The following is a 57671-nucleotide window of genomic DNA, read 5'->3' on the forward strand; positions in this document are numbered from 1 at the left end:
CCCACTTCCGCCCTGTATGAACCGTTGTACAAGACCATCCCTTCAACGTATCCCTTTCTTTTAGCCGGCTTTCCAACCAACCCCTGTACGATGAAGGCTTCCACCATGGGGTTTTCAGCCACATTCCTTTACCCTCCCGGCCAGGATCAAAACCAGCCAGGCATTAATAATAAAGCCAATTACATCCCCAACATAATAAAATATAAATATCTCCGCGTTCCAGCAATCCACCCGAAAAGTGTTGCTCCGCAATGCAAAGTAAAGAATCAGTGGTTTCCAAAAGTCATAGCTCAAAGGAACCATGACACCGGGGACAACCTCTTTAAACTTGGTTATGCCGAAATGCACCTGACGCTTCTTCATCCAATCACATCCCGGATATATTTTCGCATGACCGAAATAGCTTAAAAAAATACTCCTTGGTTATTAGTGTCAGCAGTGGTTAAAATGTTACAATAGATTTTTCATTTAACGGGAACATAGGGCCCTGGCTGATCGGTGGAATCAAGCTGGCTTTCCTACCCATGCATATTTCAGTTCCCGCCGCGATAGGGCAGCTATTGGCGGGATCCGTTATCCTCTGCTTGATTGTTTGGGTGCTGGCCAGGCGAGGTATTTACCGGCGGGAATTCACTTAAGATAGTTTTTTGGGCAGGAGATCAATGTTGCCGTTTTTCGGTGAAAGATCTTTCCAATAAATAAATACTTGCCAATCCTCATGGTAATAATAATTCAACAGTAGATAAAGCGAATAAACTACTACCCGATTAATAACCATAGCAGATTTCTATGGTTACAAAAACAGCAAATCCGCAAGGCCTTAGCCCAAAAGAGTTTGCGGCCATCCCTACTACCCGCATTAAAACCAAATAAGGCATAAAAAAGGCGAGTTGTCAGACACTCTCGATCAACTTCCAAATTTTGGTGGAGGAGGGCCACATGTCCACGTATACACAGATATTAAAGATACCTTTTTTTGCCTATCTTACTCAGATCCGCGTAATGTTTGTACATAACCTACCCCCTCAGCTAAAGCTTACGTGGGTAATCCCATCCTTACATAATTGATAATACATTAACGCCAGCAGCTTGCGCAATATCAGAGTGGTCATCTCCCGCTGACGGGACGGGATAGCGTAGGTACCCTCCCGCTGCAGAAAAAAGAGGATATCGCTTCATATAATTCCTGTTCCCGGTCGGTGGGATGGAAAGGACGTGTAATAGCTCGTCTTTCGGTGTATTTTATGTATTCCAGCACTTGGCTGCGCAGGGTTCGCTGGCAGAATTTCTGTAAGCGGGCTTTTAATCCCTCCAAATTCGACAAAAACTAATTTGAAACCTGTCATCTAATTTTCATTGACCAAAACCTTGAGGTGTAATATAATTTCCATGTTCGATAAAATAATTTATGGCGTGGTGAATCGAATATGGACCCAAAACCAATCTTAAATCTTATCTCAAAACTCGTTCGGGCTTCATTAGAAAGAGACATGAGGACACTAGAGTCCTCATGCTTAACATTAATAAGGAAAATAAAAAAAGAATATCCTTCCATTGCAGATGAAATTGCTCAAGCATTATCCTATCATAACGTAGGTGGCTCCGTAACCAGATCTATAGGGATAGATCCCCCACCAACAGATAAAGATTCATATTTGTCGCTAGCAAGAGTTGAGGAGCCTGATGAAATTCCACCCAATATAATACTCACACCTGAAATACAGACTCTAGTTGAAAGATTTATAAGAGAAAGAAAATCAACAGATATACTTTTGTCCTCTGGCATTCAACCGCCTACAAATCTGCTTTTGTTCGGCCCACCTGGTGTGGGAAAAACATTATTGTCAAAATATCTTTCGTGCAGGTTATCTTTACCATTAGTTACTTTAGACCTAGCTTCTTCAATATCTAGTTACTTGGGTAGTACAGGTAAGAACTTAAAAAAAATTATGGATTACGCAAAATGTAAACCTTCAATTCTCTTTCTTGACGAGTTCGATGCTATTGCAAAAAAAAGAAACGATCCCACAGATTTAGGAGAGCTTAAACGTATAGTTAATGTTTTACTAAAAGAAATTGAAAATTGGCCAAGTCATTCAATATTAATAGCAGCTACAAATCATGCCGATCTACTTGATAAAGCCATATGGCGCAGATTTGACCACGTAATAGAAATAAAAATACCCAATGCCGAAGCAAGGGAAGAGCTATGGAAATCAAGTTTAAGCAATGAGCTTTTTGAACTTAAATTACCGATTTATAAAGTCTTAGCTGAAGTTACGGAAGGTTTAAGTGCTGCCGACATCTGCCAACTGTCAAAACATATTTTGCGACGAGTTGTACTTAACGAAGGAGAGCCAATAAAAATAATAATTAGCGAGTTAAAATTTATAAATAACCACGATAGCGGTAAATTTAATAAGCGTTTTGCGCAAGTTGCTAAACAGATTCTTGGTAAATCTGTTACTCAAAAACAAATTGCTGATTGGCTTAATATATCAACATCAACAGTTAATCATCACATTAAAAGTTTAAATTAAAGGGGGCGTAAAATTGGACCAAAAAACTAAGTTTCTACCTATTTTAGGTTATGGTGAAAGATTAATTCACCCAATTACAAGGTCATCAGGTGGTGAAGGTCCACAGTTTCCTAGAACTTATGAACAGGCTCGACAACTTGTAAAACAACAAATAAATGTTTTAAAAAGTAATATTCGCGATATTCCAGCCAAAAAACGAATGCGAGAAGTTGTTGCAACAGTTAGGTTAAACTCAAAATTTTTAGCTAAATCGTATATACCAAATTCTTTTTTTCGCGAATCAAACATGGAAAATATCGGATCAAGGAGATGGGTATACTTTACTAAAGACAGTGGTGAAATACAATACAGCAAGTTGCATTTTATTAAAGTTACAGATGAAAAACTTAATCATCTCAATACTTTATTAGACTTAAATGAGTCTAGTTTAACGCAATCTTTCAAAGAAGATATACAAAAAATAGAAAATTTGTCACTTCTGGCTCCAAATGAAGCAATACAAGGCTTTGATGATAATTGGAATTCCGGCAAAGTAGAAATAGTGCTTCATCCTTTTCATGATTCTATAGACGAAGTTATTTATAAGTTAAAACAAATTTTAGCTGAGAACGGAGTAATTACGGATTCTATTCGAGAAAAAAGCTACCCTGGTGGACCAACATTCATTAGTGCTAATATTAACCGCCAAGCTTTGCAATCAATCAGTGACTTTAATCCCTTAAGAACAGTTCACCCAATAAAAGTAAATATTTTCCCAGAAATGAGAGCTATTTCGTTAACCCCAAACGCACCAAATCCTCCGGTAGATGATGGCAGAAGGTCTCGGATTAAGGTGGGAATGTTTGACGGCGGAGTTGATGTAAATAATCCCTTTCTCAAGAACTTTGTTAATAAAAACAAAGTTATAAATACTCAACCTCTTCAGAGAGGCATTGAACATGGCAATGCAGTGGCTGGTGCAATCCTTTACGGCCCTCTTAACAATTATAATTCTGGGGATGTTTTACCTCAGCCATTAGTATCTGTGGAAAGCTTTCGAGTTTTACCGCTTAGTGACCCAAGCGACATTGAATTATATGAAGCCATCGACATTATTGAGAATGTAGTTCCTGCCAGAAATGATATAGATATTTATAACCTTTCTTTTGGTCCATGCGGTCCAATTCTTGATGACGATATTTCACGTTTTACTTATTCTCTTGACCGGTTAGCTTGGGACCATAAGAAACTATTTATAGTTGCAGTTGGCAACGACGGTGACTTACAAGAACCTTTAAACAGGATACAAGCACCTTCAGATATCGTTAATGGTCTTGGTGTTGGAGCATTTTCATATGATAACAATTCAAATGAAATTGTCCGGGCCTATTATAGTTGCATAGGTGATGGACGTGAAGGTTGTAAAGTAAAACCGGACATCTCAGCATTTGGTGGGGATTATAATAGACCAGTGCATTTAGTTTCTTCACATTATGGACAAAAAGTCCTTAGCTTGGGGACAAGTTATGCCGCTCCTATTGTATCAGGCAAAGCTGGTGAAATATTAGCGCGTTGCGACCGCTTTAATTCTTTGGTTGCACGAGCTTTATTAATACATTCTGCTAGACACCCGAGAGGAGTTGATAGGGAACTTGGTTATGGAATAATCGACCAGTCAGTGGAAGAAATGTTTAACTGCTGTACAGAAAAAGAAGTAACAGTAGTATACATAAATTCCATCCAACCAGCTAATTATGCAAAATTGCCAATACCATTTCCTTTAAATGCTAATTGCGAGGGAAATATAACTATAACATGGACAATTGCTGTTTTAACTAAAAATAACCCCCTTCACATAGAAGATTATACTGATTCAGCTCTAGAAGACACCTTTTATCCAAACGATCAAAAATTTAGTTTTAGCAAGAATGGCAGAAGAGTAACTAAACACCTCATAAATGATGCTGACGAAATCAATCAACTTCTTCAAGATGGCTGGACACAAAGTAGCGTTCCGGTATCGAAAAATGCTATAAGTTACCAAACCGAATTAGCACGTCGTCAGGAACTAAAATGGGACACTGTAGTTAAACGGTTTACAAGACTACGTTTCACTTCATTAAGAAATCCATTTTTGGTTCTCCATGGATTAAGCCGTAATGGAAGCACTGATAGAATGGATTATACAGCTATTGTAACTATATCTGCACCCGGTTACCAAGCTAATATGTATGAGGATGTTCTCGCTGAATATGGAGTATTAGAACCGGTAAGGTTACGAGCTATCAATGAAATCTTGGTGCAGACAGCATAAAGCCCAGTGTTTTAACTGGGCTTTTTTAATCCCACACCCTCTCCAACATCCACTCCTCCCCCTCGCGAATCAAATCACATACCATCCCCTACCGCGTCTCACACCGGTACAAGGGTAGACCGGCAGTATCCCACCACTGCAGCCGGCGCGGCAGGCCCTCTTTTACAGTACAGTTGGCCACCCCGCACCATCGCTCATGCTAGCGGAAAGCGACGGACAGGCTACCGCAGGATCTGAATTTCCACCGGTTGTATATAAAGTTCACACATATGCATCAAACGGAGACATTACACAAAACACATGCTTAAAAGAGACGGTGAAATTTGCAGTTAATTTTGTCGAAGCGTGTTGTTTTTCGTAATAACCAACTATATAATTAAATTGTAGTAAGCCATTATGCCAATTGCCCGCAAAATAATGTGGGCTATATTTTTATTTTTCCATCTCATCGTATCTCCTTCTCTCGCCCGGCCAAAACACCGGGCATTTTCTTTTTTGGAAAAATAAACCGGGTCTGTTTCCCGGTTTACTCACTTTTACAGTAGTATATATTTTTTAACTATACTTAAACCATTTTTATCAAGTAATTCAAGCATCCTCTGGGAGGGTCCTTGAGGAATATTTCTTCCTGATTCCCAAGCTTCCACTGTTTTTTTTGACACTCCAATTATATTTGCGAAAGCGGCTTGTGATAAACTTAAGTTCAAACGTATTCTTTTAATTTCATGAGCTTTGTACTTAGGTAGGGGCGCAATCTTGACAACATGTCTATTAACGCCTTTTAATTGTCCTCTTTCATAAGCTATGGCCTCATTTAGCCCCTTTACAATGCCATCATATAAACTCATTTAGAATCTTCCCCAATCTCCTTCAGCACCTTATGTTTATATAATGCCCTACTGAATAGGGTGTGTCAATTTTAAATCACTGTTTTTGTTGTCGCAAGTTTAGAATCATAATAACCCCTTTGTTTTCAGACTTACAAACTTGTTATCTCCGATAACCAGGTGATCCAAGACATTAATACCTATAACGTTTCCCACCTCAATCAGACGCTTTGTCACCTCTGTGTCTCCCCTGCTTGGCGTTGGATCCCCGCTGGGGTGATTGTGTACCAGGATAATCCCATCCGCGCTGCGTCTTATGGCAGCTTTAAACAGTTCCCGTGGATGGACAACTGAGAAATTCAGCGTACCAATGGATATTGTTTCCCGAGCTATCACTTGGTTTTTGGTATTGAGCAATATAGCGAAAAAGTGTTCCCGATCCAGATAACGCATTTCTTCCATTACTAAAGCAGCGGCGTTTTCCGGAGAGGTAATTTTCGGTTTATTCTCAGGCATAAGCCTCGCTAGTCGGCGGGCCAATTCAAAAGCGGCGGCAAGGCGTACAGCCTTTTCCTTACCGATGCCCTTAAATTTCATAAACTCTTCGGGTGTCATTTCCGCCAGTGTTCGCAGTCCTTGCTTCAACAAGAATTCAAGGGTTTCATCGGGCACTTCACCCAAAATGGAAACAAGCACGCCTGGTAATTCAACCGACTCAACTCCATATTGAATCGCTTCTTCCTTCGCTATTGAAACCAATGTTCTCTGTGCCGGAATGGTATATTGTTTTAAATATTCTTCATTCCATAGCATTATTACGGATACGGGCCGCAGCCCGTATCCAATCCCTCCTTTCGGATGATTGGTCTACGGGCGCACGGCCCGGTTCATTTATGACATGTTATTTTTTCTTGAAAAACTTTCAATATTATTCAGTTTCATGCCATTTTTTTTCATCAATCCCCGCCTGCCTTAATATTAGCTTCAACAGCTGAACGCTAATATCTTCGCCGTGAGGATTAGGAATACGCAATTTTAATTGCCCTCTCTTCATAAACTGGTGACGGCCGCCACTGTACGGTCCAGTAAAACCTAATAAGCATAGCCTACGGATTAATTCCTTTCTGCTAACGGGTTTCATGCCTCGGCCACCACTTTATTTAAGTCAATACCACCCAGTTGAGGAAGTGGGTCACGATCCCTCAATTTAAGCAACAGCCATTCTTCAAGTACTTCTTGCAATACCATCCGGCATTGTTCCAATGTTTTTTCATTGGCCCATACTCCAGGACATTTTTCAATTTCACCATAATAACTTCCATCTTCAAGTATTTTATAAGTAGCTTCACACATGGCATTTGTCACATAATTGGTAAGTACAGGCATTTCAATTCCTCCTGTATTTTTTCTTACCAAGATAATAGCACCTACTCTACTCTTGATCAAATTTTCTCTCATTAACCAGATACGGGCCGCAGCCCGTATCCAATCCCTCCTTTCGGATGATTGCCCTACGGGCCGGCTGGCCCAATTTACCTACGCTACTTTGCTTTTCTTCTGCGCATCTTCAACCCGGCTAATTAATTCTGCAGCTGCTTTTTGAATGTCGTTGCCGAGTTTTATTAATTTTTCATTGTCGCCTTTTGCCCAGGCGGAAACATACCCGAAACTGAAACATGACGTATCGAGATCGAAATATTTTGCCACAACGTACGTGGCTCCTTCGGCGATTATTTCTGCCCTCTCCCGGTCGGCCTCATCTTTCGGAGGTTCTTTTTCTACAATTGCATGAATTATCTCATGCAGAAGCGTTGATGTAAGATCATCGCCGGCTTGACCCGCGTCTAAAACTATTTCTCGTTTAACCGGGTGGTAATAGCCTTTAGCCGGGCCGGTTTGGCCAAACTTTATCGGCACCGGTGATGCCATTTTAAGGAGGCTGTAAAGCCTATCACCTTGAACCGTAGCACCTTCCAGATCCCTGGCCAGCTCCGGCAGCGGCTTACCTTCCGTTTGGGCTACGTCGAATACTGTAACTACTTTAAAGCCTTTAATTTTCCACTCTTCATCGCCGGTGTCATCATTAACCACTTTTACTGCCAGCGGGGCAAATATCCTGATCCCCTTTTCGCCTTTCTTTACTCTGCGGCCCATACTGTTCCAGGTTTTTATGCCAGCTACTCTGGTTGCGTCCGGTTTCTGCATAAAGATAAGCATGCTATTACTGAAACTGTATCGGTGGAACCGGGCCTGAAATTTTAAATACTCATGGAACTTGCCGCTGGTTATTAAATCATTAACGCCAGCCTTCAAGTTTTCATATAACTCTTTAACCGTCAAACGGCTTTTGTTTTTCCTCATATTTACGGCACACCGGCCCGGCGGGCCTGGTGCGCCAATCCCTCCTTTCAGATGGATCGGTTTACATCAGACCGCCTTTGCCGGGGCCTTTCAAATAATCAACTTATTAAATATAATTGTTATCTTTTACGCCTTGGATAACCTCACCGTTATAAATAACCGTCAGCCTTTGCGGCCCATTGAAAAAAGTGTGATATACGCCCCTTAGTTTTTGCCTTACATACTCAAGCAGGCATTCCCTTTTAGCATCTATTTTCTTCCATACACGCCCGTAATCCTCACAAAACTCCTGTTCCAACTCCTGCCTTTCCTGATCAGTCAGTTCGTCGAGGGCATATCCTTCCAGCTCCGATTTTACGTATTCATCCTTACTTACAAAAAACTCCTTGCCAAACTCATCCTGCAATCGACGTTCAACTTCCGCTTTTACAACATTGTCAGTTTCATCTTTATAAAGTTCCTCAAAATACCAATCAACATAATCACTCAGTAAACCGCCATAATTCCTCTTCCACTTGTGATGAGCTATCATCATAATCTCCCAGGCACACTTTTCCAACTCACTCTCCAATATAATTTTCATTTATAAAACCTCCCGATACTAAGCGGTTTGCTTTTTATGCATGGCCACAAGCACATCGTCGATGCCTTTGCCCGTTTTCCATCTCGCCCTTTTTACTTTCAGCCCATGCTTCAATAGTTCATGTTTCAAAGCTTTTTCCGCTTCTGCCACAAACTTATTTGTTTTCGCGTCCATGTCGTAAGCAATTACAACTTCTTTAGCACCCATTTCCAGTACGACCTCAAGTACCGGCTTCCAGGCGGTTACGCTGAGCGCACCTATCACCACAGCACCCAGGTATTTGGAGGCAATGTCGGCTTTTAGCGGTCCCTCAGTGATCCAGATACTACTATCTTTCATTCTTTCTGGCCTGGCTATATGAGCCGGTGTACCGCAGCTGCAGCCGCCACGGTGTTGATAGCCGCTGAATAACTTGTACTTGCCTCCCCTGTCCGGATCATCCATCCTTCTCTGCAGTGCCTGAATACGTCCGCTGCTGTCAAGTATCGGAATGAAATAGCCGGGCTGCCAATCAAAGGTCCAGTAGTTGCCGCCATGGCGGCCACGGGCTTTGTAAAACCCGGGGATACCGGCTAGGTCGTGACCTCTTTCAATTAACCTACGGCATATATTCCAGGGTTTATTGCTTTCCGGGACCGACTTGTAGCCTTTTTCTTTTATATCCTTTTCACTCAGTCCGCGCCTGATTAAATCATCCTTGTGTCGCGGGTAAAGTGATAAAAGCCTTAAAAATTCCCGGTACACCCGGTCCCGCACTTCCACCGGTGCGGTTTGCACAGCCGGTATTTTTTCATTTATGATTGCCGGCGCTTCAACCGTACCCGGTTTCAGCCAATGCAAATACGCTTCTTTTCCGTTACTCTGGATTTTTGTTTTAAACGAACCTTCTTTAACTCTCATACAGCTTGCTAAATAGCTGTTAAAACCACACCAGTCATCCTTGCCGCAAATGGGGCAGGGATGCGACGGTTTGGCTTTGATAAATTTTTCATAAGGGTACTTGTGCCTATTTTGCACTCCCGCCCCCTCCTTTAAAGTCGCTGATTTTAATGGCCAAAAAAACACAAAAGGAGAACGCCCGGGGTTATCAACCCCGAAATCGTTCTCCTTATAACTCCAAGCCAACAATTGGCTTTTATATACTTATACAAAGGACGGATTAATTAGATTTTCTAAATCCCGTCCTTAAAACTCACCGGCTTAAACCGCTTTTTACCTGGTCAACAAGCCATAAAATACTCCTGCAAAGGTTAATACCAAGCCGGATATAACGGCAAACTGCTGCACTCTTAAACTTCGCACATCGTTTCGCACATCAGAAATATCCTGCTTTAATTCACTGCGTAATCCAGTGATTTCCTGCTTAAACTCAGCCCGCAAGTTGTTCTCCATCCGGTCCATTCTTTCCACCAGGTAAAGAAACCAGTGCGGGGGTAATTCCGGTGGAACCTCGCCAGTTGCGGCAATTTCCCTCCTAACCTCTTCCACAGCCATCACCTGCCTTCACCCCCATTTTATAAAATGCCGAAGGCTCCGGCAAGCTTAAAAATAGTGATAGGTAAGGACGCTCCGACGGCATTACCCGTCCAGGCTCCTTTTCCCCCACTTCACACCGTGCGTGCGCCTTTCAACGCACACGGCGTTCCATCAAGCAACTTCTGGTTTCTAATTGAGCTTGTTCCTGAACTCGAGAATCTTATTATAGGTTTTCTTATTGACCAGACGTGAAACGTCCTTAGTGCTGTGAATTAAATCATGACACCATTTATGGGTAGATGCGAGGTTGGGTACTTTGTTAATTTGGTCTAGTGGTAAATTGGGGTTTATGTGGTGCGTTTCAAGTTCATGTCCTATTATTAAGTTGCTGCATATCTTGCATTTCCTTTTATCCCGATTGAACGCATAGGCTCTGTTCATTAAATATTCAAAGTTATATTTTGGTTCTTTTAGTCCTTTGGCTATTAGTTCGGATAGTGTTAGGCTCATTGTTATGTCGTCTCTGGGTAACGGTTGTTTCTTCGTTGTGCGTTCGTAATAGGCTTTCCTACCTTCCGGCGTGTATGGCGTTTCTATTGGATTTTTGAGGTATGCCTTTTCCCATTTGATGAATCCTAGACTGGTTATTCCGATTGTTAGTTCGTTATGCTTTATTGCTGGGATTTTTGTCGTGTATCCAGCATGTCTGTTGATTAAGTTATTTACTTCGTTGGCAGATGTCCAATGGACACCTTTGGGTTTTAGCGCTTTATATGCTGTGAATTTGAGAGAATTGGCATATTTGTTTAGTTCGATGTTTACCATGGTTGCCGGTTTGTAGTAGTTACCTATTCCGGTTATGGCGCTATTTATTACGTTGATTTGGTGTATTAGTTGTTCTTCATTGTATTTACGTAGCTGCTTGATACGTTTCTTTAGTTCGTTTACTTTTGCTTTCAGACGTTTATCATCTGGTCTGGTGCATGGTATCCATCCTGTTCTTGATTTGCCGGGTTTCAGTTTATAGCGGAAGCCAAGAAAATGGATAGGGCGTTTCTTAATGTTGGTTATTAGTGTTTTGTCTGGGCTTAGCTTTAATTTGAGCTTTGTGTCCAGGTATTTCTCAATGCGCCTTTTCCATTTTTCGGCGTTGGCTTTGGAATTTGTTGTCAATATCCAGTCATCGGCGTACCTTATCAGATAAGCAGGTTTGAGATTTGTCTTCCTAAGTCCAAAGAAACAACTACACAACGTGTAGCTGGATTAGATTCTCATTTATGAAAAATCCCACACTATACAACCGCCAAACCGGTGAAGGCAAACATGGCCTAAGAAAAGAGATACAAAACCCCCCTGGGGGGGGACCAAGTCCGGAGGTGTCAAGTCCGCCAATAATCCCGCCTTGAACAATTTCCTAAATAACAAGAAGAATCCTCCGGCAGGAAAAACCAAAGGCCAAAAGTGGTTGAATAAGTCGGGGGGGATTAAGGTGACAAAAAAACCCTTAAAGGCCACCTCCAATAACCAAGGAGAACCCGGTTTGGGAAAAAAAACCAGTGGTCCTTGAAAGGCCAAAGGGGCAACCCCCAAAAGCCCGAAACCCAAAGAAAGGCTAAAAAAATGCCCCTCCAAGAATGGGTCAAAAAAAAAAACCAAAAACTCCCGGAAAAATCCAACAAAGAACCCCAGGAAGCCCAACGGGCCCCTTTCCGCCTTTCCCGGGTTAAGGAACCAAAACCCTTTGAAGAAGGGGGGGATGGAAATAACCAACGCCATTCCGAACAATCGGAAGGACTCCGGAAAATGCTGGTGGAAGAAGACCGGCAAGAAAAACCCAGCCGGTCCCCCCGGCTTAACGCCCGGGGTGGAACTGAAGGTAGGAAAGGCAGGGAAGAATGGTAACTCCGAATTTGCCAAGTCAAAAAAGCCCTTAGAATTGGGGAAATTGCCCTCCTCAAATGACCGGCTGGGTGGTGCCGAAAAGGAAACCAAGAAGGAATGCAAAGCCTGATCAAAACCCAAGTTCCGGGAAAACGAATCGGGAACCAAAGGCAACCCCCCCTTCCGAAAAAGGCCAGGGGTAAACAAGGGAGCCAAAACGCCTCCCAAGCAAGCCCAAACAAAAAAACATTCGGTGCCTGAACAAGCCCCCTGGCCCCAACGTGAGTAAAACGTTCAATGCCAACAACGGCCGCCGCCCCCCGCAATCAACCGCCAATTCCCGACACGGTAAAACTCAATACTTCCAAAGAACCCAGCCTGCAAGGGTCCCGTGGAACCGGGTTCCCAACCCTAAAAAACAACTTAACCCCCCGCCTTAGACCCGAAAGAAAACCTTGCCCAACGGTGGGAGGACTAGGCACGCTTCCATTACGGAGAACGTCAGTCTCAGCAAATCCGAATACCTTGACCGTTTCCTCGCACTCTTTCGAGTGTGACAAAGTTCAGTTTCCTTACCCGAAAATTTCGAGCCGTACAAACGCAGGTTCCTATGGTGAGTCGGCATGGTCGCTTTATGGCGGCCCGACTACTTCCCTAACCGCTTCTCAGGTCCGGTTTTCGCCGTCTTCACCGAGCTTCATACCCTGAATCACTGTCACCATCGAATTATCAGGGCATGTCGGAGTATTAGCCTTTCTACGTGGCCAACCTTCCACGCATTCGGGAATTTCACCCGGCGATTCGGAAACACAGTTCATCAGGTTTGCACCTAATGCCTACTTTTGTTCAGGCATTACTGCCTACGTTGTGTAGGAACAACGCGCACCGGAATCTTTTCTTCATTAAAGGAAATTTCCGTGCCGAACTCGTCATCCGGCATCGGCGGTGGTTCCACCCCGCCCGGATGATTACTCTTTTTACCGTCCGGCAAAAAGATAACCCTTCGGGCAACAATCTCAGCCGCTTTTCTGCGAACCCCCTGCGAATCGTCATATGAGCGAATTTGCAACCTTCCGTCCACGCTGACCAGCCGCCCTTTGCCAAGGTATTTACAGCAATTCTCGGCCTGCTCGCGCCAAACAACAATATCTACAAAATCCGCTTCCCTTTCACCTTGCTTATTGGTAAAACTCCTATCCACCGCCAGGGTAAACCTGGCCACCGCATTGCCGGAATCCGTATGCTTCAGCTCCGGATCTCGCACCAAACGACCGATTAAAATAACCTTATTTAACATTCTCCACAACCTCCCTGATTTTTAAAAATAAAAAAGCCCGCACGAAACATTCGCCGGACATTTTTACTCACTTGCGATTTTTAACTCTCTCAGCCTGAGCAGAAACAAGCCTCCAAATAACTACGACCTCTACTGCAAAACCATTCACTTACTGCAGCATTTCTCATTTTATAGTGATAGGTAAGGATACTCCGACGGCATTACCCGTCCAGGCTCCTTTTCCCCCACCTCACACCGTGCGTGCGCCTTTCAACGCACACGGCGTTCCATCAAACAAATTCCGGTTTCTGATTGAGCTTGTTCCTAAATTTGATACTGCCTGCGTTGTGTAGGAACAACGCGCACCCATAGTAACTCTGTAAAGTTCCAGCAACGGCGCCACAGTATGCAGCAATTCTTTTTCAATAAAACACCTGTCGCCCTTCAACACAGCCTCCATAAGGTGGCCCATATGAGTGGCCGCAATGGCAGCCCATTCAATTTCCGGCCGTTCCCGGTCACCGTGCATCATCCGGTTAGTCCTGACCTGCAAGCCCACCTTATCAATAAAACTATCCATAACATCTTTTTGCACAACACTCATTTTCCATAACCTCCTGTTCTTAAAAAAAAGACAAGCGTACACAAACACTTGTCTTTAAACTCAATTATTTTAACGATAAACACGATTATCTTTAAAAATCCCCATACCACCTTCAAGTTCTTTATGCTATTAGCGGTATGCTTTACTCCGATGGATTACTTCCGCAATATGAACTTCTCGATTTTCAAACTGGTATCGAAAAGTCACACGCCAATTACCAACCCGAAGTCTAAAGCGGTTATCCATATCTTCCAGCTTACGAACATCACCCAAAGGTGGAAACACCCGAAGATTTCTTTCTATCGCTACTTTAATTCTTTTTTGTACCTGCTTTTCTAAAGACTTGAGCTGTCGAATGGCTCTGGGGGAAAAATTATCTCAAACACCAAGTTCCCTCCAGACATCTTCAGCTTTTACGCCTTTACCAGCATCAATCTCATTAAATGATTTTTCGATTTCGACTGCTTCTTCCGGTGAAATCTTTTCCGTTGGCCAGGCAATGGAATTTAATATTACCCACAATGCCTGTAACTGCTCTTGATTTAAACGGTCGATAAGCGCCTTAACATCTTCTTTTTGAACGGCCATGGCAACCACCTCAAGACTATTATATCTTAAGTGCGCCATTCAAATCACCTCTTTTTTTACAAAACTATCCACAACATTTTTTTGCATAGCACTCATTTTTCATAACCTCCCGTTCTTTTTTTAAAAACAAAAAAAGACAAGCGCACATAAACACTTGTCTTTAAACTCAATTATTTTTATCAAATTAAACACACACCTAATTAAAGGCTCATGCTTTTAACAGAACACACCACCGGCCCGCAAGCCAGGGTCATTCAAGCAACATATTTCAGCCCACAAGCTGAAATGGTAAATAAAGACATACTTCCGGCCCGCAAGCCGAAGTCAAAGCAAACAATTCTTAATGGTAAGATTATCATATTGTCTGAAACATTTCAATATAAAAATCATATCATCTCCCCGTTTGTTTAAAAATTATTTGGGAATCATCGCTTAAAAGCATAGTATCCGTAGTATACAATTTCCCTTCCGGAGTATACCGCCGCGCCTCGTCCAGCGTGGGAAACAGCAAAAGATCGGCCTTTTCGCCGGGTTTTTCTCCACGCCGCACCGGGTCCACCAGACGCGTGTTGTTAATTGTCATCCTCACCGCCTGCCGGGGCAACATCTCCCAGATCATCCCCGGCTGTTCGCGTCGTAGGCGCAAAAAAAGCAACCCCAGGGCCGCCAGCCGCGCCGCCTCCCCCGGGCCGGGCAAAGGCACGGTGGAGGCAAGCCAAACCCGCACATAGCGCCCCTCTTTCAAACAATCAAGCCGGTAAGCGAGGCCGGCCCGCTGCAAAGCATACATATTCCTTTGCAGCGCCGGCTTCTTACACCCCAGATACCGGGCCAACATCGTAGTAGTCAGCGCCGCCCCGGACGCGCGCAGCAATTCCAGCGCCGCCAGCGCCCGGGGGCTTAAATTTAATATTTGGCCCCGGGCCTCCTTTAAAGGTCCCGGGGCAACATCATCAAAATAAGCGAACGGACTGTCCCGCACTTCACCACCACCCTAAGCCAGCCGGTCCGTCAGTTTCAATCGCAGCAATCTTTTCTCCCGGTCAAACCTGGTTACAACGCCGCGCACCCGGTCCCCGGGGCTGATCCTGTCCAAAAGCGAAAAGTTGGCCAAGGCAACCACACCATCCTTAAACTCCACAAAAGCCTTGTCACCGTAAACCCTCACCACCGTACCGGATATCCTGTCCCGGCGCTTAAGATCAACACTATCCCAGGGATCCGGCAGCAGCTCCGTACGGGACACCACAATTTTATCCTGCTCCGGGTCAACTTCCATTACCTTAACCCGCAGCTGTTGCCCAAGACTAAAAACTTTACGCAGCGACTGGAGCTTTTGAGAAAACGTGGCCATCCGGCGGGGCATTTCACCTATCACGCCGCCGCCCACGTCCAGGTAAACGGTATTACGCCCCACTCCCCGCACAACAGCATCCACAACCTGTCCCGGCCCGAGCCTTTCCATAACCGACTTGCGCATCTCAGCCAGCGCATCTTTTCGTGATAATGCCACCACGCCCGACTCTTCGTCAATTCCCCTTACTTTGACAAAAATTTGCGTACCGGTGAACTGGTCCATCTGCCCGGGGTATTCCAGCCCCGACTCCGAAAAAGGAACCAGCCCTCTGACACCGTCCAGTTCCAGTACCCAGCAATCTTCACCGTTAGCTTTTGTAACTCTGTCCACTTTAGCTTCAATAAGCAGATTACGCTCCCAGGCTGTATACAAAACATCAAGCCCACTAGCTTCGGCAGTAGTTTTGAAACCTTCAGGCCGCGTAAAAGTTTTGGAAACCTGCATAATAAAACCTCCCATTATTCTAATTTAGAAAAACTGTCACTGAACATCATTTTTTCAAGAACCTTAAAAACGACCGTTTTTGTTCCACCACTTTGTCCGGCAGCACCTCCGAAAGCAGCTCTTGCAACGCCTCACCTGCTTCATCCGGTTTGAGCGGATCGGGGGTGTATGGTAAATAACCAGCCTTTAAGCCGATTTCACTTGCCAGTTTCTTAAAACTTTTCTCCGAGGGCGCGGCAAAGACCAAACCAACATTACCCTGCTCCCCGCACAGCGAAAGAACGGACAATAAATCATTCCACCGCCAGGGCGCAGCGGAGGCGACAACCACGGCCAGGCTTGACCTGGAGAAATCCGCTATTTTAGAATTGCTGAGCTCGCCGAGATCCACGACAATATACTTATACTTGCCGCGTATTTGCTGCAGTTTCTTGTAAAATGCCCGGTCTAATTCCGCATTGTCCACATCGGGGCCAATCGGAAAAATATGCAGGTTCCCCACCCTGTATGATCCTGGTATTTCCCCCTCACGCATATTTAAAGCCCTGACCAAATACACAAGACTTCTTCTACTGCTGAATTCCAGCAATGCCGCGGCATATTTACTCCTGGCTATGTGCGAGGCTATGGCCAGAGCCGTATGCGTGCAGCCAATCCCCGAAGCCGCGCCCGCGACGGATATGGTCACCGCGCCGATCGGATGGCGTTCGATGACCACCCGGTCACTCGTTCCGTTTTGTTCCCGGTCATGGGATACATGCCACCTGGCCGCCTGCGCAAAGGTAGCCGGCGGCGCCTGCAGGATCCGGCCGGTTAGTTGCGCCCAGTCCGAATCATCTTTGCCCGCCGCAATGTCATAGATACCCAGGCCGACTAGCTGAGCTACCGTATCGTCACCCGGTTCCCTGTCCGAAACAAGAAGCACGATCCGCACGCCGGGCCTGGCTATACGATACCCCTTTACAGCCCTAACCAGGTCATCACCCGGCCCGACATCCACGTCCAGCACCAAAGTATCAGCCGCAACCCGGGCCAGCGACTGAAACATGCTCTTAATACCGCCGCTGTCCATTTTTTCAGCCTGGCAAAACACCAAATCGCCCAGCTCCCGCACGACGGCCAGCACCTGCTCCGCCCGCTGTGGGGCAACAACTACGGCGTACATTATAATCACCAACCTTTGACATGTATTCAACCTGTTTTTAATCAAGCATCCGCAACGGAAAAAGCAAGCTCATCAATGGTAACATCTTCAGGCAAAGGTTTTATCTCCGTAAAGCGCACATACAGCGTCTCGTGCCCCCGTAATCCTTCGGGCAAAGGTCTGATGGCCAGCCGCCCGTAGCGATAATAATCAACCTCTGTCCAAGGACCTTTCGGTGAAGGCGATATCTGTGTCTTTATATAGCCGGTCAAATCGAAATCAACATGCGAGTAACTTTCAAAAGCCTCGTGGTAATTCAACCGGCTGCCCCGCACAGCCACTTCAATCCCGTCTATCGGCCTGCCCCGGTTTGATACCGCAAAAGTAATTCCCCCGGGTTTCAAATGGTAAATCTTTTCCTCTTCCGTGGACATGGTTCTCGAAAGTCCGTAATGTCCGGTCTTGATTACTTGAAAATCTTCCTCTTTGACAGGCGCACCGATATAAACGGTGCCCAGATCTCTGGTAGTTTTATCTTGTATGTCGCGTTTGATCTTTTCCATGACCTGCTCGTTCGGCCGAGAATTTAGAAAACGAAAAACATATACGCGCGTGGTGGTCTTCCAGTTAAAATAGTTATCGCTCAACTCCGGTTCTTGAACGTCGTTCAAGTCAACACCACTTTCAGTTGGTAAAATCCCGGGTTCCGGTTCCCGGAACCCTTTCCCCGCGAAAAAAGCCACAGCGGCAATTAAAATTGCCGCCGCGGTTAAAGCCAAAAATTTGCGACTCATTAATCAACACCCCCGTAATATTTAATGGGATTTCGCGGACGACCGGCCACACGGATTTCAAAGTGCAGGTGCGGGCCGGTGCTCTTGCCCGTGCTGCCGACATAACCGACAACATCGCCCGCGCTCACCCGCTGACCAGGAGTAACGGCAATACGGGACAGGTGGAAATACCTGGTTTCCGCAACTCCATGGCTTATAACCACCGCTTTGCCCGCATTGCCCATCCACCCGGTTGCCTTTACCACCCCTGTTCCGGCGGCCAGCACCGGTGTGCCGGTCGGGGCGGCCACATCAATCCCTTCGTGAAAACCATAGCCGCCATTTACAGGGTCGATCCTTTCGCCAAACTCCGAAGTAACGTTGAATACGCCCGGCACGGGCCACAGCCAGGGTCCGGACTCATCCGGCCTCCAACCGGGAGGCACGTCCGCGCCTGCGTTTATAATAAAGCTCAGGTCGGTAATTAAATATTTCCGGACCTCCTCCAGGTCCACATCCAAGTCATCACAAACTTCCGTCAAGGTTTTCAGCCTGAAAACCGGGTAAGTGGTTCAGGTTCTATTCTCCCCACTACCCACACAGTGGGTTCACGTGCCATCCTGCTCAATAAAGCTTTCAGCCAAAGATTCAGCCCTGCTTTTGGTAACTTTCTTAAAATTTTGCTTGAGACGCACAGCGTCTATGGCAATCATCTGCTGCCAGTCAATCAAGTCCACCCCGTCGTCGCAAGGCGATTTCGTGCTTGCCGTCACCTCTTTTGCCGCGTCAACATACAGCTTAACCCGTGCGGGCGGAGCTACGGGCACATGCTCATAAACCACAATCGGGCCGGCAAAAATCAGGGCAAGAAGCGTCAGGGGCAGCAGCATTGCCAGCAAGATAAATTTAACGACCTGTTCCGGCTCCGGCACAACTCCCGAAATAAAAGCCCTGGCCAGAGCCTTTGCAATATAACCTGCCGCCGGCGGGGCCATTATTCGCCACCACCCGTCAGCAGGGGCAGTTCATAGGGGGCGGCTTCAATTCTGGCCCGGATGCGCTGCGCGCCGGCAACCAAAAGCCCCTCGCCGCGCCTGGCGCTGAAGAGCAACTCTTGCTCCGCTTCGGACAAGTTCATCAACCGGGACAATACTTCAAGGTCCTTCTCACCCTGGGCAAGCAATAGCTTGTAGCAAGGGTTGTCCAAAAGCGCCTGCCCGTGCATGGCCACGGCCGGGTCCAAAAAATCCACGACATTCTGGCTGATTACAAACAGACCGCCCATGTACTTGCGGATGCGCTTTGAAGTATCTCTTAGAAAAGCAAGGGCCTGGGGCGTCTGGGGGTCCACCAGCAGCCACGCCTCGTCCACCACCAGGATTGTTTTTTCCTGCCGGTCCCGCTCTATCTGGTGCCAGGCGTAGGAAAGCACATTAAAATACTGCGCCCGCCGCACTGCTTCATCGGCGTTCTGCAACTCGTGCACATCCAGGACAATCAGATCCGAATCCGCTTTGGCCGTAGTGGGTCCGGCCCACAGGGAAGAGTCAGCGCCTTTTGCCGCCCGGCGCAACAACACGGCGAGCCGCTCCCAGTTGCCGGGACTGGTTTCGGCTTTGGCCGCGATATAATCATACAATTCCCTGGTCGTGGGCCACCTGTCTTCGGAAACGGAAGCCGGATCAGTATCCCAACTGATACCGGCCTCTTGGTAAATATCCACCAGGGCGTCTTCCAGCGACGCTTTTTCCACATCCGAAAGGTCCCGCAGGTATAGCGAAAAAAATGTGCGAAGCGTTTTCAAATGCAGCGCCAGAGGACCTTGCACAGCTTCCGATTTTTCAACCTCTTCTTCATCTTCTTCATCGCCCACCGGCACGGCCCGCACCTGCAGAGGGTTAATACGTCCCTGGCCGCCGGCGCAATTGATCCAGGCCCCGCCCAGCTGCTTACACATCTGTCTGTACTCTCGCTCGGGATCGATAATAATCACCCGCGCCCCCTGGGCCAGTTCCCTGAGCAGTATTATTTTTACCGCGAAGGTTTTCCCCGCCCCGGGCTTCGCCAATACCGTCCAGTTGGAATTAGTCCTATCGCCCACTCTTTTCCATATATCCACCAGGATCAGCCCGCCGTCCCGGTCCCGGCCAAGGACAGTGCCGCTGCCGTCATTAATGCCGCCGGCCGTAAAAGGAAACGAAGCCGCCACCGTCTCTGAAGGCATATTCCTCTTTCCGGCATCCGATATTTCAGTGGGCAACATAGCCCAAGGGCCAGCCGCTTTAAGACCGTCTTCCTGCCTGAAGACAGCCGCCCGGCCCCGCATGCCCGCCGCCGCCAGCGCCGCCTCCACAGCCCGCGATCTCCTGTCCAGCGTCTCCCGGTCGGGAGCCAGCACAAGCAAAACCGTGGTCAAATTAAATACCTGCTGCTGCTCCTGGTCGATTTTCCTTAAGAGCTCCCGGGCATCTTTCAACCCCTGCTCGGCGCGCTGCATGACAAGAGCGTTGCCGCCCTGTTCCAGCCTTGCGGTCAATTCGCCAATGGACTTGTTGATGCTTTTGGTTAATTCAGTAGGATCGGTTGGTGTAACGTGTATGGAACAGACCACCCCGGGCATGCCGGATACACGGGACAGCCAGGCGGAATTAACCCGGGGCGGATAACCGGTGATTACCATAACCCGCCCCAGCTTGTCACCGAAAACAATATCGCGCGCGTTAAACTCCAGCGCCTGCGGGGCCAGGCTGTCCAATAGTCCCGACGCCTTCACTGATGTATTATCTTTTTTGGCCATTATGACACCTCCTACGAATCTACTTGAGTTGAAATATGCGAAATAGGGGCCGGCGGACGCTCAAAGGCCGCCTGCACCGGCTGAGTGAAACAGAACAACAGGTCGATGATTTCCTGGTCATTGCAGACATCCACATCAAGGCCCGCGCCCTCCAACATCTCTTTTAATTCAAAAGCCCACTGGATCGCTTCCTCGCGGGCCTGACTTCCCTTCTTGTGGGGCAAAAGAATATAGTACCGGCGCTCCAGGGCCTCGCCGCCGGCGACCATGCCGGAGACGTACCGCAAGTAGTTCTGCAGCAACCGCCTCCTGCCCGGTTTGCCGGTCAAATCCCGGGAAAGGTTCTCAAGATGACGCAAGTACGCGTCCAGATCCACCGGGCGGCCCAAGCAAAGTATTTGCAATGATTCCCTCTGCCCGTTGAACGCCTCGTGCACGGCGCTTATTACACGCCTTTTTTCGTTTTTAGATTTGAGGGCAAAATTATAGGGCCGCACCCGTAACACGGAAACCAAACTGCCGTCCCGCCGGTAAACCACCCCATCAGCGACATCTTTAAAAGGCAGCCATTGCTGCACTGAAGCCTTGGAATCCTGTTTGGCTTCAGCCGCATCTATCCCGCGGGCCGTCTTTTTATTGCCCCTGATTTTTTTAATAATCATCAACTACCCCTCCTGTATAAGTACCGCCGCCGGGAACCGGCCCAGCGGCGTTTCCTGCGAATCAAATCATAAAAGCTCAGCCCGTCCGGACCGGGCCTGGTTACGGCAAAAACGAAAGCCGGCGGGATGACCAGCGTCACAAAACGCACGCCCGCAGCGGTAAATAAACTGACAATACCGAACAGCACCGCCCCCACAACTGCGCCGGCCAGCACCGCGCCCAGCTCAAACCAGCCGAAGCCCGGGAAAATTTCATATCTTGTCACCACGTTGCGCGGTATCAAATACATATCAGTATTTGTATCGTTAGCCGAACCCATATCAAGCCCCCCTCGTCAGCATTTTCCGCACCAGAATCATCTTGGCCGCACCCCCGGCCGCGCTGCCGATGCCGGTATGGTGGGCGAACTGCCGCAAAAAACTCGGCGCTTTGAAAGTCACCCAAAGCCAGGCGATGGCAAAGTATGGTCCGAAATCGCTGGCCATGTTTACTCCCTGGGCCAGAAAGCCCTTGATAAGCAACACCTGAAGGGCCTGAGTCATGCTTAGAACGACCAGTTCCCGCCACCAGGTGGCAAACACGCCCTCGTCGTTCTTGAGCAACCCGATGGCCATCACCGGCCCCACGACCGCCAGCGCGCCCAGTTCCACCCCGCGAATGGCGGCCTGGACCAGAATAAGAAACCACAAAACCAAAACTATCAAAACCATGATAACCAGGGTTACCGGCATATCCAAGGCCGAACCCAGACTTACGCCCTCAAAACCTCGTTCAATCTCATACGAGGAAATAGTTCCAATCGCCCCGGCCAGGCTGTTACCCAATTTATATACAAACTCCGCCAGCCACGGCATCCCGGCAATGGCCGCAGCCCCCAAAGCCGCCCTGGTCAATAGCCTGCCGATGTCCGCGCCCGGTTCCCCGTGCTGGTACAAGATATACGAGCGCAGGCATTCCACCGTCACCGCCACAGCCAACAGGCTGCCGGCAGCCGCCTGGGATATACCGATGGCGTTTCGGACCAGGGGGTTATCCAGCACGTCCATAGCTACTTTCATTAAATTCGTAACCTCCAGCATGGCCATATTGATCATTGAGTCGGCTATGCCGGCAAAAAAATTGACAATGGCTCCCGTAATGAGGTTGTATATTACCTCCACTCTTTAACCTCCCTTCAATGGGCCGGGTAATCGCCCCGGCCCTTTTGGGCTTTAAAAATACGATAAAAACGCCTTAACGATCAAAGTTGCGCTGACACCTATCGCACCGCCGACCAGAGCGTTTTTAATCCCCTTGTTGTGTACGGATACGCTATGCGGCTCATCTTCCTGGCTGAGGTTTTTCATTAACGCGTGGTAACCTATTTTGGCCCCGGCGGCGACCGGAATCAGCCCCAAAATCCAGCTGGAAACATCATTAAGTAAATTTTTAAAGCCGGTTACAAACTCAGGCTCCCCGGCTGCGGCAGCCGGGGAAACAAATAAGAGGAAGGCTATAATTGTTACCGGACTCAGAGTTAAAAACTTTTTACCAACTCTTCTCATGCTTTCTTGTCCTCCTTAATCAACTAATTACAACTCACTTAAAATATCCACGGGTTCCGGTTTTTCAATGCTAAAATCATCACTGATCTCCTCCGCCGGCCCGGGTCCGGGCACCCAGATCTTGGGCTGAACTATCGCCTCCTTCCCCAAAGTATTTGCCAACTGTACAAAATCATCCGCCGCCGGCCAAACGGACAAATCCGGCAGCGGCAGCCGGGCCGGATTTGTCCGGCCCCGAAAGATAAGGGACCGGCCCACCGGCCACCTGAGCACCTCGTCCGGCAGTAAAAGCGACCGGCCTGCCAGCCCGTACGAAACGCCCCGGGTATGATCTTCCTTTCTCACTTGGGCGCTCAGGTTTTCCGTCTGCTGTGTGTACTTGCCGGTTTTCTCGCTTAACAGCCTGGCCGTTTCATAATCGGCCGTGGACAGATACACCCACGTGTTGCAGTTTCCGGAAATGGTAGTCGCGTCATTTTTATAACGCTTCTTGATTTGGTCCAGTCCCTGAATCGCTATCAAAAATTTCATTCCGCGGCCGCCGGCCAGGGTGATTTTTTCAGCAAAGTCCGGTATCGGGGGCAGGTTGCCGAATTCTTCGAGCAAAAAGTGGACTCTTTTGTCCAGCCGCCCGCCGTTTGCCCGGGCAAGTTCCGTCAGCGCCGTGTACGTCTGCGCTATATAAAGCGCCGCCAGGATATGCAGGCTGCTGTCTTCGTCCGGCACCACTATAAATACGGCCGTTTTTTCCCTGCCGGGGGCGGCCAGGTCATGGTCCTGCTCCGCCGTCAACCAACATACCCCCGGATCGGACCACATTTCCAGCTGGGCGGCCGCCCCGGTAAAAATACCGTTGCGGAGCTTGCTCTCGGCCATGGCCGCCACGCCGTAGGCAACCTTGGCCGGGTGATCGTCATCAAGACTATCAAAGTATTCATCCAAACCCTTTCCGCCGTTTTTGCCCAGGCTGGTCAGGGTACGGTAAACACTGCCCATGTGCCGGGCCGGAGCCGGGGCCTCCATGCTCACCGCCAACGCCAGGGCCGCTGTCAGACTCTTTTGTGACTGCGGCCATATTTTGTCTCCCTTATACTCTTCCGGCCGCTGGAACTGGTAGGTCAGCATGTGCGCCAGTTGCTTGGCCGCCTTCGCCGCCCCCGTCTCGTCGCCGTTTTGCAGGCGCATAATGACCGGGTGCAGGAGGTTCCAGCGGTTGCCGCTGCCCGGGGCCTGGAAATCCAAAAGTATTACGTTGTACCCCTGTTCCCACAGGTAACCGGCGGTTGTATTGAAAAGCTCTTTCTTGGGGTCGGGTATGATCATACTCTCCCCCGCCCGGGCAATAGTCCAGATACTGGGCATGATCAGCCGGCGGGATTTACCCGAACGGGTAGCGCCGATCAAAAGGGTATGGGTATCGTCTGTGTCAAGCCAGGAGTAAAAGTTCTTTCCCTGCCGCTTTGCTCCCAGAACCACCCCGCCCCTGGGCAGTTCTTGGCCGGTATCCCATAGGTAAAAGTTGCTATTCACCTCCTTTTCCGTCTGCCAGCGGGCGGTTCCGAACTGCCCCTGGCCCGCCGCATCCGGCCCGCCGATGTCTCTGTTGGTCCTTTTGCGCCGCATCAAACCATATTGGGTAAATATGCCGATAACTGCGGCCGCAACCATGGGCTGAAAGTAATACCAGACCGTGCGGGTCTGTTCTTCCTTTAACAACACAGCCGGACCGGCCAAGGGTTTTTGGTACACAAATTGTTTCCACCCGGCCAGCCCGGCTTGAAAACCTTGTTCCTTCACGTACCAGGGAAAATGCAGCAGCAAGGGTAAGGCGAATACATTAATCAATAGCAACGCAATAAAAAGCATCAGTCGAAATTTCATACCCCTGGACAACTCCGGTATTCTTTTTCCTGCAAACAAACTAATAACCACCTCCAACAAAATGTGATATAAAAATAAAAAATCCAGGGTCAATAATCCCTGGAGAGAGAGCTACAATATTTCCATTTTACAAAGCATCTTTATTGGTTCCATAATTAAAAGAGCCTAAATTGTGCACCTTTTGGAACTGGCGAAACGCAAAAGGTCAATTGAAGAATATGGCCTGTCTTACTCTTTTTAGGTAGTCCAGTAAATCTGTGGCCTGTTTCAATTGGATAAGGTTCATATATAAACAAAAGACTGTGGAGCAAATTTAATTCCAAAATCTGATAATTGCAGTGGTCTTTTGTATTTTTTTACTTTACCTAGTCTATATGCTACAGCTTGATACTTCCCATGATAATATTCATCATACAATTGCCTACTAATACCGGCATAAACAGAAGTTATTTCCCAAACTTTATTAATATCATCTTCTATGATTTCAAGAATATCGACTTCACCTACGACTTTCATAATAGGGTGTGTAGCATATATGATTATTTTATCTACATCTGACCTGCAACGTACTTTCCTAAATTCAAATTTCTTTTTACCATTCAGTATATTTTCCACATGCTGAGGTTTAATCGATAATAACATTTTGCACATTGACATCGCCCATTTCTAAAATTTTTATGAATTCCTCTTTACTGTATTCTATATTATATGGATGCACGGGGAAGAAACCATTATCGTTTAATTCTTTGTGTGTGACATTGTGACCCTTTCCAAAATATCCATTATAGACCATCTCTAGCAATACGACATTCTTATTATCTTGATATATTTTTGTTAATTCCTCCGGAGTAAATACTGTTTTATTTCCAGCATTTTTTATATAATCATCTAAACTAACACGACATTTTCCTCTAACTTTTATATCCTCTATCCTAGTTATCGTGCAATATGAAGTAATAACAGATTTATACGTTTTTTGTCCTCTCCCCTGAAAGATTCGATAAATCCCTACGGGTTCACCTACAGTATAGTGCATTGGCGCATATGGCGTTGCGATATATACTTTCGTAATTCCATTGCCGGCAGTTTCTTCTTCTATTTCAAATTTATGTCCTTTGAGTTCCGAATATGGGAATAATCGATCATGAAAATTTTCATAAATTGGTATTAAACCAGCTTTATTAAAATTAGGCCTAATAAAAGGAAATGCTTTGTACGCATTTGAGTAATCTATGCTTGACCGACTCTTTAGGTATACACATTCTCCTCGTAGATTCTTTCCAACGTGATTAAAGCCGAAATGTTCAAACATGCTAATCAAAGTAGTATGTTTTTCAAAAATCGTTACATAAATTTCTTCAAGATATTTTTCTTGCCAACGCCATAAAGAAACTCCTATAGCGCCTTCTCCAAGGCGTTGCCCTCTAAAACGTTCGGCAAGGCGAAGAGTTCCAATCTTTAATCGCGGTACCGCGGGCAGAACGCCATGAGTTAACTCAATTGGTTCGTTTTCTTCCTTAAGATACAAAAAAGAACCGATGCCCTGTTCATCATGAAAAACTAATGCACTTTCATTATTAGCACTTTTTTTGGCAAACCAAATCGGAAATTCTTCGTAATCTTCTTTTAATGAGTCAAAAAATGGATCATCCAAATCTACCTTTGAAAATTTAGACCATTGAAATTTACCAGCCACTTTGCACCTCCTAATTAGTAAATCTTTTTCGGCGCAAGGCCGGAAGCTTCCCGGATCACAGGTTGATGCTCTGCAAAATAACAGAGTCCCACACAGCCTCGTCGGGCTACACCGGTGGCTTATACCGCCCAGCGGCCTTGTCCAGAGTAATCTACTGCTCGGACGTTATGCACTGCTGGTCGCAGATATGTGGCTTTGAGCAGGGTTTCTTGCCCAGCTATCATTTCTTCATACATCTCAACGGAACGAATATTGAGGCTATTCATACTGTCATAGTGGTAGGAAAAGCAGCAATCCAAGCAGTGAAACATCCTGCTCCTGAGTGTTCTGTAGATTTTCAGAAGTAATTTTCTATAAAATTCAACAATCCTAATAATTAACCCTTTGATGAAAAATAGAGTAATATGTCGGATGAGGGGGCATCTTCTAGCCAAAGAATATCCTCTAAACATAAAACTATCTTCACCTTTCTTGCTCCTTTTCCTTTTCCCGCCGGCGCATGCGCTTCTCGTCTTGCGCCCGTTTTTCCATCTCACCGCGTGCTTCTTCCCGGGAACGCGCTTTCTCAATAGCATGCCAGACATTACGCCAAAGATTCCCAGCCAGGCTAAAAGAATAATCTCTGCCCGCCTTATCCGGACCTCTTTTCTGCACCTGCGCCGCAGTTTTTAATACGAGCTGCGCCACCCGGTCCCGCAAATCATTGTAGGCGTTTTCCTCCGCCTGGTTGAGCCTTTGATCCTGCGAAGTATAATGCCCGGCCATTTCCCGGGCAATCTCTTTATACCTTCCCGAGGATGCCGCAAAGCCCGGCTTTGCAAGCAACCAGTCAGCAATCTCCCTGGCCTCAGCCTTGACTTCCTCCGGCATGTACTTCAGCGCCACCCTGCCCTTTCCTGGCATAATTTTGGCCAGGTTTTCCACCCGCCTGGCCAGATCCTCCCGGTCACTGTCGGACAGTCGCGGCGCAACTCCCGTCGTGCCTCCTTCCATGGCCCGAACCTCTTGCCGGGCTGACTTAATCCGGACCACCAAGTCATGCGCCCGGTCCATTTCACCCCTGGCAACATCCCTAATCATATCCCTGAGGGCTGTTTTTTCCACCCCGAGCCGGCTCCGCTCGGCAGCATAGAATGACTTGATAAAAGCCTTGCGAACATCTTTCCTTTCCCCGTCGCTCAGAACCCCCCTTCGTCTTTGTGCTTCTTTTTCCCAAATAACCAAATGGACATGCGGGTGCCCGGCCTCCGCATGATAGGCGGCCACCCACCGGAGATTGCTCTCCGGTATGCCCATAGCCCCAGCCGCTTCGGAAACACTGGCGCGAAGAGCATCCTCCCAACTCTTGCGGTCGATATATCCCATCCGCTTGGCCGTATCTTCCCTGAGCGAAAGCACAAACCGCCAAACTATACCATCGTGCTGTTTCAATTCTTCCATAACTTGTTTAATATCCAGCGGCTTTTCGTCCGCCCCAAACAATCCATGACTCCGTGGCCTCTCCGCCGCGTATTTAACGTGGCCGGCCGGGCTGTCAATTTTAAACTTCTCAAAATAGCGGTCGCCTATATCAGCATCACCCCGGTCAACCCCCGGCCTGGTGCCTATATATACTATGTGTGCGATATTTTTATAGCTGTTATCGCCACCAGGCAAATAAAACCTGGCTTTCATGAAAAACGGAGGCATTATTCAGCCTCTACCGGCGGTGATTCTTTCAGGTAGGCAACCGCTTTCACCCGGGCCGCTTCGTATACTTCCTTTGCGCTCTTTGTTAATTTAGGTCCCAATGCTTGCTGAATAACAAAGTAATTCAGGTACAATCCCGTGGCCCCTGCTATAGCCGATTTGGCGGTTAGTTTTGCCATGCGGTCTTCAACCGGTTTTAACTCGCGACGAATCACTTTTGTCAGTGCTGCAGCCACTACATCTACGCCGTCTACGGCAGCTTCATTGCCAAGGGATGTCTTTAATAAACGGCGAACTACCTCCGATACCGTTTCACCGCGACGAGCAGCCAGAGCTTTTAATAAACTGTCAAGTTCCTCATCTATCATCACACGCAGTTCCTTGCTGTTAGTTTTTACCATAAGGCACCTCCATTTTCGGGCAAGTATAGTTTTATGGAGTCCTAAAAACCAGATAAAATCAGGTAATCGGCAAATTTAAACGGAGTATTTGACGGATGCAAAATTAAAACCACGGATATGGTATTGGAATTTCTTATCCCAGGGTCTGCGCGGCACTGCCGCGCATGTGTGGAGTTAGGAACGGAGTTCCCTTATCCTGCCTTAAAAAATCGCGGCCGAAATTCCGCGCATGGCAAGCCGACAAGGAATGCCCCATTTAGTGCCCCCAAAAGCGGCATTTTATGCGTTACCGCTATACAGCACTCGCTAACTGCCATGGCAATCACCCCCTCCATCAGCCTCCGGCAACCTGACCTTTTTACGGAACTCATCCAGGGCCATCCGTACAATCTCGCTCTTGGAGTACCCGCTGAGGCACGCTGCGCGTTCCAACCACTGCTCCTGTTCCGCGTACATATACAACCGGACATTACGCCCACACTGTCGAGCCGTGTCCTTTTTTAGTACCTTTGCCACGCGCACCACTCCTTCCGTAAATAATAAATCAGGGGAATAGTGAAGCCGGCCGCAAGTTAACAGTGTTTACATGCAACCGGCTTTACTATTGCGTATGCACATTGCTCACCTGGTAGCTGCGGCGCTCCCGTCCTTGCCGGGCGGCACAATCCGGACAGCTACTTCGTCCTGTAAACCCATATTCTCCAGTATGTTTTTGTTGATGTATATTAACCCCAACTCCCCTTTTTCCTCGATGTCCTCGGCAAATCTGATTTTTTTAACTGTTTCTTTGTCATAAACAAACCTGGCGGTATATCCGCCAGGCGGGAAATCTTTTTTATCCGGTGCCAACTGGACAATAAGCTTGTCTGAGATATTTACTTCGCTTAGAAGCGATATGGGCAGGTATATCCTGCCAATACGGTCCATGTTTTCTTTAAAGCAAGCTTTGCACTTGGTTGTCTTCTTCAGCCGCATAATAAATTCCATTATCAAAATCACTACCCCCCATTGAATTCAAATCCAACTTTCCCATCCTGCAGCACCAAAACAGCGTCAAACTTTTTACCGGTTTTGGACTTAAAGCCTTTAATCGTACCGGTTTTGCCTTTCTGCAATAAATCCTGTGCTCGTTTGGCGGTGATCTTTTTCCCGGCAATCTCTTTCCAGATCACGAATTTGCAGCCTTCTTTATAGCCGATACAACCGTACCCTTTGGCCGACTCGGTGATGTCTTTACCGCATAAAGGGCATTTTCCTATAGCTTGTTTTGTATTATCATTGTCAAACCAGAATTCCACTTTGCCGTCTTTCAGCTGTAATACTGCGTCAAATTTGTTGCCTTTCTTTGATTTAAAGCCTTTGATGATACCGGTTTTACCTTTTGCCAGCAATGCTTTGGCTTGTGCCGGGGTGATCTTTTTCCCGGCGATCTCCTTCCAGATCACGAACTTGCAGCCTTCTTTGTAACCGCTGCAGCCGTAACCTTTATTGCCCTCGATGACTTCTTTCCCGCAAATTGGGCATTTGCCCAGGGGATCTTGATTTGCTTGCAATTGGTTGGCTGCCTGGTTGCGAACCAGCTCAACAATTTCGCCGGCCAGCTTTTTGATTCCGGCCATGAATTCTTGCGGGTCGGCTGTGCCGGCCTCTATATCGGCCAGTGTTTTTTCCCACCGGCCGGTCAGTTCGGGGTTTTTTATTATGTCCGGCACCAGATCAATCAACGCCGTTCCTTTTTCCGTGGGTACCAGCGTCTTCTTGTTGCGTTCTATGTAACCCACTTTAATCAGCCGTTCTATGATAGCCGCCCTGGTTGCCGGGGTGCCCAGGCCATGCCCCTTCATAGCTTCTTTCAGCTCCCGGTCATCCAATAACCGGCTTGCTCCCTCCATCACCGCCAGTAAGCTTGCCTCGGTATACCGTTTCGGCGGTTGGGTTTTCTTTTCCTGAATCTCCGTTTTTTCGGTCAATAATGCTTCACCCGGGACCAGCGCCGGGAGGGCCCCGGGTTCGCCTGCATGCTTATCACCGTTTTCCGCCGGCGCATATACTGTCTTCCAGCCTTTTTCCAGCTCTACCTTACCGGCAGTAACAAAAGTCTCTCGGGCTGCCTCCGTAATCACTCGGGTTTGTTTATACCGGGCCGCCGGGTAAAAGATGGCCAGAAAACGGCGTACTACCAGGTCGTAAATATTACGCTCGTTGGGTGTAAGTTTGGCGAAATCCGGTTTAACGGTCGTCGGGATTAATGCTGTATGATCGCTTACCTTGCTATCGTCTACATACCGTTTACCAGGAATACCCGCAGCCTGTGCCGCGGCTGCAAACGGCCCGTATTCATCAAGAGTCGCCAGAATCGCCAGCCGGCCCGGTATGGTTTCGGCCAGTTCCCGCGTTATATGCCGGCTGTCCGTGCGGGGGTAGGTGATCAGTTTTCTGGTTTCATACAGGGACTGCGCCGTCTCCAGGGTTTTGGCCGCCGAAAGGCCGAATTTTTTGTTGGCTTCTTTTTGCAAATCATTGAGGTTGAACAGCATCGGCGGTTGTTCAGATATGTCTTTTTCCTCAACTTCCACGACTGCAGCCGGCTGACCGTTCACCTTGACCTGCACAACCCGGGCCTCTTCGGGTGTGTTAAACCTGTTTTGCTCGCCATGAAACCATTTACCCGTATAATTCCGCCCGTCGTTTTTTGTAAATTGGGCGTATAGTACCCAATAGGGCGTAGACACAAAGTTTTTGATCTCATGTTCGCGGTTGACAATCAGGGCCAGTGTGGGTGTCTGTACCCGGCCGACTGAGAGCAATACTTTGTGCCGCACTGAAAATGCGCGGGTGGCATTGATGCCGATCAGCCAGTCGGCCCGGCTGCGGGATTCGGCTGCGGAGGCCAGCCGGTCGAAATCGCAACCCGGACGCAAGGAGGCAAAACCTTTTTTTACCGCAGCCGGGGTCGTTTCGGACAGCCACAGGCGCTTAAACGGCTTCTTGCAGCCGGCCAGGCGATAGATGTAGCGGAATATGAGCTCCCCTTCGCGACCAGCATCCGTAGCGCAGATCAGTTGTTCTATATCAGACCGGTTAACCAGTTCGCTGACGATTTTGAATTGCTTTTTTGTCCTGGAATTTGCTTTGAGCTTGAATTTTTCGGGCATTATCGGGAGTGTTTCAAAAGCCCATTTTTTCAGTTGAGGATCATAATCTTCCGGGGCGGCCAGTTCCACCAGGTGGCCGATGGCCCATGTGACCACGTATTGGTTATTTTCCAGGTAGCCGTCTTTTTTTTGAAATTCGCCCAGCGCTTCGGCCAGATCACGGGCAACGGAAGGTTTTTCGGCTAAAATCAGGCTTTTCATTTGATGTCATCTCCCGGCAAGTAAAAATTTTGAATCTCACCAAACTTGGCCACCAGCCATTTCTGTACCTTATCAATGTATCTCATGGGTACGCACTCACTCCGAATAGCTGTTTAATCTCACGTTTAGTGAACGGCCAATCCATCAGCTCCCGCCAATCCCAAAACCTTATCACTTTTTGACCTGCCAGGCCAGTGTTATATGGCCATTCCTTGACAAAAACAAATTTCATTTCGGTTCGCATAAGTGCGTTCACCACCAACGGGTCATCTTCAAAAAAGCAGCTTATACCTGTACCTGTTATGAAATCAGCTTTGCTTTCCCGGGGCACGAAAGCCACTTGACCGGAAGGAAAGTTGTTGGCCTTTAGCCATTGCCCGGTTACAGAACCGGCCACACCGGGGCGAGTCGTAACATAGATAATTTTACAGCCGGCCTTTGCAATATTCCACAATACCCGGGCGGCACAGGAAAAGGGGGCGGCATTGCGGAACATGGCCAATCCGGCGGGCGTACTGAAAAAGTCATTAGGTATGCCGCATACCGGGTAAGTTTCGGCTCTTACGTTGAAATACCTCTCAATTTCGCCGTTAATGTCCGCCACCGTATTGCATAAATCCACGCCTACCAGTGTTTCAGACATAAATTTTTTCACTCCGTTTCTTTTCACTTCAGGACATGTAAAGGGTCTTAATCAACTCTTTTTTGCTCTCCCGGTCGGGATTGCTCTCTTTATGCTTTTCGCTGCTGTTCTTTGCCTTGCGGGGGCTATTGCCCTCCAAAATAGCCTTCAGGTACAAAAGCGGCTTTTCAATTTTTTCCACGGCCATAGCCATGTCAAGTTCACTTATACCATCCAGTACGCTGGCATAACCGTAACGCCGGTACAGCCCGCCGATAAAAGCAAAATCCCCATTTCTGGGGGTCGCACCGGTATTACGGTATTCGTGTGTCAATTCAGCAATCAGATCCTTGCTGGAAGGCATTGTTAATTCACGATGTTGGGCTGCAGCGGGGCTTTGCCCCGTTGTATTACCCGTCAGGGTAATACAACTATTATTATTAACTGAGTATTCTTCTACTGAGTATTCTTTGTCGGAAAGCTTTTTCCGGTCTTGACCGGAACGCTCTTTCCGGTCCGGTTCGGAAAATCCTTTCCGGTCCGGATCGGAACGTTCTTTCCGGTCCTTGTGGTTCAAGGCTTTCAGCCGTTCATTCTGCGCAAGGTCATGTATGTAGTATATATTTGTCTGGTTTAAACCTCGCTGAACCCAAGAAATCAAACCGTATTTTTTTAACTCTTCCAGGTATTTTCTTATGGTGCGGTCCGTGCATCCGGCCGCTTCGGCCAATCTTTCCTGGCCCGGAAAACATTCTTCTTCCTGCCAGGCGAAGGCAAGCAGTATGGAATATAGGCACTTTGCCGGCATTGACAAATCAGGTGCAAAAAGCACCATGTTGGGTATAGCAGTAAAACCTTTTTTGAGCGTCGGGTCAAGAATTACCAGGGTTTTCTGCTGGTTATCTTGCTGTGGCGTACTTGCTCACCTCCTCAAAGGTCCAGAAATACCGCGGGATTGATGTCGTTCTTCCGTTCACTCTGCATCTTTTTGCCGACAGCATTATTCTCCGGGCGTACGTGCGCAAGTGGCCCGCTGTTATTTATAACTCTTTTCAGATCCGCTATATCCCGTTGAATCGCTTCCATGGCTGATAACACCTGTCTACCCTGTTCCAGCCACTCCCGGGCCACCCGGCTGCGCTCTCCTTCCGGAAAAGAGAATACGGGGTGATCTGCAGGGAGTTTTATGTGTAATGACCTGATGCGACCACCTTTAGCCTTACTCCCACTTGACTTCAAGTACTCTCAACCACCTTTCGTATCACACCATTTTCACCGGTTTGGTGTGACCGGGCAATACTAACAGGTTGTAGAGCTTAACCGGTTTAAGATTAAAAAACGTCACACCGTAAAATAAATGCTTATAATACCGGTGTGACGTTTTTGTTTGAAACTATACGTCAACCCTTATAATACCTGCTTCTTGCCGGTCACACGAAATCATTTTCAATATACCCCCATTCATGAACAACCAGCCTTTGACCGGCGTTATTATCGGCAAGCCTACCAGGACAGATCTCTGGTCGCTTATGACGGAAAAAATCAAGAATTTTTTTCACCTGCTACCCTACCTAAGCCATAATAATCAAAACTCCCATGCTGGTAAGGGCATTCTTTCTGAAATAATTTTTGGTAAAGAGCTACCAATTCCATAAAAGGAAGATAAACTTCTATTATTTCCTTTTCGTAAGTATGGTATTGTTTAAGCTTGATTTGGATAAATAGAACGGTATTCCCCAACCCTCCCCCAATTACATAAAATTCTATGAATTCAAAGCCATATGTCTCAAAGTAAAAGAGAAGTTCTTGTTTATAAAAAATGCCATGCTTTTCGTCTTGACCATCAGGAATTCGTGGAAAAACTACAGGAATAATATACTGGTAACTATTAACTATGGTATTATATATTTGTATTTCTTTTTCGGATGGAAACAATGGCTTAGGATCTGGCAAATTTTTTAAATTAGAAACAATTCTTACAGCTTCTTTATACCAATTTTTCTTGCCGATTTGACGCTCATATTTTCGCATCCACAGCTTGTAAGGATCCAGAGAAGCCGAAACATTAATTTTACCCAGTTCCACAATGGATTTTCTAAAGTCTGAATCTGTAAGAAAACGGTATACATCTTCATGACTATATGAAGGAATATGTTTTTGCAAAAACTCTATCATTAGCCATGTTTGTTCGGATCCTTTACCTAAATACCAACAACCATATAATGAACTATTGTTGTAAACTATTGGGTTAATTTTCAAGGCATATCTAACCTCCCTAAATAAGATGGGTTGGGGGTGTGTAAAATGCAAAATGCACTTTTACCTAATGGCCGGATAGTTAATGCAAAAGAATATGACCATCAAATACACGGTAAGGAAATATATTGTCCTGAATGTAAGGTTCCTTTAATTTGGGCCAACCCACAGAATGATGACCGAAGTCCATACTTTAGAACTACTGGTTATGGAGAATCGGACCATAAGCCTTTTTGTCCACATAATAGAGTCGTTAAAATACTTAACACTATGAAGAAGGTAAACCAATTCACAACCCGATTAAGCGACATACCTGAAGCAGAAAAGGTTGTTATAAAATTAAACCTAAAAACAGACATGATTAAAGTACCGCAAGGTGAAGTTAATGAAATACCTAATAGCCACCCCAAAAAATCCTACAAATACTCTTTGAGATATAACAGAAGGCAGAAAAAACCAATTAGAAGTATCTCTTCCCTCTCCGCCATCGCAAGACTGATAATGGACAACAAGGAAGAAGAATTAAATAAGGTTTTCCTTGATTATAATGGAAAGCAATTGCCACTGTCCGATTTAGTAGTTGACCAAACCCGGGCAAACGAACTTGCTTTTAATGAAGGAAAAACAAGTTTACATTATATTGTGTATGGACGTATTTTAAAAGTAGTAAAAACGGAAAAAGTGATGTTTTTAAATTTTGACCGGGAAAACGGTACTTTGAAACCTTTTGCTGCTTTTGTGTTTGCTCAAGATTTTAGTTGGTTTACTTATACCAAGGATAAGCTGGAGAATAACGCAGTATTAGTCTGGGGGCAGATCCAACTTAACCGAAAATATAAAAAGGCGGAAATTCAGCTAAGATCAAACAATAACATATATATTTTTTCGAAAAAATAATACCGATCGTGTCACACCATTTTTACTGGTTTGGTGTGACCGGGCAATATTAACAGGCTGTAGGGCTTAACCGGTTTAAGATTTAAAAACGTCACACCGTAAAAAAAATGCTTATAATACCGGTGTGACGTTTTTGTTTGAAACTATACGTCAACCCTTATAATACCTGCTTCTTGCCGGTCACACGAAATCATTTTCAATATACCCCCATTCATGAACAACCGGCCTTTGACCGGCACTATTATCGGCAAACCTGCCAGGACAGATCTCTGGCCACTTATGACGGGAAAAATCAAGAATATTTCTCACACACTGAAAATCATTCTGCCAATTTTATATGTGTATGTGTAAATTTTTGAAGTCTATACTTTACTTTTTCACCCCCTATAACATTGGAAGGAAAAACTATCACGACACCGTATCTTCTATTTAGTGACTGTACACAAAGACTTTCAATTTGTTTTGCAATTTTTTCAACAAAATTTGTTTCGTGGTACCATGTGGTCGGTAGCACAAGAAGAATAAAAGGTTCAAACATGAACAAGCAACTTGATATATTTGTAAATTTTTCCAGAGTTATAATTTCATCATCAAAAAGTGATACATTTAAGCCATCTGTGTAATAAATATTTTTTCCAGTATATTCCGCAATAATTTTAACTGCATCGTTTACATCATCCCATTTTTTTGTTAGACTGTCTCCCGCTATACTTATTAATACGTTATAATTAATAATGTCTGATATAAGCCTTTGCTTTAAGCGCTGGCTGACGCTTGTTATTTTGCCGCCATTTATTTTAAAGGAGCCATATATGTCTTTTAAAAAGTTCATTCTTAACCTCCTAAATGCCTATAGTAATGAAGATTTCATTGACGCTATAAAACAACAAAGAAATGAAATTATTAAATCACATTATGATGAATTGAAAAAAAAATTTTCATTTTTACATGAGCATTTTTTTAATAGATTATTCAATTACTCATTAAGTAATTCACCTACTTCCTTCGCAATACCATACCTATCCATGTATAATTTATATTTTTTTATATTTATTAACATTGATGATCATCAATTCGATTTAGAAGGTAGATTATGCTCTTTTGTTATTGATATAAACGCCTACCGCAACCAAAATGATTTCAATTCTGCAGCCAGTCTTTATTGCAAAGTTAACTTAACTAATAGCAAATGTAAAATAATTGATATTCATAGCCGTTATAGCCGTTTAGGTGTAGCAAGTTTTATGCTGAGAATTTTAGAAGAAATTATAAAGAGATATAAAGTTAAAAAAATTACCGGTTGGCTATCACCTGCAGATATTAATAACAGAGATTTACAGGTTAATTTCTATACAAAAAATGGATTTACTGTAAACTTTACAGACAATACAAGGGAAAATGGCGTAATTGTCAAGATTCTTGATTATTGAGGATAATAGTAACCTTATACAAGAACATATATATTTTTTCGAAAAAGTAATACCGACAAACATTAGCTTTCGCCAAACTTTAAAAACCCCAGCACGTTGGCGAATTGCGCATCGGGGATAACTGAAGCCCCGGAAAACATATCTGCAAGCCCCGGCAGTTCCAAAGCACCGCCGCCGGCCAGGTAAACCCGGCGCACAAAATCTGCCCGGTCGCCCCATGCAGCCAGCACTCCGTCCGCAATGGATCTGGCTATCACTTTGCGCGCGTCAGCCAAAACATGGCTTAAATCAAGCTCCTGTCCCTTGAACCATACTCGCCCGGTGCGCAATACTTGCTCGGTATAAACTGCCGGCAGGCGAATACCGGTAAGTTTTAAAAATTCTTCAATCACAGCCTGGTGCAAATGTACAATACCTGCTTCTACGCTGATACACATAGACTGTACCGGCCGGCTGCCTCCGTTTCCCAACTCCAGTGCTACACAATCCGTTGTCTTATGGCCCACATCCACCAAGGCAACTATTCCGTTTGAGGGCATGTCCGGGGCAACCAGCAATGCCCCGGCACCTTGAGGATAAACCAACACATTATCAAAACTAATTTGCTTTACCGGGCCGCCGTCCACGGATACCGTTGCGGTTAAATTAGTAAGATGCTGAGAAAGGCTTTTCCCTTGTTCGCGATAATAATCAACCGGAAGACCGACAACCAGCTTGCCGGCAGCCTCCGGTTCCAAAAGCGCCAAGGCCGTAAGCAAAACCACATCATGAACGGGGTGTTTGTGTTTTACGTCATCCAGGGTGAATTGCACCGAACGCCCTTCCTTAAGAGCCAACTGACCGACGAAAAACCGTTCTGCCGGTGCTCCTTCCTTGCGAATAACAACCGTGTGACCGATGCTTTCATTTGCAAGTTCAGCCAGCGGCAAGTCCCTGGCCGAACTAATCACCGAAGGAAAGCAAACCCTTTTACCCAAGCTGGAAACCGCCTTCGTGTAACCGTAACCAACATCCACCGCCCAAACATATTCCTTTTGCGGAAACTGGCATATACGCGCTTCTTGCATTGTCATATAAAACTTTCACTCCTTGTTAACTTATTTTGGCAGTAAATAAACCAAGAAACAAACGTTTTAAACCGAGTATGTTAGAAAAATTACCTGGCGAATCCATATGCGAAATAATTAGGCCAAAAATGCTGCGAGTGTTATATGTTTCCATTACAATATGGTTATCTTCTATTGTTCGCTTTATTATCGGGAAGGGATGGTACAAGGTAAGTTGTCATACTTGGTATCGCTTATCTATCAACACCTGCCCAAAGGACACCAACCTCTAAGGCGAAATTTAAGCAATTAAATAAAGTCACCTCATGAGTAAACCGAGAAACGCTTCTACAACCTTGGGATTGAACTGTATTCCGGCACAATGAACTAATTCGGCAAGTGCATCGTTTTCATTCATTGCGTTTCGGTACGGCCTGTCGGTTGTCATGGCATCGAAAGCATCGGCAACAGCTATTATTTGCGCAGCCAGAGGAATATCCTCAGCTATTAGTCCGTCTGGGTACCCTTTTCCGTCCCAGCGCTCGTGGTGGTGCCTCACAACGTTTGCAACCTGGTTGCATTCGTTTGACAATAACTCCGCACCGGTAACCGGATGTAATTTCATTATTTCCCATTCTTCATTAGTCAACTGCTCTGGTTTGAATAAGATACTGTTCGGAATGCCGATTTTGCCGATATCATGATAGAAAGCTGCATAGCGGATCACTTCGCGCAGTTCTTCGGGCAAATTCAATCTTGTGGCAATGGCAATACTGTAGTTGCAAACGTTTCTATTATGTGTTGCCAGATAAGCTTTTTTAGCAGATGTTACACACAATGACTCAAATGTTTTGATATCATTCACTCCCCTTTCCTAATACTCGCTAAAAAAAGAACCTCCCCCGGGGATTGTTTTCCCGCGGAGGAGGCCTAGAAATTATTACCTGCTATATCTTATCCTTACTTTGATTTGATCGTAAATATCTCCCTGAATTGCAGCAGTAAGAGGAACCGTAACTGCGTCAGGGGCTAAACTGAAGCGCCTTACCGTAGCCGTAACGTTGTAAACACCGTCAGGCGTTTTTACGTCAGTTAAATAAGTTCCCCTGAAAGTATTGTATTTATTATTTACCGGGCTGTCCGGGGTCAAAGTAATCTCATCACCGTTCCAGAACTTATCTTTTGGAAACTTTACTCTAACCTCTTCAGCAAACCCTTCGGTTTCAACCTTAACATGAATCCTGTAACCGCTCAACGCCGGGTTCGGTGTTATCTCTCCAGTGCCTTTAAGCGGTAGGTGCATTACTTTTACCATATAGTAAACCGGCATTGACAATGCCCCGTGGGAATCCTCTACTATAAGCTCAAACCGCCAATCACCGGCCACATCCGGAGTAACGGGAAAAGTTAGAAATCCGCTTTGCCCTTTTGTCTGCGTCCATGGACCGGCCCAATCCTGGCCGGGTTTTTTATAACGCCAGTAACCACGTTTAACGTAGTCGCCCGGATCAGGGTCATATGAAGATGTACCCCTCATGGTAAACTGCTCGTCGGTATAGACCATGGCCGGCCCGGTAATCACCGCCACCGGCGCGGTATTAGGATCATTCACCTGTATTGTCCGTGTATAAGGAGCGCTCCAAAGACCGTGTTCATCCATAACTTTCAAGGTTACATCGTAACTTCCGGTAGCATTCCAGGTATACGTCGGGTTTTGTTGTGAACTAGATAATTTTTGTGGTATAGCCCATTCTTCGCTTTCAATGTCTTGATTATTTTCAGTGGTACTAAGATATAAATTGGATGGGTAAAATTTTCTACCATCAACTGTGACTTCATAAATTTCAACATATGTTGGTTCAACTATGTAGCTATAATCTGTATAAAGCCTTAATTTTAATTTATTTACATTATAGCTTGCAGTGTTAATTGTATAGTTATAACTTCCATGAGCAGCTCTGATATTTACCCATTCAGAACCATTCCACCCTAATAAATAACCATAGTCATCCCAACGCTCACTATTACCACGAAATTTAACCTCGGTAATTTTACCGTTACCCATCGGCCATTCCCATGACCAATTCCAAGCTACTATCCGATCACCATCAGGATCTACGGAAGCATCAACTAATTTAGTCGGGTTATTTTTCGTAACGTATTCCGGCTCAGTTATAAAATAAGCCTCAGGTGCTCGGTTCTTAACCTCTAAAGTTTGATATGCCCAATCAGACCATGCTCCCAGGGCATCTTGCACCCGTAACCGCACTTCTATTGTCGCGCCAGCAACATCAAAAGTAGCAGGCGGTTGGCTGCTGCTTACCCATACACCCCCGTTTATTCGATACTGCCATTCCTTATTACGAATACCTTTTTTACCCTGTGGGTCGGTATATCGCAAGTCCGGATCATAAGATTTATCGGTATATGAAATGGTCTGCCCAACATTAGGTTCTGTTGTGCTAACTGTGAAAGAAGCTACCGGCGGTCGGTGAACATAAATGCTTGCATCTGCCCAATCTGACCACTTGCGACCGGCCTGCGAATCGGTTTGATACGGTATATTAGGCGGCTCATCTTTGGCCCTGTACTTGACAGTGTAAGTGCCCGCTGAACCGAAAGAAACTGGCGGCGTACTGTAATACCTGGCCGGTACCTGCGCTCCCTGGTTTGATAAAGTGTAGCTCATTAGGTGTTGTGCATCATGGCTAATATACCACTGCTGGTTAATTTTAGGGTCATTTTCAGCATCTTCATAATAAGTTTTAACGGAAAACTCCTGATCAACCAGCAAGACATAATCCGGTTTGAGCTCATAAGATGTTACCCCGGCAATATAATTTGCAAGGTTTGACAGAGGCCCAGCCATATTAGACGCAGTATTAATACAAGTTCCTCCAAAACCCGTTTTATTGATAGCGTCATTAAATTGAGCGTTATTGTTTGTTGGAGTTATGGCCACCAAATTAACCTCGGCAGCTTGCATTTTTGAAATAGCTTCGTCACCATACAAATCATAATCCAGCCAACCGGTATCAGTGACATTGACCAGGAAAGAACCTTGTGAGTTTACGGTTTTAGGTTGAGCTTGGCTACTTAGAAAACCAATACTTGACAAACGGAAATCCGGGTTGTTGGGAATAAATGTTTTAAGTGTCGCAAAAGCTGTGTGCAAGTCATAATCATAAGTAGTTTCAACCCTGTACCTATACCCCCCGGGGCCTATCGTCCATCCATTATACTTAATACCGTTCCCGGCCATTTTATAGTTATATCTATTATAATAATGTTCCCCGCTCTTTTCCGGCAAAGTCTTTATTATACGGGCTTCTTCAGGGTCAACTACAAGGGTGTTATCTTTCCCTATTATGTGTAAAGTGCCATCAAGGGCCTGCATCATGTTGGTATGGTCCCCGACATCTAAACGCCACAATTCATTACCATTATTTACGTCTAACGCAAACAAGTACATAATACTGTAGGGTCTATATGACTCTTCAAAGTAACCGGCAAGAATGTATAATTTATTGCCGTCTAAAATCATATCTGCAAAATCGGTCCATCTTACGCTAAAATCTGTATCCGGCATAGAATAACGCTTAGCGCCATATTTTCGCCAACCATTACCTTCCACAAACTTATACCGTTCATCCCAACGGGGCCAGATACAACCAACCCTGAAAGTCTTTTCACCATCGGTTACAGCAGCCTTATAATTATCTAAACCACTTCCTATGAGATTGCCGTCTTTATCTAAACTGTGAGCCGGAGTATACGAATTTCCATTTGGCGCAACAATATAATACCCATAATCCCAGTCACCGTCCCATTCAGTATCATCATCAGTCCAAACCTCCCACCCGTAAGTTTTATTGTAAGCACTAATATATGCTTGGTATTCTTCATCGTCTTCACCGGAAAAAGCAACTTGTGGGTTGCCGGTAACCGGGTTAATAACAAGACCATTTTGGTTTCTATCCTTACCATACGACAAGCTCTTAGTCCATAACACAGATTTGCCATTTTGATTCATTTTAAAGAGTTTATCCCCTGCCTCAACATACACAGAACCATCGGCAGCAATTGCAATATTTTCACTTGAATAACGGCCTATATTCCCAAGATCATATTCAACTACATGGCCATCTGTCAAATAAGGATATGCACTTTGGTCGTTATTCAGCCAGTTTTTACCACCACTCATCGGCGCACCTTTAATAAGGTTACGCTTTTTAATTTCGATATTGGCCTGTATCCCTTGCTCCCTTAGTTTTTGCGTAAAAAGCCCCAGGTTGGATTCCAGGCTTTGTGCTTTTGCTTCGCTTACATCGTCTACAACGAATGTAACGTCTACTTTGGTATGCGGTAATATATCAAATCCAACCCGGGGAGACACATTAATTACGTTAATAACCTTTTCGGCTAAAGGCTTGTCGTTAGTATTGTCGGTCAACCCGTAATGCGTACCGGCTGCATCTGTAAACTTTTCTGCAACCGCTAGTTCCAACTTATAACGGCCGGTTTGGTAGAATCTTAATTTCGGAGCCGGGTCATTGTTGGAAGATTGCACTATCCTGGCCGATTTACCCGTATTACCGGCGCTTATAACCTCGTCTTCCGCATCGGTATAGCTGCCGTTATTGTTTTTATCGTAGTATAGCTGCCAAGTACGCTTACCTATTGTATCTCCTAACATACCGTCAGGTGCCTGCACCTGGCTGCGGTCTTGGACGGTAACCTGGTAGTTACCTACACTGTAACGTACTGCCGTTTGCGGTACCCAAAAGTCGGCTAACGGTGGTTTATCTGAAACTACCTCAAGCTCAGAATGCGCCCATTCAGAGATTCGTGCCGGCGTTGGCAGGTCCTGAACTTGCAAAGAAATATCCCATGTTCCTGTTTCAGTAAACATTGAAGGGTAACCGGATACTGCGGTACTCCAAGGGTAACGCTGTGTTTTATTCAGCTTTACCGTGCCACTTGGATTTTTTATAATCCAGTGGTTTTTTTGCCAATTAATGCTACGTCCAGGCCCGGACTTGCTTCTGTCGCCGTCAATGCTAACCGCCCGGCCTGTTATTATCTGTCGTGCGCTTTGTGTAATAACAGCAACAGGGTCAATCGGCGCAACGGTTATATCCTTCGCAACTATGTCCGTATCGCCGTCCTCGTCCGTTACTTTGAGACGCACGGTGTATTTTCCGGCGGTCGGCCAGGTAACATCATGGGGGCCTTTGCGGTATTTCACACCGATTCCGTCTATCTGCCATTCCCAGGTTACGATTTTTTCGCCGCCGCCGATTGTGCTTGCATCAGTCAGAGTTACTTCTTCTCCCTCCATTGGGGCAAAATTGGAGGCGTTGAAATCGGCAATCGGTTCGTAATCAGGCGGCTCCGGTGGTGCCGGCGGGTCGGGCGGTGTAGGCGGCGTTGGTGGTGCCGGTGGTCCGGAAGCCGGGTCCTCCACCACGGCTATACTATGGGTTATTACAGTTGTCCTATTTACGCCATCAGTAACCCGGAGTTCCAAGTTCACGTTCTGGCCAGGGCTTTTATTGATTGTATAATTTATTGACTTATCCTTAAAAGAAGGGCTGGTCAAGGTTTCCCCGACCAGCCATTGCCCATCAGCGTAAAGGTTATAGGATATTTTATTTGAATACCGGCCAGTTACCTTTGACCAGCCGGTGGCGTTTATGGTTATTGTATCACCCTTACGGGCCTGGGTGGGTGCGGAGATGAAAGCTTCGGGTTTTTTTGTAATGCCGATGGTAAAAACTTTATTTTTTCTGTCCCAAATAACCATGTTTGTACCACAGAGTTCTGCCAGACCACGAATATGAATACGATTGGCACTATAGTTCTGGAATTTTATGTTGTTTCTGTAGTTGGGGGCCTGTGATAGCACAAAATCAGGGTTACCATTTATTTCTTGCGACCAAGCACCAATCTGTGACCAATTGATCATGTTATAGCCTTCGTTAGCTTCGTTAACTCTCTCAAAGTACATGGTATTACCTAAACTTTTTCCGGACATATCTTTACCAGTAGCCTGTTGCATATATTTGTAATTACCTTCTTTAACTAGACTAAACATGCCAATAGGCGTTATATAAACTAAGTTGCCTGATGCCAAACCCGGTAAATCGCTTTTATTATCATTTACAAAAGCGCCAACCATGTCAACGATTAACAACTGAAATATAAAAATTATAGTCGTAATGATGGTAACGTGTTTTTTACATTTAACCAAAATTTCACCTTCTTTGTATTTCACATGAAATCAAACTAAAATTTAAAGCCCTATAATTAGGGCTTTAACAGGATTTTCATGTTTTTTGGGGAGTTGTCACGGTAACCCAAGTGCCGTGTGTTACGTTTTTAAAATTGACTTCGTAACCCAGGCTTTCAGCAGCCAAGCGCAGCGGGATATATACCCTGCCATCTTTGATTTGGACGTTATCACTACCGGGCTTAAAATTAATTTTTTTGCCGTTTGCTTCAATCAATGCCATGTTACGATCACTATCCCAAGTAATTTTAGCGCCCAGATGGTCGAACACGCCGCGAAGGGGGATGTACGTTACACCGTTATTCGCGTAGGGCTTGCCATCCAGATACCAGGGCTCGCACTTATCAAGAGAATATAGGGCGGCCACTCGGTTGTTCAGCCACAAACCAACCGTTTTTTGTCCTGTCGGTGGTGTAGGAATAAATTCGGCTCGTTTTGATTCTGGAATATAATAATCAAATCCCCAGCCAAGACCATCTTTTTTGTCTTGTTGCCAGGTTTCTATAGGAATACCGCTAACGTTATATACTTCGCTCTCTGCTACATAAGTAATACCCTCATACACTCTAGCGGCTTCCCTAAATACCCACTCATATCCACAGTTTTCCAACACAAATATAGTCTCATTAGATTTATAGCTGTTGTCTTGTATCAGACCTCGTAAAACAAGACTATGCGATCCTATTATCTTGTTTTCTGGTGCCTTTTCATCTTCGGAAAAATAGCGTGCAGTTTTTAAGTCAATCCATACCCAGCCATTGTCATCAACACGTGTGTATTTATCTGCATACCATCCCTCTTGTCCAGGTACTAAATAACCGTTTATATCAGTTTTTAGCGGTAACTCCCCAGCCCAGGCCGGAACCGCCGAAGCAACTAACAGCAAAATAAAAATCAGGGGAATAAGCAAAGATTTTCGCACATCACATGCCTCCTTCAGTTTTGGTATATTATACCACGGGATACAACCTCCCAGGTGATTTTCGCGCCCAAGTGGTCGAAGTTTGCGGGAACCCACATGACATCTTGCGGGTTATCTATACCATTTATCAATAGATTTATATCACCTTCCTTTTTCTCTAAAATACCACCTGACCGACCACCTGGGTATTACCAGGTTATACCATTCCTCCGCGTATTTTTTCCCCAAAACAAAAAAGCTGGCCATAACGGATGTTATCAACCAGTACCAGACGGAAAAGTGGAAAGATGGCGGGAATATACTGTTATAAAAAAACATCGGCAGCAAACCGGGTATTATAACCATCAGTAAAATTGTTACAGCCTCCCACAACATTCCGCGGCTGTCCTTTTCACGCTCCCATTCCCATGTTTCCGTTTCTTTGCCCGACCAGGGGTGCGGCCCTTTGAATGAGCGGGTTGCCCGCCAGAAAATTACCCTCCGCCCGACCACCGCGCCTCCTGCCATACACACAAGTCCCATTACAAAATGCAAAGGTATTGCAAAAAGATACCACACAAGGAAAGAATGTGGCAATGTTAGAAGTGGAAATTCACGAAAGAGAGGCGTTGCCGTATGCGAAGGTGGATCAATAATAAGGACGATAAAACCTATGATACAAGCTATAAACTTGAAGAAGACATCTTTGTAGAATATAAAAACAGCCCTGTCGTCCTCAATGAACTCCGCGATCCCCTTGGGCATGAATGTTTTAGGCTGTCCCCTTTTTACCGGGCCGGTTATTTTTTGGAAAAAACTTTGTTTATTATCCTCGCAGCAATTTTGCTTATGATTATTTGTTCCAGTAAAATTTCCTTCAATATTTTCTGGTTTACTATCATCACTTTTATTCTTTTGGTCCGGGCTTTGGTCAACTATGTTTGGTTGTCGGCACCGGCCGGAAGCCTCGCTTTTTTGAGACCCGGTCTCAAAAAAGGCACCTGGCATATTAACATGGGATTTCTGGCTTGGGTCATTTACAACAGGCATATTTCCCGCAGAGATTATATTATGCGGGACTTCGCCAGGATTCTGCGGGTTGCCTACTTTGATCGTAGAATCAAAACTATTACAGTTACTACCTGGTTGTTTAAACCGGACAATATCCCCCAAAATTTCCCTCCTCTCAAAGGAAAAAATAAATTGTGCGGCTGTACAAAGATTCTCCATGCAGTCCCTGTTTATTTGATGTTCAGGTTGGCCAATTTAGGCTACCCGAAATCAGGAAAGAGAAAACGTTCTCCGTTGAGTTCACCTTGGTACTGCTATACGTGGGAATTCCACAGGTAAATCGTTATCAATCAATCCAAAACACCATCCGGCATATCGGTCGTTATGGCCACCGGTAAGTTTACAGAAGTAAACAGGCCGGAAAACACCGGCTGCACCGGCATTATAATACGCGAATGGACTGATACTTCTTCTACAATATTTCCAGTGCTGTCCGTTGCCGGCAATTCGTTTTGGTTATATATCTCAAACGATACGACCGTAACCTGCCCGGAGGCCATAGAACCGGGCAGCGGGTTTAATGAACCGTCAAGCTTCAGGTTGCTTTGCAAATAGGCAAGGAAGGTATTTTGACCCGGCGTTTCATTTATGTATAACTTACCGTCCGCCAGCTTGCCGGTGTCAACCTCCTTGTAAACGGCCATATTGCTAAAGTCCAGTGCCTGTTTGATTGCCTCTCGCCGCACGTACAAATACCCTATGTCAAATATTAAGGCAAACATCATAACCCCGGTCATAATCACTGCAAGGCCAATTATGGTATTTGCATTTCCTTTTTTATTACTTAAAAAACAGCTACTTTTCAAAATAGAAACTCACCGACTTTCCGCTTGTGCTCATGGTGCGCAGCTCATCTGTTTTCGTTATTAAAAAGCCTGAAAAGCTGTACTTGTCATAAGTGTAGTTATAACTCATTGACAGCTCAACATCTCCACCATAGTCAACCGGAGCCGGAGTAGCAGAAATTTGAATATTGTTCATATCAAATCCATATTCAGCCAGTTTGTCAAGCGCTTCCTGGTGTATAGCCGGTGTCATACCCCCGGCCAGTTCCATTTGCAATAGTGTTTCTCTTTGCACTTGTAACAAGTTGAAGTAGTCAACCAAGGTAAACACCGGCGGCATTAGATTAAATACAACAAGCATCATAAGCATTAAAACTGCTATAAAACCAAGAGATTCACCGGTGCCGGTTTTGCTACTGAAAAATATTGCTGATCACCTCACAATGCGCCAAAATTAACCCGGCAAATATAGCCACGGCATACGGCACATCCACTTTCCAAGTCTTTTTTTTTAAGATGTAGTACGCAAACAACGGCAGTGATGCAATCAGGCTGTAGAAAAACACCCAAAACCCAAACTGCACACCGTCCACCAGCGCAATACCCATAAAAAGTTTCAAGTCACCGCCACCGAAAACGTTGGCCCGGAAAAACAACTCACACAGCAAAAAACCAACGGCAAATACAACCAGTGTGTAAAACAGCCCGTGCCGGGCCAAGCTCAACGCAAGGCCCAGCACGAGATACGGCAGTGTCAACCAGTCGGGTATTATCCTTAATCTCAAATCATATACAGAAGCCACAGCACACACAGCAATCGTAAACGCAAACATAACGTCTATTGAATTTGACTGGTTAGTTGGTTTCCCACGAAATCGAATACACTGCCGATAGCATCACCAATATTGTCCAGGTTGGAGAAAATGGCAAGCGCAATAAAAGCAATAATAGCCACGGTTTCAATTGAAGGCGTACCTTTCCGGTTATTCAAAAAAGTAAAAACCTTAGTCAACAAACCCCTCATCTCCTTTTAAATAGTTTTTAGTTTATATTTGGATAAAATGGTACGGACTATCAGTATCCCACCCCCTCTCAATGTTGAAATAGGCTATCGCTTAACAAACGCAGTATCATTGGTGTCCCAACAAGAAGCATAATATTGACCACCATAAGCACGCTCACCAATGGCAGGAAATTTGCCCTGTTCTGGGTGCTTTTTTTCTGGTCATAGTTCATCCGGGTCTTGAGCATTGCACTCTGTCGGGCCAGCAAGGTTTTTATTCTGCCCGTCTGTTCGCCCTGTTTCAAGGCCAGTATCATATTATCCACTTCGTCCAAACCTACACGCCTCGAAAAATCTTCCAGAGAACTGTCCAGATCCATTGTCAAGTTATAAAAAGCGCTGAGCCGTGCAACCTCTTCACGCAGCGGCCCATGTAACCTGTCAGGTAAAGCTGCCAGCGTCTTTGGCAATTGAGCGCCGCTGGACAGCGATTTCCTAAGAAAATCAATCATCTCCGGAAGTTCTTCCAGCATCTGTTCCTGTCTTTTCTTACCTCCCAGCCAGATAAGCGCATCGGGAGCCATAAATCCTCCCAACCCGTAAAACAAAAGCGGCCATCCATTTTTACCGAAAAAAATTGCGCAAACCGCTGCAATAACTATCTTTGAGGCGTAAAAAACGGCCGGATTTTCCCCTATATATTTGGGATTACCGGCGCGAGCAAGGCGGTAGCTTATTTCATTTTTGCCTCCGTACCAACTCAGGAGCCTTTCGGCCAAAGGCAGCAAACCACCCCCTTTCCTGCGACTAATGCCCAGCTCCTTTTTCAGCCGCCACATACTGCGCTTTTTGCTTGTAAGTTGCCAGATCTCGTTTACCGCCACCGTCAAAGAAAAGGTCAAAATAAAAAACGGCCATGCGGCCCAGTTTTGCATAGTATCACCTCTCATCATTAAACCCGACCATGGCCCGCGTAAAATATCCGGCTATTATAAAAATTACCACCATAGCGACAACCACCATCTTGCCAATGGCGGAATCGATTAAAAACCGCATAATCTCCGGCTGGGCCTTTGACAGAGCAAAAAGCGTCATAAAGTAAACCCCTACTAAAACAAAGAAAACTATAACTGCGCTGAAGGTGGCAGCGCTCCTTTCGACTTCAGCCATTTCTCTATCGTATGTTCGCTTTACAAGGTCGCTGACGGCGGAATGAAAATCGCCTCCGTGCTTCATATAAAAAAACATATCATCAAAAAAATCATTTAATATCCGTTCAGGTAGCCGCGATTTCACTGTCTCAATACAGGTCTGTGCAGCAACACCATGTTTTATGCTGTCCACAAACCAAATCACCTCCCTTTTGAGAGGGTTTTTAAGGCGATCGCCAAGCTGTTCAAGGGCTATAACGGGATCGCCATATGTGCCGTACATATTGCCCACAGCCAAAAGGAATTGCGGGGTTTGTCGTTTTAGCTTCTTTTGATTCCGCTTATAATCAATTTGCAGCAATTGGTAGGGTACTGTTGCGCCCACACAGCCCAGAAGAATACCGGCAATCGGGTTTTTCAGAAGCGCTGTTGCGGTAACAATTCCCAGCAGAAAACAGGCAATAGTTACACAGAAAAAATGCCACGCCAAGAGTGGCTTTCCACCCGGTCGCAAGCTGGTAACCCGGAGCATTTTTTCCAACGTATTCGCAATTCCTCTGGTGCGTTTATGCTGCCTAATTGCCGCCATGATCTGACGGTCGAACATAGCTCTCACCTTGTTATATTCAAGGCGGTGGCTTTTCCAAACAGCAATACCCCACAGATAATAAAAGAAAAAAAATAAAGCTGCCGTATTCAACAGAAAAAGGCAGACTTTCATATTTTCACACCTCTTTGCCAGAACAACTTTCTCAAGTTGCTGCTTATTGAACAGAAGCGACAGTTTAATCTTCCATCCTCAGCCCTTTCCGTTACAAAAACGGGGTTAAGAATTACGTCGTTCTTGTTTTCATCAAAACCGTCAACGCTTGTCACTTCAACAACCCGGTAGTTTTCGATATAAATTATCAGATCAACACTTTGGCTGATAATGCGCTTTAGCTGCGTATATGACAGGGGTTGATTAGCGTACATCATCATTACCGCCAGTTGCTCAATGGCGTTATACGTATCATTGGCATGAATAGTGGTAAGCCCTCCATCGTGCCCGGTTCCGAACGCCCGTAGCAGAGTAAAAGCTTCTTTGCCCCTCAGCTCTCCGAGAATGATTCGGCGCATTGCCATACGCAAGGCGTTCCTAACCATATCTTCCATCTCTACGCTGGTATCCTCTTCACCTGACTTCTTTTTAGCCTCCAAAGCTACCAGGTTATGCAGACGAAGCATAAGCTCTTCCTCTTCCTCCAGCACCACTACACGTTGGTTGGGTGGAATAAACTGCTCCGCCAAAAACCTTAACAAAGTTGTTTTACCGCTGCCGGTGGGGCCGGCTATCAGCAAGTTGAGCCTGGCTTCGACTGCTTTTTGTTGAAAATCCAGCACTTCTTGCGTAAATGTGCCGTTTTGCAGGAAGTCCTCCAGTGTAAAGTTATACACTGTATGTTTCCTAAACGTTATATAAGGTATTTTGGCTACCGGTGATATGCCGGCATTTATACGGAGCTTGTTTTTCACATCCCGGGCATCAACCAGGGGGATACCGGAATGAATTTTCCGTCCGCACCTTACTAATACAGACCGGATGTACTGCTCCAGGTGGTTATTATTCTTCCAATGCACTTCAGGTATGAAAATGTCTTCACCCTTAACGCGTTTATAGACGTTGTCGGGGCCGTTGACAAAAATATCGGTTATTTCAGGGTCGTTTATATACGGCTGAAGGATTCCGTATCCAAGTATGCTGTCCATTACTTTTGTTACCGTTTCCCGGGTTGAGCAAGCCCTTCCCAGCCCGGCCCCCAAATCGACTATTGTTTTCTCTACCACATTTTCAAGAACTTGTACTTCCTTTTCGCCTCTACTCACCTGATTTACCAGATCACCGTAATCAGTTGTTATCTTTTGAGTTATGGTTTGAATAATATTGTCTACTTGCTCTGTATGGCCAGGGGCAACCGACTCAATGCACTTGTTCTCCCGGCCTCTTTTTCGCCTATATACTTCTTCCTTCAAATCGACTGCCGCGCCCAAGTATCCGCACCCCCGCTTTTTTCGGTTTCAATCTCATACCTTTTTCAGCAGAAAGTTTATTGTGTTGAATGCCGGTCAAAGATAACATCATGTAACATAAATCAGGTTTAACTTCCGGCAGACCGCATTCTTCAAGATCATTTAACTTTCTTATAACGCCTGCAACGGGGAACTGAAGCAGATTCGCTGTTTCTTTAGCCGTAAAGTTCCCGTTCGCATACATATTTTGCACTACCCTGATTTTTTCAGCGTCAAAGCATAGTCTTTTGGTAAGAAATTCAAGGAAGCGCCGGACATGTCTGATATAACTAGCCCTGCCGATTACCGGTATTATTATCACGTCGGCAATATCCAGGGCCGCCAGCGTGGGGGCAAGGTTAATCTCTCTGCCGGCATCTACGATCACATAATCAAATTCTGTTTTCAGAGCGCTTAGCAGACTGTCCATAACATTATTGTCAAACTGATCTAAAGACAAAACGTCTGTCAAACCGCCAAGATGATAAACATTCTTGTAATCCCTCACTGGAGTGATAGATTTTATAAACCTTTTGGGGTCAAAATCTCCCCTGAATATCATCTCTGCCACTGTATTCAGGTTCATCCCTTCAGATGGTAAGTTTGGCGTAAATAGATCAAAATCCGCAAGACATATTCTTGCACCCGCCAGCTCTTTTGACAATACAGCGGTAAAGACACTTGCAAGCATGCTCTTTCCCGTTGCCTTCGGTGACCAAAATGTTATAACCGCAGGTGTCTTACTTTCCTCAAACTGATATTTTAATTGTTTCTCTTCAATCACAAGTGCATTTTCTTTCTCTTTTTTAATCCGAGGAAGGTTTAGTTTCACCTATAAGCCCTCCCATTGAATTTTGACTTATTACAGGCACGTTTACAGATTCGCTGCCGGGCTTATATTTAGCCAGTGAAAGCAAGCCGGTGTTAACGGCCAGATTGAGCTTATTGGCCTGCTCCGCCGTTACAAGAAGTTCCACAACCGCAGGCGTTGCTTTTTCCCCTATTTTATTATCTTCAAGCGTTTTTTTATCTATTTCATTACCTGCCGAATTAAGCACTCTGTTAATTAACACACCGGTTAGAATCTGCTCACTTCTTGCAGCACTGTTTTCGCCACCGAAAAACCAGTACACGTCAACCATATCCCCCTTCATTATCTTGCCCGCACTGGATAAACTAACCGGAACGGGGTATATCCTGTGCTCCGGCTTTTCAGCCACTGTTTTATGGTCGGCCAGCATTTGCGGAATTAAATATTGCCCGGGGTAAATGTTATAGGCTGCAATTTTACCGGTTGGGAATTCATTTAATGCTCCCCGGGGTATGCTGTCAACAGGTGCCTTCTTAGTTAAAAGACTGGCGGGGCTAATTTCTTCATTTTGGTGAATTATTTCTTTAACTACTACCGCATGCCGGTATTCAACCTTGTTTACCCCCTGGGCACCGCGGAAAATAAAAAAGCTGGCAGAGAGAGCAATTAATAGCGACGTACCAAGGCGTAAGTAATGTTTATTCATAATTTCACCTCCCGTACATTTCTTGCTTTTAAACAAAACACGAAAAAATCAGCTCCTTTCTTAAAACCAATCCCCATAAAAAAACAAAAACCGGATTTAACCGGTCTGTTGTCTTTTTGATATACGGTTGGACAGTTTATGATTGCTTTGGCATTGGAGCCATTCTGAGTTCGCATGATCCATCTTCCAATGGCCTCTTTATCATTTCCCTTTCAATGAATGGCTTTTAATCAGAAAAGCTCACCAACTCACTGTTAACCTTTACATTAATGTTGTATTCCAGGCTTGCAGCATCCGCGTCGTGCCCGGTTATAAAGGTAGTAAGGAGCGCAAGAACCATCACTAACACGATAAATCCTCTCATATTTTTTCAACCTCCCAGGATATTGTTGAATTATTATCCACCCTATACTTTTAGACGCACAAACAAATGTTTTGGTTCCCTTTTTCACCTCCTGAAAACAAAAAAAGGCCGTCCTATGCCTTCTTTAACTGAACTAATATGCTATTTCCGGTTAAATCCAGATGCAGAACGTATTTAAAATCACCAGGATTGTTCGTGTATAAAGGTAATTTTATCTAAAATGAATATAGGCCTTCCCTGTTGGGTTAAGCCCATACTAATAAGTCTTACATTTAAACCGGATGTCTGTATCTCATTCTTAATGCTGGAAATATAATGACTAAAGTTCTTATATTTTTCAAGAGGACATTTTTTTGCCGAATCAATAATATCCTTTGAAGTAACTACCTGACTCATTTAACCATTTTTCCTATTGTTAGATATAAAGTGGCCCAGTTGTTAGCATCAGCAGCCTCAACCTCAGTATAGCATCGTGAGTATCTTTTTGTAATAAATTCATCTGAAGTCATTTTATATTTTTGTTCATAATGCCGGATTAAGCTTTTTGCTTCAGAGATTTGTGTCTTATATTTTTCATAAGGGTTGTTATAACGATTAAATAAACTCATCAATCTACGAAGCATCGTGGGCCACCACCTTTCTAATTATATCTAGATTTTACAGGGCAAGATTTTATAGGCCTTACCTATATTTTAAGAGATTTTTAAAATATTAACAAGTAGCTCGTTCTCGAAAAGCTTCTTATCAGACTAATTTTCTCACGTTTTCCTCATTTTAAAGCCCTTCCTTCGCCTTGCACAGATTCGTGCAAGGTTTCCCGCCTCTTGGCGGAGGCTTGGCGAGCGTTACCGGTCCCACCGAAGTCTTGCCGGCACTTCTCGCCCCCGGGTACCGAATCGCCCGAAAAAGTAAGACCGGTAACAACCCGGTCAAATTTAATTGTGCACCGATTTTTATTTTTTCAACCAATTGCCTGCGGTAATCGGCCACATCCAATGGAGTTATAGCGGCTGCGTCAAACTCTCCATGAACCTGCTCCACCCACCTGGCAAACCGGCGCATCGTGGTTATATAAGAATTTACTGTACGTTTAGACAACCCCCGGCCTTGCAAGTGTGTTTTGAAGCTATATAAGATTTCCACTTTATCTCCCTCCGGTGATTTCCTTATACGAAGAAAAAAACCCCCGTTAACAGGAGGTTTTTTAATACTTATACGTAATTTTTTAGGCTATTTTTTCGCATAAGACCTCTTATGTGATTTTTTTTATATGACATAATTCGACCTTTTAAGCATAATTTATATGCTAAAATTATAATTAACTAGGCTAATCGCTATTATTTATTTTTACCAATAAGAACAAAATCATGATAATGATTAAAATTACATAAAGCGGCTTATATTCATCATACATATTAGTAAACATATCAAACAATACATTATTATTCATTATGCTAAATCACCACCAGAAAGGATTTTACCATGTTCGAGCAGATTGACCAAAAAATAGTGCTTTTTACATATACACTAACAGCTACACTTTTGTTTAAGTTCATATATAATATTTTTAATACAGTAGGAATGATAGATGTTCAAAAATTTTTATCTTCAAAAGATAAAAAATTTTTTTTAATAGTTAATGAATTTTTAGGAATAACAATACTTATGATATCCATGACTACATCTTTTCTAGCTATTTTCAATGAGCACAACTGGATAACAAAATTTTTAAAAAATCCAAATACTATAATCTATCTAATTGCCATAAACTTAATATTATTAATAATAACATGGCTTTTAGGTGCAATTTATATAATACATCAAGAGATGTCACGAACTTTTATTAAAATCAATATTTACAAAAATCTACATACATATCTTGAAGCAATTGAAAACCTTACAAAAAGAACACACCCATATCTCAACGCAATAACTTGCCTTTCCTGTCTTTTATTTTTTCCGGTTTATTCAGCAAACTACATAGTCTACCTAATAAATAAGTACTCACTATCCACAAAAATCGAACAATGCATTGCTTTCAATCTTTTAATGTATATTATAGCTTACTTAATATACAGATTTTATTTATACCAAGAAACATTGTACCGCAAACCTACATTTAAAATAGTAACCATAAAAACTAATGATGGACAGGTTTTTCATGATTTATACCTATACAATCATGATGATAAGCATATATTTCTTGGTAGCGAGCCTAATCATATTACTTCTAATGAATACTTAGTTGTGAGCAAAGAAGCAATTAAATACTATCTAATTAAGTTGGAAATATATAGTTGGGGTAAAAAAGTAATTTCAGAACATGGAAGCTCAATTTATGACTTAAACATAGAGAGACCTAGTAATATAATTAAGTTCTAATTAATTGCCCTCGTGGTACGGCGCATCCAGTGTTTTAACCTGTTATCGTACAACCCACACTCATAGTGACTTATTAAGACTGGACCCGGATGCTCGTCTAACGCATCCAGTAGTTTTTCGTGGGCTGCTCTGTCCATTTCCTTTGCGTATATCCGCTTAGACTTGGTCTCAAGAAGATAAGGCGGGTCAGCATAAATCAATACATCCGGCTTTCGGTATCTCTCAATTAGCTGCAGGGCTGGCTGACATTCAATCTGTACCTCTTTAAGCCTCTCGGCAACAGCAAGAATCTTAGCCGGTATTTGGCTCCAAACTTTAGGTTGACTGCTTCCCCTGCCTTTTCCGGTGATATTGTTCCTCCAGCCGGTTCTGTCGCTGGTTTTTGAACCATAAGCCATATGCATTCTGACTAGAAAGCGTCGGGCATCCTCCAGCGGATCACCGGTTCGAACAAAAGTTTCCATTATTCCACGTTCCGGAAGGATATCCTCATACTCTTTCCGTGCCCAGGGCGTCCATTGAATCGCCTCGGCCAGGGCTTCCGGCATTTCCCTGATTACTCGAAAAAGGTTGACAACGTTCCCGTCCAAATCATTGATAGTTTCAAACTTGGCCGATTTTTTACAAAAAAATACTGCCCCGCTGCCGAAGTAAGGCTCAAGATAAACCTCATGCTGTGGTATATGCTCAATTATCCAGTCTGCTATTGACCATTTACTCCCTGGGTATTTCAGTACTGCTGTGGTGTTCATTTTCATCACCTGCCATGTCGTTATGAACAACCGTATTTATCTCGCTTTCTTTACCGGCTGCGCGCCCCAGATAATAATTTTTGCCAACCGGCTATTAACAGCACCAGCAGAACGCCCCAAACGCTCACCAATTTCCTTGTAAGTCAGTTTGTTTTCCCTGAACATCCTACGTAAGGCGGCGTCTTCTGCAGGTGTCCACCGCATGCGCTCTCTTGGGTGTCTGGATTGATCCTGTTCGAGTTTCGACCGAAACCATTCCGGACCTTTTCTGGCTTCAGCGATGCGGTCACTATAGTCCAGTGCTACTTGCACTACGAAGTCCATGAATCTATCACGAAGCATTGCCGGCACTTTACGTTTAACTACTCCCTCGGAACGTTTTACTTTAGTTTTCTCGACTTCAAGCTCTTTGGCGCGAATGGCTTTTATAACACTCTTGGCCTTTCTCGCGTCCCATTTATCAGGGTTTTCTCTGAGAAATCTCTCAAGTTCTTTGGGAGTGATTTGTTTAATTCTCCCCTTTTTAGTTTTTGATCGGGTTGCCTTAATCAACCCTTGTTCGATGTAGCGCTTTAAGGTTTGGTGGTTGATTCCGGTTATCTTTTCAATCTCGCTTTGATTGAAATAGCCCGGGTTATAAACGGGACCAAGCTTGAGCTTTTTTGCTTTTTTCTCAACACTGTCAACGGATCTACTAAGTTTCCGGGCAATGGCCTTTACCGTCATTTTGCCCCAGTTTTTACGAAGGAAATTAACCTCATCCTCACTGTACTCGGCTTCTCTATCACGGCGGATGCCGAGAACGCCGGCCATACCTGAAACACTGTTCACATCTCGCCCCATGGCCTTTGCGACCGCCGTCGGGCCACATGTCTTATAATGATCAATCAGGTATTGCAGTTCACAAATTGACCAGCATGACATAAATAATCCCTCCCGCAGTGCTTGTTAAAAAAATAGCCCCGGGTGTTATCATCCC

The 57671-nt window shown here is 45.1% G+C and carries 64 protein-coding genes and 1 pseudogene; 7 read left to right on the plus strand and 58 right to left on the minus strand.

The features are described from left to right. Positions 1–114: 114 nt before the first annotated feature. The gene (locus BM299_RS13265) at positions 115–363 is read right to left on the minus strand and encodes a hypothetical protein (protein ID WP_092485170.1); all 249 of its coding nucleotides are present in this window, start codon (positions 361–363) and stop codon (positions 115–117) included. A gap of 1064 nt (positions 364–1427) precedes the next feature. Here BM299_RS13265 and BM299_RS13275 point away from each other — a divergent pair. Both BM299_RS13275 and BM299_RS13280 read left to right on the plus strand, forming a co-directional pair. Beyond that, positions 1428–2540 carry an AAA family ATPase gene (locus BM299_RS13275; RefSeq protein WP_092485173.1) on the plus strand — a complete coding sequence of 371 codons (1113 nt, stop codon included), beginning with the start codon at positions 1428–1430 and terminating at the stop codon, positions 2538–2540. A gap of 13 nt (positions 2541–2553) precedes the next feature. Continuing rightward, a complete protein-coding gene (locus BM299_RS13280) occupies positions 2554–4833 on the plus strand; it encodes a S8 family peptidase (RefSeq protein WP_092485176.1) in 2280 nt (759 codons plus the stop codon). A gap of 536 nt (positions 4834–5369) precedes the next feature. On the opposite strand, the gene BM299_RS13285 is transcribed toward BM299_RS13280, so the two are convergent. From BM299_RS13285 to BM299_RS13325, 9 genes are all read right to left on the minus strand, one after another. After that, the gene (locus BM299_RS13285; protein WP_092485179.1) at positions 5370–5681 is read right to left on the minus strand and encodes a helix-turn-helix domain-containing protein; all 312 of its coding nucleotides are present in this window, start codon (positions 5679–5681) and stop codon (positions 5370–5372) included. 105 nt (positions 5682–5786) lie between these two features. Next, entirely contained in the window at positions 5787–6473 is a 687-nt protein-coding gene (radC, locus tag BM299_RS13290; protein ID WP_092485182.1) for a RadC family protein, read from the minus strand. A 115-nt stretch (positions 6474–6588) separates the two neighbouring features. After that, on the minus strand, positions 6589–6801 hold the full coding sequence (locus BM299_RS13295) for a type II toxin-antitoxin system HicA family toxin (RefSeq protein WP_092485185.1): 213 nt from the start codon (positions 6799–6801) through the stop codon (positions 6589–6591). After that, positions 6798–7046, minus strand: coding sequence for a type II toxin-antitoxin system HicB family antitoxin (locus tag BM299_RS13300; RefSeq protein ID WP_092485188.1), 249 nt, complete (start codon positions 7044–7046; stop codon positions 6798–6800). Before BM299_RS13300 ends, BM299_RS13295 begins: the two co-directional genes overlap by 4 nt. A 150-nt stretch (positions 7047–7196) precedes the next feature. Then, positions 7197–8021: an ArdC-like ssDNA-binding domain-containing protein gene (locus BM299_RS13305; protein WP_092485191.1), complete on the minus strand. Its 825-nt coding sequence runs from the start codon at positions 8019–8021 to the stop codon at positions 7197–7199. Positions 8022–8127: 106 nt separating this feature from the next. Continuing rightward, positions 8128–8604, minus strand: coding sequence for a hypothetical protein (locus BM299_RS13310; protein ID WP_092485194.1), 477 nt, complete (start codon positions 8602–8604; stop codon positions 8128–8130). 18 nt (positions 8605–8622) lie between these two features. Further along, positions 8623–9621 (minus strand): DUF3854 domain-containing protein, encoded by a 999-nt coding sequence (locus BM299_RS13315; RefSeq protein WP_092485197.1) that lies wholly within the window; start codon positions 9619–9621, stop codon positions 8623–8625. Between the two features lie 195 nt (positions 9622–9816). Continuing rightward, complete coding sequence (locus BM299_RS13320) at positions 9817–10098, minus strand: hypothetical protein (RefSeq protein ID WP_245779782.1); 282 nt, start codon at positions 10096–10098, stop codon at positions 9817–9819. 171 nt (positions 10099–10269) lie between these two features. Beyond that, a complete protein-coding gene (locus BM299_RS13325) occupies positions 10270–11253 on the minus strand; it encodes a group II intron reverse transcriptase (protein ID WP_092485203.1) in 984 nt (327 codons plus the stop codon). A 447-nt stretch (positions 11254–11700) separates the two neighbouring features. On the opposite strand from BM299_RS13325, the gene BM299_RS19715 reads away from it, so the two are divergent. Further along, positions 11701–11982 carry a hypothetical protein gene (locus tag BM299_RS19715; RefSeq protein ID WP_131820648.1) on the plus strand — a complete coding sequence of 94 codons (282 nt, stop codon included), beginning with the start codon at positions 11701–11703 and terminating at the stop codon, positions 11980–11982. 644 nt (positions 11983–12626) lie between these two features. On the opposite strand, the gene BM299_RS19435 is transcribed toward BM299_RS19715, so the two are convergent. The 28 genes and pseudogenes from BM299_RS19435 to BM299_RS13465 all read right to left on the minus strand — a co-directional run bounded on the left by BM299_RS19435 (position 12627) and on the right by BM299_RS13465 (position 35055). Further along, complete coding sequence (locus BM299_RS19435; RefSeq protein ID WP_165608323.1) at positions 12627–12779, minus strand: hypothetical protein; 153 nt, start codon at positions 12777–12779, stop codon at positions 12627–12629. A 35-nt stretch (positions 12780–12814) separates the two neighbouring features. Continuing rightward, positions 12815–13258, minus strand: coding sequence for a single-stranded DNA-binding protein (locus BM299_RS13335; RefSeq protein WP_092485209.1), 444 nt, complete (start codon positions 13256–13258; stop codon positions 12815–12817). A 229-nt stretch (positions 13259–13487) separates the two neighbouring features. Next, positions 13488–13841 carry a hypothetical protein gene (locus tag BM299_RS19720; protein ID WP_207545186.1) on the minus strand — a complete coding sequence of 118 codons (354 nt, stop codon included), beginning with the start codon at positions 13839–13841 and terminating at the stop codon, positions 13488–13490. A gap of 129 nt (positions 13842–13970) precedes the next feature. Next, positions 13971–14201: pseudogene (locus tag BM299_RS20490) on the minus strand (type II toxin-antitoxin system RelE family toxin); the annotation flags it as partial. Positions 14202–14219: 18 nt separating this feature from the next. Continuing rightward, positions 14220–14468 (minus strand): hypothetical protein, encoded by a 249-nt coding sequence (locus tag BM299_RS13350; protein ID WP_092485215.1) that lies wholly within the window; start codon positions 14466–14468, stop codon positions 14220–14222. Between the two features lie 352 nt (positions 14469–14820). Next, positions 14821–15411 carry a helix-turn-helix domain-containing protein gene (locus tag BM299_RS13355; protein WP_092485218.1) on the minus strand — a complete coding sequence of 197 codons (591 nt, stop codon included), beginning with the start codon at positions 15409–15411 and terminating at the stop codon, positions 14821–14823. A 12-nt stretch (positions 15412–15423) separates the two neighbouring features. Then, entirely contained in the window at positions 15424–16230 is an 807-nt protein-coding gene (locus BM299_RS13360; RefSeq protein WP_092485221.1) for a hypothetical protein, read from the minus strand. 46 nt (positions 16231–16276) lie between these two features. Beyond that, positions 16277–17395, minus strand: a complete 1119-nt coding sequence (locus tag BM299_RS13365; RefSeq protein WP_092485224.1) for a hypothetical protein — start codon at positions 17393–17395, stop codon at positions 16277–16279. Between the two features lie 41 nt (positions 17396–17436). Then, positions 17437–18168 carry a hypothetical protein gene (locus BM299_RS13370; protein ID WP_092485227.1) on the minus strand — a complete coding sequence of 244 codons (732 nt, stop codon included), beginning with the start codon at positions 18166–18168 and terminating at the stop codon, positions 17437–17439. Beyond that, positions 18168–18689, minus strand: coding sequence for a M23 family metallopeptidase (locus BM299_RS13375; protein ID WP_165608324.1), 522 nt, complete (start codon positions 18687–18689; stop codon positions 18168–18170). Before BM299_RS13375 ends, BM299_RS13370 begins: the two co-directional genes overlap by 1 nt. A gap of 66 nt (positions 18690–18755) precedes the next feature. Next, on the minus strand, positions 18756–19142 hold the full coding sequence (locus tag BM299_RS13380) for a hypothetical protein (protein ID WP_092485233.1): 387 nt from the start codon (positions 19140–19142) through the stop codon (positions 18756–18758). Then, the gene (locus BM299_RS13385) at positions 19142–20944 is read right to left on the minus strand and encodes a VirB4 family type IV secretion system protein (RefSeq protein ID WP_092485236.1); all 1803 of its coding nucleotides are present in this window, start codon (positions 20942–20944) and stop codon (positions 19142–19144) included. Before BM299_RS13385 ends, BM299_RS13380 begins: the two co-directional genes overlap by 1 nt. Before the next feature lie 11 nt (positions 20945–20955). Then, positions 20956–21606 (minus strand): TraC-like domain-containing protein, encoded by a 651-nt coding sequence (locus BM299_RS13390; RefSeq protein ID WP_092485239.1) that lies wholly within the window; start codon positions 21604–21606, stop codon positions 20956–20958. Next, entirely contained in the window at positions 21606–21926 is a 321-nt protein-coding gene (locus BM299_RS13395) for a PrgI family protein (RefSeq protein ID WP_092485242.1), read from the minus strand. Before BM299_RS13395 ends, BM299_RS13390 begins: the two co-directional genes overlap by 1 nt. Before the next feature lies 1 nt (position 21927). After that, on the minus strand, positions 21928–22767 hold the full coding sequence (locus BM299_RS13400) for a conjugal transfer protein TrbL family protein (protein WP_092485245.1): 840 nt from the start codon (positions 22765–22767) through the stop codon (positions 21928–21930). A gap of 51 nt (positions 22768–22818) precedes the next feature. Continuing rightward, positions 22819–23151, minus strand: coding sequence for a pilin (locus BM299_RS13405; protein ID WP_207545187.1), 333 nt, complete (start codon positions 23149–23151; stop codon positions 22819–22821). A 27-nt stretch (positions 23152–23178) separates the two neighbouring features. Then, the gene (locus BM299_RS13410) at positions 23179–25071 is read right to left on the minus strand and encodes a VirD4-like conjugal transfer protein, CD1115 family (RefSeq protein WP_207545188.1); all 1893 of its coding nucleotides are present in this window, start codon (positions 25069–25071) and stop codon (positions 23179–23181) included. Positions 25072–25314: 243 nt separating this feature from the next. Continuing rightward, the gene (locus tag BM299_RS13415; RefSeq protein WP_092485248.1) at positions 25315–25683 is read right to left on the minus strand and encodes an ASCH domain-containing protein; all 369 of its coding nucleotides are present in this window, start codon (positions 25681–25683) and stop codon (positions 25315–25317) included. Continuing rightward, on the minus strand, positions 25658–26728 hold the full coding sequence (locus BM299_RS13420) for a hypothetical protein (protein WP_207545189.1): 1071 nt from the start codon (positions 26726–26728) through the stop codon (positions 25658–25660). Before BM299_RS13420 ends, BM299_RS13415 begins: the two co-directional genes overlap by 26 nt. Positions 26729–27190: 462 nt before the next feature. Further along, positions 27191–28417, minus strand: coding sequence for a MobP3 family relaxase (mobP3, locus tag BM299_RS13425; RefSeq protein WP_207545190.1), 1227 nt, complete (start codon positions 28415–28417; stop codon positions 27191–27193). Next, positions 28417–28818 carry a ribbon-helix-helix protein, CopG family gene (locus tag BM299_RS13430; protein ID WP_092485254.1) on the minus strand — a complete coding sequence of 134 codons (402 nt, stop codon included), beginning with the start codon at positions 28816–28818 and terminating at the stop codon, positions 28417–28419. The genes mobP3 and BM299_RS13430 overlap by 1 nt, the downstream gene beginning before the upstream one ends. A gap of 306 nt (positions 28819–29124) precedes the next feature. After that, on the minus strand, positions 29125–29334 hold the full coding sequence (locus BM299_RS13435) for a hypothetical protein (protein ID WP_092485257.1): 210 nt from the start codon (positions 29332–29334) through the stop codon (positions 29125–29127). A gap of 105 nt (positions 29335–29439) precedes the next feature. After that, positions 29440–29805: a hypothetical protein gene (locus BM299_RS13440; protein WP_092485355.1), complete on the minus strand. Its 366-nt coding sequence runs from the start codon at positions 29803–29805 to the stop codon at positions 29440–29442. 11 nt (positions 29806–29816) lie between these two features. Next, the gene (locus tag BM299_RS13445) at positions 29817–32174 is read right to left on the minus strand and encodes a DNA topoisomerase 3 (RefSeq protein WP_092485260.1); all 2358 of its coding nucleotides are present in this window, start codon (positions 32172–32174) and stop codon (positions 29817–29819) included. An 82-nt stretch (positions 32175–32256) separates the two neighbouring features. Next, positions 32257–32817 (minus strand): HAD family hydrolase, encoded by a 561-nt coding sequence (locus BM299_RS13450; RefSeq protein ID WP_131820649.1) that lies wholly within the window; start codon positions 32815–32817, stop codon positions 32257–32259. Positions 32818–32845: 28 nt separating this feature from the next. Beyond that, positions 32846–33604: a helix-turn-helix domain-containing protein gene (locus BM299_RS13455; RefSeq protein WP_207545191.1), complete on the minus strand. Its 759-nt coding sequence runs from the start codon at positions 33602–33604 to the stop codon at positions 32846–32848. Between the two features lie 122 nt (positions 33605–33726). Next, positions 33727–34035 (minus strand): hypothetical protein, encoded by a 309-nt coding sequence (locus BM299_RS13460; protein ID WP_092485268.1) that lies wholly within the window; start codon positions 34033–34035, stop codon positions 33727–33729. A gap of 303 nt (positions 34036–34338) precedes the next feature. Beyond that, complete coding sequence (locus BM299_RS13465; RefSeq protein ID WP_092485271.1) at positions 34339–35055, minus strand: hypothetical protein; 717 nt, start codon at positions 35053–35055, stop codon at positions 34339–34341. A 45-nt stretch (positions 35056–35100) separates the two neighbouring features. Between BM299_RS13465 and BM299_RS13470 the strand changes: the two genes are divergently transcribed. Next, positions 35101–35949, plus strand: coding sequence for a hypothetical protein (locus tag BM299_RS13470; RefSeq protein ID WP_092485274.1), 849 nt, complete (start codon positions 35101–35103; stop codon positions 35947–35949). Positions 35950–36268: 319 nt separating this feature from the next. Here BM299_RS13470 and BM299_RS13475 read toward each other — a convergent pair whose 3' ends face one another. Then, complete coding sequence (locus BM299_RS13475) at positions 36269–36781, minus strand: hypothetical protein (RefSeq protein ID WP_092485277.1); 513 nt, start codon at positions 36779–36781, stop codon at positions 36269–36271. Between BM299_RS13475 and BM299_RS13480 the strand changes: the two genes are divergently transcribed. Further along, positions 36762–37379, plus strand: coding sequence for a hypothetical protein (locus BM299_RS13480; protein WP_092485280.1), 618 nt, complete (start codon positions 36762–36764; stop codon positions 37377–37379). The genes BM299_RS13475 and BM299_RS13480 overlap by 20 nt on opposite strands. Before the next feature lie 62 nt (positions 37380–37441). Here the strand turns inward: BM299_RS13480 and BM299_RS13485 are convergent, their stop codons facing one another. From BM299_RS13485 to BM299_RS13505, 5 genes are all read right to left on the minus strand, one after another. Further along, positions 37442–38452 (minus strand): ParM/StbA family protein, encoded by a 1011-nt coding sequence (locus BM299_RS13485; RefSeq protein WP_245779779.1) that lies wholly within the window; start codon positions 38450–38452, stop codon positions 37442–37444. 292 nt (positions 38453–38744) lie between these two features. Next, a complete protein-coding gene (locus BM299_RS13490) occupies positions 38745–39290 on the minus strand; it encodes an HD-GYP domain-containing protein (RefSeq protein WP_207545192.1) in 546 nt (181 codons plus the stop codon). 75 nt (positions 39291–39365) lie between these two features. Next, on the minus strand, positions 39366–44678 hold the full coding sequence (locus BM299_RS13495) for a PKD domain-containing protein (protein WP_092485283.1): 5313 nt from the start codon (positions 44676–44678) through the stop codon (positions 39366–39368). Between the two features lie 76 nt (positions 44679–44754). Continuing rightward, entirely contained in the window at positions 44755–45639 is an 885-nt protein-coding gene (locus BM299_RS13500; RefSeq protein ID WP_165608326.1) for a stalk domain-containing protein, read from the minus strand. A 141-nt stretch (positions 45640–45780) separates the two neighbouring features. Beyond that, positions 45781–46131: a hypothetical protein gene (locus BM299_RS13505; RefSeq protein ID WP_092485289.1), complete on the minus strand. Its 351-nt coding sequence runs from the start codon at positions 46129–46131 to the stop codon at positions 45781–45783. Positions 46132–46425: 294 nt separating this feature from the next. On the opposite strand from BM299_RS13505, the gene BM299_RS13510 reads away from it, so the two are divergent. After that, the gene (locus tag BM299_RS13510) at positions 46426–46968 is read left to right on the plus strand and encodes a hypothetical protein (RefSeq protein ID WP_131820650.1); all 543 of its coding nucleotides are present in this window, start codon (positions 46426–46428) and stop codon (positions 46966–46968) included. A gap of 11 nt (positions 46969–46979) precedes the next feature. Here BM299_RS13510 and BM299_RS13515 read toward each other — a convergent pair whose 3' ends face one another. From BM299_RS13515 to BM299_RS13570, 12 genes are all read right to left on the minus strand, one after another. Further along, positions 46980–47375, minus strand: coding sequence for a hypothetical protein (locus BM299_RS13515; protein ID WP_131820651.1), 396 nt, complete (start codon positions 47373–47375; stop codon positions 46980–46982). Positions 47376–47484: 109 nt separating this feature from the next. Next, positions 47485–47838, minus strand: coding sequence for a hypothetical protein (locus BM299_RS13520; RefSeq protein ID WP_092485298.1), 354 nt, complete (start codon positions 47836–47838; stop codon positions 47485–47487). Between the two features lie 49 nt (positions 47839–47887). Continuing rightward, complete coding sequence (locus BM299_RS13525; protein WP_092485301.1) at positions 47888–48307, minus strand: A24 family peptidase; 420 nt, start codon at positions 48305–48307, stop codon at positions 47888–47890. A gap of 5 nt (positions 48308–48312) precedes the next feature. Next, entirely contained in the window at positions 48313–48489 is a 177-nt protein-coding gene (locus BM299_RS19440) for a hypothetical protein (protein WP_165608329.1), read from the minus strand. A 77-nt stretch (positions 48490–48566) separates the two neighbouring features. After that, positions 48567–49412 carry a type II secretion system F family protein gene (locus tag BM299_RS13530; protein WP_165608330.1) on the minus strand — a complete coding sequence of 282 codons (846 nt, stop codon included), beginning with the start codon at positions 49410–49412 and terminating at the stop codon, positions 48567–48569. Between the two features lie 4 nt (positions 49413–49416). Further along, positions 49417–50349, minus strand: coding sequence for a type II secretion system F family protein (locus tag BM299_RS13535; RefSeq protein WP_092485307.1), 933 nt, complete (start codon positions 50347–50349; stop codon positions 49417–49419). After that, a complete protein-coding gene (locus BM299_RS13540) occupies positions 50346–51659 on the minus strand; it encodes a TadA family conjugal transfer-associated ATPase (protein WP_092485310.1) in 1314 nt (437 codons plus the stop codon). Before BM299_RS13540 ends, BM299_RS13535 begins: the two co-directional genes overlap by 4 nt. Then, positions 51622–52509, minus strand: coding sequence for a CpaE/TadZ family protein (locus BM299_RS13545; RefSeq protein ID WP_092485313.1), 888 nt, complete (start codon positions 52507–52509; stop codon positions 51622–51624). The genes BM299_RS13540 and BM299_RS13545 overlap by 38 nt, the downstream gene beginning before the upstream one ends. Then, entirely contained in the window at positions 52484–53194 is a 711-nt protein-coding gene (gene cpaB, locus BM299_RS13550; RefSeq protein ID WP_092485316.1) for a Flp pilus assembly protein CpaB, read from the minus strand. The genes BM299_RS13545 and cpaB overlap by 26 nt, the downstream gene beginning before the upstream one ends. 226 nt (positions 53195–53420) lie before the next feature. After that, entirely contained in the window at positions 53421–53558 is a 138-nt protein-coding gene (locus BM299_RS19445) for a hypothetical protein (RefSeq protein ID WP_165608331.1), read from the minus strand. 392 nt (positions 53559–53950) lie between these two features. Then, positions 53951–54181 (minus strand): hypothetical protein, encoded by a 231-nt coding sequence (locus BM299_RS13565; protein ID WP_092485325.1) that lies wholly within the window; start codon positions 54179–54181, stop codon positions 53951–53953. A gap of 151 nt (positions 54182–54332) precedes the next feature. Then, positions 54333–54701, minus strand: coding sequence for a phage integrase N-terminal SAM-like domain-containing protein (locus BM299_RS13570; protein ID WP_092485328.1), 369 nt, complete (start codon positions 54699–54701; stop codon positions 54333–54335). Positions 54702–55040: 339 nt separating this feature from the next. Here BM299_RS13570 and BM299_RS13575 point away from each other — a divergent pair, with 339 nt between their 5' ends. Next, the gene (locus tag BM299_RS13575) at positions 55041–55940 is read left to right on the plus strand and encodes a hypothetical protein (protein WP_092485331.1); all 900 of its coding nucleotides are present in this window, start codon (positions 55041–55043) and stop codon (positions 55938–55940) included. Here the strand turns inward: BM299_RS13575 and BM299_RS13580 are convergent. Both BM299_RS13580 and BM299_RS13585 read right to left on the minus strand, forming a co-directional pair. Beyond that, on the minus strand, positions 55937–56692 hold the full coding sequence (locus BM299_RS13580) for a DNA adenine methylase (protein WP_092485334.1): 756 nt from the start codon (positions 56690–56692) through the stop codon (positions 55937–55939). The two genes, BM299_RS13575 and BM299_RS13580, sit on opposite strands and share 4 nt — an antisense overlap. A 36-nt stretch (positions 56693–56728) precedes the next feature. Then, complete coding sequence (locus tag BM299_RS13585; protein WP_092485337.1) at positions 56729–57616, minus strand: sigma factor-like helix-turn-helix DNA-binding protein; 888 nt, start codon at positions 57614–57616, stop codon at positions 56729–56731. Positions 57617–57671 lie beyond the last annotated feature (55 nt).

The organism is Desulfoscipio geothermicus DSM 3669 (assembly GCF_900115975.1).
Taxonomy (GTDB): Bacteria; Bacillota; Desulfotomaculia; order Desulfotomaculales; family Desulfallaceae; genus Desulfoscipio; species Desulfoscipio geothermicus.

Coding starts and splice junctions, on each gene's coding strand:
- BM299_RS13265 (WP_092485170.1), bottom strand. CDS start 363: ATGAAGAAGCGTCAGGTGCATTTCGGCATAACCAAGTTTAAAGAGGTT.
- BM299_RS13275 (WP_092485173.1), top strand. CDS start 1,428: ATGGACCCAAAACCAATCTTAAATCTTATCTCAAAACTCGTTCGGGCT.
- BM299_RS13285 (WP_092485179.1), bottom strand. CDS start 5,681: ATGAGTTTATATGATGGCATTGTAAAGGGGCTAAATGAGGCCATAGCT.
- radC (WP_092485182.1), bottom strand. CDS start 6,473: ATGCTATGGAATGAAGAATATTTAAAACAATATACCATTCCGGCACAG.
- BM299_RS13295 (WP_092485185.1), bottom strand. CDS start 6,801: ATGAAACCCGTTAGCAGAAAGGAATTAATCCGTAGGCTATGCTTATTA.
- BM299_RS13300 (WP_092485188.1), bottom strand. CDS start 7,046: ATGCCTGTACTTACCAATTATGTGACAAATGCCATGTGTGAAGCTACT.
- BM299_RS13305 (WP_092485191.1), bottom strand. CDS start 8,021: ATGAGGAAAAACAAAAGCCGTTTGACGGTTAAAGAGTTATATGAAAAC.
- BM299_RS13310 (WP_092485194.1), bottom strand. CDS start 8,604: ATGAAAATTATATTGGAGAGTGAGTTGGAAAAGTGTGCCTGGGAGATT.
- BM299_RS13320 (WP_245779782.1), bottom strand. CDS start 10,098: ATGGCTGTGGAAGAGGTTAGGAGGGAAATTGCCGCAACTGGCGAGGTT.
- BM299_RS19715 (WP_131820648.1), top strand. CDS start 11,701: ATGCCCCTCCAAGAATGGGTCAAAAAAAAAAACCAAAAACTCCCGGAA.
- BM299_RS19435 (WP_165608323.1), bottom strand. CDS start 12,779: ATGAACTGTGTTTCCGAATCGCCGGGTGAAATTCCCGAATGCGTGGAA.
- BM299_RS13335 (WP_092485209.1), bottom strand. CDS start 13,258: ATGTTAAATAAGGTTATTTTAATCGGTCGTTTGGTGCGAGATCCGGAG.
- BM299_RS19720 (WP_207545186.1), bottom strand. CDS start 13,841: ATGAGTGTTGTGCAAAAAGATGTTATGGATAGTTTTATTGATAAGGTG.
- BM299_RS13350 (WP_092485215.1), bottom strand. CDS start 14,468: ATGGCGCACTTAAGATATAATAGTCTTGAGGTGGTTGCCATGGCCGTT.
- BM299_RS13360 (WP_092485221.1), bottom strand. CDS start 16,230: ATGCAGGTTTCCAAAACTTTTACGCGGCCTGAAGGTTTCAAAACTACT.
- BM299_RS13365 (WP_092485224.1), bottom strand. CDS start 17,395: ATGTACGCCGTAGTTGTTGCCCCACAGCGGGCGGAGCAGGTGCTGGCC.
- BM299_RS13370 (WP_092485227.1), bottom strand. CDS start 18,168: ATGAGTCGCAAATTTTTGGCTTTAACCGCGGCGGCAATTTTAATTGCC.
- BM299_RS13380 (WP_092485233.1), bottom strand. CDS start 19,142: ATGGCCCCGCCGGCGGCAGGTTATATTGCAAAGGCTCTGGCCAGGGCT.
- BM299_RS13385 (WP_092485236.1), bottom strand. CDS start 20,944: ATGGCCAAAAAAGATAATACATCAGTGAAGGCGTCGGGACTATTGGAC.
- BM299_RS13390 (WP_092485239.1), bottom strand. CDS start 21,606: ATGATTATTAAAAAAATCAGGGGCAATAAAAAGACGGCCCGCGGGATA.
- BM299_RS13395 (WP_092485242.1), bottom strand. CDS start 21,926: ATGGGTTCGGCTAACGATACAAATACTGATATGTATTTGATACCGCGC.
- BM299_RS13405 (WP_207545187.1), bottom strand. CDS start 23,151: ATGAGAAGAGTTGGTAAAAAGTTTTTAACTCTGAGTCCGGTAACAATT.
- BM299_RS13415 (WP_092485248.1), bottom strand. CDS start 25,683: ATGTGCAAAATGTTATTATCGATTAAACCTCAGCATGTGGAAAATATA.
- mobP3 (WP_207545190.1), bottom strand. CDS start 28,417: ATGCCTCCGTTTTTCATGAAAGCCAGGTTTTATTTGCCTGGTGGCGAT.
- BM299_RS13430 (WP_092485254.1), bottom strand. CDS start 28,818: ATGGTAAAAACTAACAGCAAGGAACTGCGTGTGATGATAGATGAGGAA.
- BM299_RS13440 (WP_092485355.1), bottom strand. CDS start 29,805: ATGGAATTTATTATGCGGCTGAAGAAGACAACCAAGTGCAAAGCTTGC.
- BM299_RS13445 (WP_092485260.1), bottom strand. CDS start 32,174: ATGAAAAGCCTGATTTTAGCCGAAAAACCTTCCGTTGCCCGTGATCTG.
- BM299_RS13450 (WP_131820649.1), bottom strand. CDS start 32,817: ATGTCTGAAACACTGGTAGGCGTGGATTTATGCAATACGGTGGCGGAC.
- BM299_RS13455 (WP_207545191.1), bottom strand. CDS start 33,604: ATGCCGGCAAAGTGCCTATATTCCATACTGCTTGCCTTCGCCTGGCAG.
- BM299_RS13470 (WP_092485274.1), top strand. CDS start 35,101: ATGCAAAATGCACTTTTACCTAATGGCCGGATAGTTAATGCAAAAGAA.
- BM299_RS13480 (WP_092485280.1), top strand. CDS start 36,762: ATGTCTTTTAAAAAGTTCATTCTTAACCTCCTAAATGCCTATAGTAAT.
- BM299_RS13475 (WP_092485277.1), bottom strand. CDS start 36,781: ATGAACTTTTTAAAAGACATATATGGCTCCTTTAAAATAAATGGCGGC.
- BM299_RS13485 (WP_245779779.1), bottom strand. CDS start 38,452: ATGACAATGCAAGAAGCGCGTATATGCCAGTTTCCGCAAAAGGAATAT.
- BM299_RS13520 (WP_092485298.1), bottom strand. CDS start 47,838: ATGATGCTTGTTGTATTTAATCTAATGCCGCCGGTGTTTACCTTGGTT.
- BM299_RS13525 (WP_092485301.1), bottom strand. CDS start 48,307: ATGTTTGCGTTTACGATTGCTGTGTGTGCTGTGGCTTCTGTATATGAT.
- BM299_RS13530 (WP_165608330.1), bottom strand. CDS start 49,412: ATGCAAAACTGGGCCGCATGGCCGTTTTTTATTTTGACCTTTTCTTTG.
- BM299_RS13535 (WP_092485307.1), bottom strand. CDS start 50,349: ATGAAAGTCTGCCTTTTTCTGTTGAATACGGCAGCTTTATTTTTTTTC.
- cpaB (WP_092485316.1), bottom strand. CDS start 53,194: ATGAATAAACATTACTTACGCCTTGGTACGTCGCTATTAATTGCTCTC.
- BM299_RS19445 (WP_165608331.1), bottom strand. CDS start 53,558: ATGAGAGGATTTATCGTGTTAGTGATGGTTCTTGCGCTCCTTACTACC.
- BM299_RS13565 (WP_092485325.1), bottom strand. CDS start 54,181: ATGCTTCGTAGATTGATGAGTTTATTTAATCGTTATAACAACCCTTAT.
- BM299_RS13575 (WP_092485331.1), top strand. CDS start 55,041: ATGTTCGAGCAGATTGACCAAAAAATAGTGCTTTTTACATATACACTA.
- BM299_RS13580 (WP_092485334.1), bottom strand. CDS start 56,692: ATGAACACCACAGCAGTACTGAAATACCCAGGGAGTAAATGGTCAATA.
- BM299_RS13585 (WP_092485337.1), bottom strand. CDS start 57,616: ATGTCATGCTGGTCAATTTGTGAACTGCAATACCTGATTGATCATTAT.